Consider the following 57,671-nt stretch of genomic DNA (forward strand, 5'->3'; position numbering starts at 1 on the left):
TTAGATGCAACATCGATAGCCGCAGGAATGAGTATCACCAGTGCAGGGGCTTTCAGCTGGACATCAACTGAGGCACAAGGGGGAGGCTCTTATCCGGTAACTGTTACCGTTACGGACAATGGGGCAAACCTACCGAACCTTACTGATACAGAAACGTTCAATATTGCGGTTGCAGAGGTAAACGCGGCTCCCGTACTGGCAGCAATCGGTAACAAATCTGTAAATCAATTGGCTAATTTGACGTTTACAGCTACGGCCACGGATTCTGATATTCCTATTAATGTTTTAACTTTCAGTTTGGTTGGTGCTCCTGTTGGTGCAGTGATTAATGCATCAACAGGCGTATTCACCTGGATGCCTAGGGGAACACAATGTGCCGGTATTTATACCTTCACTGTTAAGGTAACCGACAATGGCACTCCCGTATTATCAGATGAGGAAGTGATTCATGTGACAGTTAATAACACACTTCCAGTGATTAGTTCTATAACAGGCGTATCTGGACCAGTTTCGATTAATACTCCAATCAGTATTACAGTGAATCATAATGACAATAATCTGAGTAATGCTGTTATAAAATGGGATGATGCTACATCGACCGTTCAAAATGTTCCAAATCCAGCTTCAGGTTTGTTCACGGTATCGCATACTTACTCCATTCCTGGTGTTTATTCAATTCTAGTGACTTTAACGGATGCTTGTGGAGCAAATTCAACAACCTTCCAATACGACTACATTGTTGTTTACGATCCTAATGGTGGTTTCGTAACAGGTGGCGGCTGGATTAACTCTCCTGCAGGTGCCTGGGTAGGCAATCCATTATTAGTGGGAAAAGCTAATTTTGGGTTTGTAGCGAAATACAAAAAAGGTTCCACAGTACCAGATGGGAATACTGAATTTCAGTTTAAAGAAGGTAATCTAAACTTTAATAGTTCTTCTTATGATGATATGCGATTGGTTATTTCCGGTACAAAGGCTAACTATAAAGGATTAGGTAAAATTAATGGTTTAGGTAACTATGAGTTCTTAGTTTCCGCAATTGATGGAGGTTCGGGTGCTGATAAGTTCCGTATAAAAATATGGGACAAGAATAACAGTAATACTGTTATTTATGATAATAATATGGGTAACGATGAAAATGATTTACCAACAACATCACTTGGTGGAGGTTCTATAGTTATACATGAGGTGAAGAAAAATGCAGCTTCAAAAGAGATAATTGTTGAGAAAACTCCGGAAATTGTACCATTCACTATAACGGCATATCCCAACCCATCTACCCAATATTTTATTCTTGATATAAAAGGCGGTACTACTGAAAAAACAGAAGTGATTGTATATGATATATTAGGCAGAATGGTGAAACACATTCAAAATAGTGATAGCCAAGAAATCAAGTTTGGTGAAGAGCTCTCATCAGGTTCGTATATTGCGATTATCAATCAAGGTGTTAAACAAAAAACAGTGAGATTGATAAAACAGTAAGCCTATTTTGTAATTAAATAAAAGCCCCTTTTAGTGTAAACTAAAAGGGGCTTTTATTTAATTTAAACTATTTTTTTACAATTTAGTCATATTCCCAGCTAAAGTTTCGATAAATTTTCCAATTGGACCTTTTATCATCATAGCCATCATAGGATTGAAATCGCCTTCGAAATCAAGTTTTACATCACTGGAGTTGTCAGAAATAGCATCTATGTTTGCTATCAATGTAAATGGAAGTTTATCACTCGCAGCACCCAAAACAATTTTGCTTGGAGCTACTTTTTCTTTCATTTTTAGCTTAATTTCTGGCATTCCTTTTAATCCAAAAATAAAAGCATCGTCACCAATAACTTCAAATTTAGCAATGTTTTCGGGCATTAATTTTTCGAAGTTCTTTACATCACTCAATAAATCAAACAATTCTTGAGCTGATTTTGAGACACTAACTTTTGGACTTTCTAAGTTCATAATTTCTGGTATTTTATTTTTTTAAACTTCAATATTCCAAGTGGAGGGATTCACATTCCATTCTCTTAAAGTCTGTTCTTCCTCTTCTGTAATATATCTTTTGGCTACAGCCAAATTCAATAAATTTTGATAATTGCTTAGCGTGTATAAATCCAGATGTGCATTTTTGAAATTTTCATCAGCAACATCAAAACCGTAGGTAAAGATTGCTGCCATTCCTTTTACATTCGCTCCAGCTTCACGTAAAGCTTCAACGGCAAGTAAACTACTGTTTCCCGTACTGATCAAATCTTCTACAACAATTACATTTTGTCCTTTTTGTAAAAAACCTTCTACTTGGTTTAGTCTTCCGTGCTTTTTTGGTTCTGGGCGAACATACACAAATGGTAATCCCAAACTTTCCGCTACTAGCATTCCAATTCCTATTGCTCCAGTGGCAACACCGGCAATAACATCTGGTTTACCAAATTGTTTCTCAATATTTTTGGAAAATTCATCCCGGACGTAATTCCTTACGGCTGGAAATGAGAGGATTAGTCGGTTATCGCAATAAATAGGCGATTTCCATCCAGAAGCCCATGTAAAAGGATTTCTTGGATTCAATTTAATTGCATTTATTTGCAATAGAAATTCGGCTGTTTTTTCGGCTGTATCTTTATTAAAAATCATAGTACAAATGTATAAAGTTTTTGTTAACGACAAACCACTTTTTTTGACAAATCACATCTCTAAGGAGACAGATTTTCAGTTGTTCTTGCTAGAAAGTATTGACATAGAGCAACTTATAATAAAAATCTTTCAAAATAAAATTCAAAAAGCATACTTGTATCATCCTGATGAAAGCGTGATTATGAAGACTTTGAAAGCAAAAATACCTGTTGCCAAAGCCGGTGGCGGTTTAGTTTACAATAAAAAAGGTGAAGTTTTATTCATTTTTAGAAATGGAAAATGGGATTTACCCAAAGGCGGAATCGAAAAAGGAGAGGAAATTCAGGAGACTGCCATGCGTGAAGTAGAGGAAGAAACAGGTGTAAATGGCTTGACAATATCCCATAAACTTCAAAAAACCTATCACATTTTTAGACGTAATGGGAAATACAAGCTAAAAATTACGCATTGGTTCGAAATGCAATCTGACTTTGAAGGAACCCCGCAAGGTCAATTAGAAGAAGGAATCGAAAAAGTGGCTTGGATGAATCCTGAACAAATTAAAGAGGCGCTGAAAAACTCTTATGAGAACATAAAATTATTATTTGAAGAAGAAAAGCTCCTAAAATAGGAGCTTTTTTTATTTTAAGACGCGATACACCGGATATTGTAAATGTGCTTTTTCATAATAAACCGAATGTTTGTAAATCCAGTCCAGTTGTGCTTCCGGATTATTGATAAAACTCACATCACTTTGTTTTTTTAAATCAAATTCGGCTTTTAATTTTGGATTTTCTTTTAAAATCTGCGTAGCTGAATCTTCAAAAACATAATCTGAATAGCCTTCTTTTTGTTGTAACATCGTATCGAAAAAGTTCCAGTTGAAAAAAGAATCTATTGCTTCTGGTTCCAATGTTTCCAATACGTATTTTATTCCCTTTTGTTGTGTGGGAATAACGTAATCTCCTTTGGCGAAAGCTACTTTCTCCATTTTAGAGGTTACCGAAGTGTTTCTGTGCAAATAATGGCCTTCGTATGCGGAATTTGTCGTTTTAAAGTCCGCGATTTTATAACTCTCCACTTCAATTATAGTGTCGTTCTTTAGTTGACGATATGAAATTGTATTGCTCTTCAATAATTCAATTACAGGCCAAAATCCTCTTGGAATTATATATGCTTCCGGAATGATTATTTCTTTTACTGATTTGAATTCTTTGTTGTACGGAATGTCTTTTTTGAATGGTTTTGTTTTGTCATAAAACAAGCGATTTCCGGATGTTACGTCACTTTTCTTGTAACTGGCTTCATAGCCTAAAAACGAAAAAGGAATCGTTTTGGCACTGTCAATTTCCCATTTTATAGTGTACGATTTCTTTGGTTTATACTGTTCTTCATTTTTCAATCGCAGTTGTTTGATTTTTTTGTAATTAGCATCTGTAAAATCGATTGCTGTGCGCATGTATTCATACGTCACTTTCACACGGTCGGCATATTTTTTAAGCATGTGTGTTTCCACTACAAACCCAATGGTATTGAACAACGAAGTATAGCCAGTTGCAAATCGTGGGCTTTCAAAAAATTGACCAAAACCTTTGTCCGGTGTGTCCTGAAAAGCATTGACGTAAGGCGTAGTTTCGATGTTCTTTTTTTGTAAATCTTTGACCAAATCGGGCATCATTTCAGTATTTAAAAAATCACCTAAAACGGTTCCTAATTTATTATGTTGGGTCATAATGTACGTGAGTTTGTATTGGTAATCTGCGCCATTGCTGACGTGATTGTCAATAAAAACATCGGCATTTATTTTATGAAAAATTTCTACAAAACTTTTCGTGTTTCGAGTATCTGATTTGATGAAATCGCGATTCAAATCATAGTTTCTGGCATTGCCACGAAAGCCATAGATTTCCGGTCCGTCCTGATTGGCTCTTGAAGTGGAATTTCTGTTTAAAGCGCCTCCAATATTATACACCGGAATACAAACGATAACGGTATTTTTTGGCGCTTTTATTTTGCCCAAAGCTAAATCTCTAAATAATTGCATACTGGCGTCAATTCCGTCCGGTTCGCCTGCGTGAATGCCGTTGTTAAGCAAAATTACCGCTTTATTTTTTTGGATACTTCCAAAGTCAAATTGTTTTTCCGGATTAAAAACAACCATGTGCAATGGTTCGCCACTGTCTGTCAATCCCATTTTTTGCATTTGGATAGTAGAAAAATCATCCGCCAGAAGTTTGTAGTAGGCAATTGTTTCTTGATAAGATGCGGATTGGTTTCCATTGCCTTTTTCGAAAAAAGTATCGTATTTATTCGTTTTTTGTGCAAATGAACTGATGGAGAATAGTAAAAAAAGGAATGTGAAAAATCTCATACTTCGGTTTTTAAATTGAATCTCAAATGTAGCTTTTTTTCGATAGGAATAGAAATGATCGCAAGAAAAGGGAGCTCCCGATTTAAAAGAATGAAAATTTATAATTCAAAATTCATAACTCAGAATTAAAAATTACCTTTGCAAAATGAATAAGAAACACCATTCCAACAATATACTTTTGAATTTAGGCATCGAAAGCCTGAACGAAATGCAGGAAGTAGCACAAGATACTATCCTGAATGACAATAATGTTTTATTGCTTTCGCCAACAGGTTCCGGAAAAACTTTGGCTTTTTTGTTGCCCATTTTAGAAATGTTACAGCCCGAAATTCTATCGGTTCAATGTTTGATTCTAGTTCCATCACGTGAATTAGGTTTGCAGATTGAGCAGGTTTGGAAAAAAATGGGGACTGATTATAAAGTAAATGTGTGCTACGGCGGACATTCCATAGATACTGAAATTAAGAATTTAAGCAATCCTCCAGCAGTTTTAATAGGGACTCCGGGAAGAATTGCGGATCATATCGACAGAGGAACTTTTCGTGTGGATAAAATCCAAACCTTGATTCTGGATGAATTTGATAAATCATTACAATTGGGTTTTCATGAGCAAATGTCTTTTATCATTGGAAAATTAACAAAACTGAATAAACGCGTTTTGGTTTCGGCAACTTCCGATATTGAGATTCCAAGATATACAAGAGTGGTAAACCCAACAATTTTGGACTTTATTCCAGAAAACGTAACCGAAACGAATCTTTCGATGAAAATGGTCGTTTCGAAGGAGAAAGACAAAATAGGAAGTTTGTTCAACTTGATTTGTTCGTTGAAATCACAGTCGGCAATAGTTTTTTGTAACCATCGTGATGCTGCAGAACGCATCAGCGATACATTGAACGAAAAAGGAATTTATGCCACGTATTATCATGGCGGAATGGATCAGGACGAAAGAGAACGCGCGTTAATACAGTTTAGAAACGGAAGTGTAAGCTATTTAATTACAACTGATTTGGCTGCTCGTGGTCTTGATATTCCCGAAATGAATCACGTAATTCATTATCATTTACCATCAAAAGAAGATGAATTTACCCATAGAAACGGACGTACAGCACGTATGTTGGCTTCTGGAACCGCCTATATTATTGCTCATGAAAGTGAGAAAAAAATGGATTACATCGATTATGGTATGGAAGCTTTGAAAGTCGAAAACTCTACTTCATTGCCAAAACCACCTGAATTTCAAACCATCTACATCAGTGGCGGAAAGAAAAATAAACTGAATAAAATTGACATTGTCGGTTTCTTTTCCCAAAAAGGAAAATTGGAAAAAGGAGATTTAGGATTAATCGAAGTAAAAGATTTTATATCATTTGCAGCAGTTAAATTCAACAAAGTAAAAGACTTGCTTCATGCCATTAAAGAGGAGAAAATGAAAGGCAAGAAATTTAAAATCGAAGTCGCTCGAAAAGTGATTAAGAAGGAAGAGGAGTAATTAGTGTTCAGTGGTCAGTTTTTAGTGGTCAGTGTCTGAAGTTTATAAAAAGTATTCAGTGGTCAGAGAAAAGAGTTATCAGTGACTTAATTATAGCTAAAAATCGTTAACAGTATAATATACTGTTAACGATTTTTTTATTGTTAGAATGTTTTTTTACTGCTCACTAAAAACTGACCACTGACCACTCCATTTTTTAACTGATCACTGAACACTGCCAACTGATGACTATATCTTCTTAACGTATTGTGTAATAATTACAATTTGCTGACCATCTACTTTTCCTTCAATGTATTCCGCATTTTCATGGTCCAGTCTAATGTTACGTACAGCAGTTCCTTGTTTGGCAACCATACTAGATCCTTTTACTTTCAAATCTTTGATTAAAACCACTGAATCTCCAACTTCAAGAATCACTCCATTGCTGTCGCGATGAATTACTTTGGTTTCGTCTTCTTCCCCTTCACCAGTTGCTTGCGCCCAAGCCAAAGTATCTTCGTCTAAATACATTTGGTCTAATAATTCTTGAGGCCATCCCGCTGCACGCATACGGCTTAACATTCTCCATGCTACTACTTGTACTGCTGTGTGTTCGCTCCACATGCTGTCATTCAAACATCTCCAGTGATTTAAATCTACGTTATCCGGTTTTTCGATTTGGTCGATACAGGTACTGCAAGCCATGATACTTTCGTCAAGTCCACCTTTTTTGGTTGGCAATACCTGATATACTTTTAAGTTTTCGGTTGCGACACAAAGTTCACATTTCGATCCGCTGCGTTTGCTTAATTCTCTTTCTATACTCATTGTTTGATGGCTTTTATTTTTAGGCGAAATTACAGCTTATTGCCACGTTTCACAATTTTATATTTTGTTGATGGTAATCACTATTTTACTCGAACGGCATCAGGAACCAGCATTTCATATTGACCTCCATTGCGGATTACATCTCTCACAATACTGGAACTGATATACGAAGTTCTCGCGGCAGTCAATAAAAAAACGGTTTCTATTTTTGATAAGCGGCGATTGGTGTGTGCGATGGCTTTTTCAAATTCGAAATCGGCGGGATTGCGTAAACCACGCAGAATGAAGTCTGCTTTTATTTTATGGCACAAATCAATGGTCAAACCTTCATAAGTAATCACCGAAACTTTAGGCTCATTCTTGAAGGTTTCTTCGATAAATCGTTTTCTTTCTTCCAGTGAAAACATGTATTTTTTTTCGGCATTGATACCAATGGCAATTACGATTTCATCAAATAATGAAATACTTCTTTTGATGATGTCTTCATGTCCTAATGTAATTGGGTCAAATGAACCCGGGAATATGGCTTTTCTCATTTTATAAAATATAATTAAATTGAACTTATGTTTTGCTCAATTAGGTTTTTCGAAGTGTCTGTATTGCTTCGACCCATTCAGATTTTTCACAAACTCTACACTCCGCATTTCCTGGTTTATGGCTTTCAGTATTTCCGCAAAAGGTGCAGGAATAAATACCTTCTGTTGGGATCATTTTACTTTTTTGTTTAAATAAAAAAGGTAGAATTGGCAAGCCTGGTTGGACTTCATGGTCTTCATAATAAAAAACACTGATTTCGCCACTGGTTTCCATAAAGGCATTTTTTACCTGCCCTAAATGTTCTACCGATTTCAATCGGAGTTCCGAAAAAAATTCATCTTGTGCTAAGCTTTCCTTTTTGAAAGTAGCAATTGAAAATTTTCCTTCGCTGATAATACATTCGGTTTTGCCTTCTATAAACTCTTCAAATCGTTTACTTTTTCCTGTTAGCCAAGTTACTAATCGGTATAAAAGTATAATGACCAGAAATACGGTTATGGGCGGAATTATTCCAACTTCTTCATAGAACATGGGATCTCCCGCTGCTGACCCTAAAGCAATAATGATGACTGTTTCAAAAACAGATAATTGCTTCACGCCACGTTTTCCAGCCACTTTTAATGTTAATAGTAAAACTGTAAACATTGTCGTAGAACGGAAAATGACTTCTAAAAGAAAGGATTCTGGTAAATCATTGTACAATAATCGGTTCCATTCAAAGATTTCTATCATAATGGAGAGTTAGTTATTTAAAGCCAACTCAATCGCATTGCTAAATAAATCTTCCAATGAAATTCCGGCAGCTTTGGCTTGTTGCGGAATCAAACTTTCGGTCGTTAATCCCGGAATGGTGTTCATTTCTAGCATGTGTGGTTCATCGTTTACGAGGATAAATTCACTTCTGGAGAAACCTCTCATTTTTAGGACTTCATAAGCGCGTCTGGCTATTTCGCTCACTTTTTGGGTCATTTCATCTGAGATTCTTGCCGGTGTGATTTCTTGTGATTTACCCAAATATTTGGCTTCATAATCGAAGAAATCATTATCCGAAACAATTTCGGTGATTGGTAAAACGGTTACGGTTCCTTTGTAATTGATAACTCCTACAGAAACTTCGGTTCCGTCAAGGAAACTTTCTATGATGATTTCGTTGTCTTCTTTGTAAGCGACTTCTATTGCGATTGGCAATTCATTGATGGTTTTTACTTTGGAAATTCCAAAACTGGAACCCGCTTTATTTGGTTTTACAAAACAAGGCAGACCAACTTTAGCTACAATTTCGTCAGTATTGATGGTATCGCCTTTATTCAAGTAATAGGAAGTGGCGGTCTTTATTCCGTATGGTTTTAAAACGGATAATAAATCACGTTTGTTGAATGTTAGCGCCGCTTGATAATAATCGCAGGAAGTTTGCGGAATATGTAATAATTCGTAATACGCTTGCATTAGTCCGTCTTCGCCGGGAGTTCCGTGAATGGCGTTGAAAACACAGTCAAAAGTGATTTTATTGCCATCAACAGTTACTGAAAAATCATTTTTATCGATGGGGAATTCGGCGTCATTAGCATCAACATAGACCCATTTTTCTTTGAAAATATGGATTCGGAATCCGTTGTATTTCGTTTTGTCCAGAAATTGATATACGACGTTTCCGCTGATGAGTGAGATTTTATACTCGCTGGAATATCCGCCCATGATGATGGCAATGTTTTTCATTTTGTATCGTTTTGTTCTTAGTTGTTCGAATAAATAATAAGGTGTTTTTAGCACTATATTCTAGCCCCGATAGCAGTGGAAATCCTTTTTATCAGCCTTTTCGGCGGATAAAAAGATTACTTCACTATACTTTCATTTTAATTGGAGTTCAGTGAATTTCATTTGCAACGAATAGCGGGAAATAGCTCCAAAAAGCATTAAACAAAATTATCATTTTTTTTGAAACGAAATAGCTTTATCTTTGCCACATATAAAAATAAATTTATGAGTTTACGTAAGTATCTTACTAGTCGTGTCTTTTTAGTACAAGTATTAATTGCGATTGCCATTATTGCCGCTTTGGGTTATTTGTTTATGCATTGGTTGACTTTTACAACAGATCATGGTCATGAAATTGCTGTTCCAAATTTGAGTAAATTGACTGAAGAGCAAGTGGAGGAAAAGTTAGATGAGTTGGATTTAGATTATGTGCTTTTGGATAGTGTGGATTATAGAAGTGATTTCCCGCAATTTAGTGTGGTAGAGCAAGATCCATCGCCGGGTACAAAGGTAAAAGTGGGCAGAAAAATATACATAAAAATAAATACTTCGGGATTTTCATCCGTGCGAATTCCTGATTTAGTGAATAAAACATATCGTGAAGCGGTGCCTACATTGAAAGCGTTAGGGCTTGAGGAAGGAACGGTTACGTATGTTCCAAATCTTGGAAAAGATATGGTATTGGAAATGCGTTTCAAAGGGAGAAACCTGAAAGTAGGGGACAGGGTCTTGAAATCATCCAAAATTGATTTGGTTTTAGGAGACGGAAAAATGAGTTATGAAGAAGAAGAAAGTGCTGCGGATACTCTGGCTGCACCAATAGAAGAAACACCAGTTGATGAACAATAATATAGATACAATAGATTTAGAAGACGAGTTATTTGAACATTTTAGATTTGAAGTTCCCAAAGGCCAAGCGTCCTTGCGAATTGATAAATACTTGATGAGCCTAATTCAAAATGCGACTCGCAATAAAATACAAACCGCAGCTACCGAAGGGAATATTTTTGTAAACGATGCCACAGTGAAGTCGAATTACAAAGTGAAAGCCAATGATGTGGTGCGCGTTATGCTTACGCATCCTCCTTATGAAAACCATATTAATCCGGAGAATATTCCGCTTGATATTGTTTACGAAGACGATGCGTTGTTATTAATAAATAAATTGCCAGGAATGGTGGTGCATCCCGGTCACGGGAATTACACCGGAACTTTAGTGCATGCGTTGGCGTATCATTTTGATAATTTGCCAATGAACAGCAGCGAACGTCCCGGATTAGTGCATCGAATTGATAAAGACACTTCGGGTTTATTGGTAATTGCCAAAACCGAAGCTGCCATGACGCATCTTGCCAAGCAATTTGAAGCGAAAACTTCTGAAAGGGAGTATGTTGCTTTGGTTTGGGGAAATGTAGTTGAAGAGAAAGGAACGATTGAAGGAAACTTAGCACGACACTTGAAAGATCGCATGCAAATGGCGGTTTTTGCTGATCCGGAAATAGGGAAACCTGCCGTAACGCATTATAAAGTGTTGGAGCGTTTTGGTTACGTGACGTTGATTTCGTGCCAACTGGAAACGGGAAGAACGCACCAGATTCGGGCACACTTGAAACACATAGGACATCCGCTTTTTAATGACGAGCGTTATGGCGGTCATTTGATTTTGAAAGGAACTACGTTTACGAAATACAAACAGTTTATAGACAACTGTTTCAAAGCTTTGCCAAGACAGGCTTTACACGCCAAAACCTTGGGCTTTGTACATCCTACAACGGGTGAACTGATGCGTTTTGATACGGAACTTCCGCAGGATTTTCAGGATTGTATCGAGAAATGGAGAGGATATTCAAAATCCCATGGTACGGATGAAGTAGAAGAATAAAAATAGGAAAAGCCCCAAATTGGGGCTTTTTTGTGGGTTTATGTTTGTTGATTATTGTTTGTGGACGCAAAGTCAGAGACATTTGCGCAGCGTATAGAAGAAACACTTGCGGAGCTGGTTTGCCAAATCATCTCAAATACAAAAACAACTTTCCATTAAGCCTATTGCCCAAATCCGTTGTAGTAGCTACCGTGTTGACTATTTTCAGTAACTCCAAATAGCTAGCGTAAGTGTAATAAGAAAATACGAAAGCACTAACGCAAAAAAACATTTCCAGTCTTTAAAAACATCTACAGACGAATTATTACAAATCCGATTAATAATGGTTATAACAATCAAATTTAAAAATGTAAACACAAAAAAATATGCAGGAATCAACATTCCCATATAAATTTTGCAATTTACTACGTATAAAAAGCTCATTACCGCTAACGGAATCGAAATGTAATTCACCCATTTTAGTATTTTGAGGAAGTTGTTCATGTTTTTCAATTTGTGCGGTTGGCAAGCGGTTGCTGCTAAATTTTTCATATGTCTGACACTGTTAGACAAATACACCCAAAATTTGATAATTTTATCTGATAACTGTCAGTAATCATTTCTCAAATATAATAAAATTATTCGTACAAAATAGTTCGCTATTCTTTAAAACTAATTTCATTCTACAAAATCAAGTAAAAAAAACATTTCATAAAAACATTGATACTGATTCCAGTATGAAATGTACAACAAGAAACAGAACAGTTGTTAATTAAAAGTTAAACCAATGAATACTATTCAATTTACGGGCTCTAAAATTTATTTTTGATATTGATTAACCACTAAATAACCACTAAATGAAGAAACTTTTCATTTTAACTGCAATCGTTGCAACGATGCTTGTGCCCACTACCCAATTTGCACAGTCCAAAAAGAAAAAAGATAAAAATTCCGCTGTAGTTCCTCCTCCGGAAAAGAAACCGGAACCCACCATAAAGGAATACAGCAAGGTAATTACTAAAGACGCCGTATCTGACGAAGGATTGTTTACGGTACACAAAGTAGATAAAAAGTATTTCTTCGAAATCCCCAATAAATACTTGGATAAAGACATGCTTTTGGTGAGTCGTTTGTCTAAACTGCCTTCTAATTTAGGTGGTGGATATGTAAATGCAGGTTCCGAAACCAATGAACAATTGATTGTTTGGCAGCGTTTTCAGGATAAAATCCTTATCAAGTTAAAATCGTTCAGTGCTGTTGCCAATGACAGTTTGCCAATCAGTATTTCGGTGAAATCCAATAATTATGAGCCTACATTATTTGCTTTTGATATCGTAGCCTTCAGCAAAGATTCGGCAAATACGGTGATTGATGTGACTAAATTTTATGGCACCGATGTGAAAGCGATTAGCGGTTTATCGGCAGAAATGAGAGAAACCTACAAAGTCAAAGGAATGGATGATTCCCGCAGTTTTATCAATACGATGAAAAGTTTCCCGATGAACATTGAAGTGATTCAGGATTTCACCTACAACGCATCTAAACCGCCCGTTCAGGAAGATTCAGAAACGATAAGCATCCAAATGAATCAGTCGATGATTTTATTGCCTGAAAAACCAATGCAACCCCGATTAGCTGATCCGCGAGTGGGATGGTTTACGATGGATCAAATCGATTACGGGAGCAATGAATTGAAATCAGACAGCAAGACTTTTATCCGCCGTTGGAGATTGGAGCCTAAAGATCCGGTCGCTTACGCAAAAGGGGAACTGGTAGAACCGATAAAACCTATTGTCTATTATTTAGATCCTGCTACGCCTGAGAAATTGCGCAAGTACATCAAACAAGGAATCGAAGATTGGCAAAAGCCTTTTGAAACGGCTGGTTTTAAAAATGCAATTATTGCCAAAGACGCACCAACTAAAGAACAAGATCCTGATTTTAGCCCGGAAGATATTCGTTATTCTGTAATTCGTTATGTGGCGAGCACGACTCGTAATGCCGTTGGACCCAGCGTTTCTGATCCCAGAACGGGAGAAATTATCGAGAGTGATGTGATTTGGTACCACAACCATTTGCGTTCGTACAGAAATCGCTATTTGTTAGAAACGGGAGCTGCAAATCCTACAGCAAGAACATTAAATACGAGTGATGAAGAAATGGGTGAAATGATGCGTATGGTTATCGCTCACGAAGTGGGCCACGCTCTTGGTTTTCCTCATAATATGGGTGCAAGTTGCGCTTATGATACTGAAAATTACAGAAATGGTGATTTTACACAAAAAAACGGAATCGCAGCCAGTTTGATGGATTATGCCCGTTTCAATTACATCGCACAACCCGGAGATAAAAACGTTCGTTTCATACGCCAAATGGGACCTTACGATCATTATGCCACTAATTGGGGGTACAGAGTTATTCCAAATGCGACTTCATCAGAAGTTGAAGTGCCAACATTAGATAAATGGATTATGGAAAAAGCCGAAAATCCTATTTATAAATTTGGGAAACAAAGCAGTAGTTTTGACCCGTCTTCACAAACGGAAGATATTGGTAATAATTCAATGAAAGCAGGTTCTTACGGACTTAAAAATTTGCAATATGTAGCGGCACATTTATCAGAATGGACGAGTGATGTGACTAATAATTACGAGGATTTAGATGAATTGTATAAAGAGATGATGGATGTTTGGAGCAGGTATGTAGGGCATGTGGTAACGAATGTTGGAGGTGTTTATGAAGCTACCAAAAAGCCAAACCAAAAAGGTAGCATTTATGATATTGTACCAAAAGCAAAGCAACAAGAAGCGATGCAATGGTTGCAAGCCAATGCTTTTGCTTCTCCAACGTGGTTGGTGAATGTGAGCACATTGAAAAACATTGATTACTCCGGGTATACGGAGCGTTTTAGAAATTTGCAAGCCCGACATTTGAATAGTGTAATGAGTTTTGAGCGTATTGGCCGATTGATGGATGCAGAAATAATGGGTACGGCTAATTATAAAGCCTTGGATTTACTGGGTGACATGCGCAGAGGAATTTGGAAAGAAGCCGGTTTAGGTTCGAATGTGACTATTTACAGAAGAAATTTACAACGCGCTTATATAGAAAGAATGAGTTATCTGATGAAAGAAGAAATTAAATCAGGTCGTCCTGCTGACTATTATAATGTGGCGCAATCGGATGTGAGAGGATTGGTTAGAGGCGAGTTGACCACTTTAAAATCTACTTTATCAGTCGCTAAAACTAGAGCTGTAAATGCAGAAACAAAATATCATTATGAAGATGTGATTAAAAGAATCGACATGATATTAAATCCAAAACACTAAAATTTCAGTATTCTATTGCAGTAATGAATCCGCTTTCGAGCGGATTTTTTATTGCTATAACTTGGAATAGAAAATGCGATAAATTGATTAATGAACTGGAAACTCAAAAAAATAGCTTTTCCTAATAAGTATCAGTAATCCATGAGTGAAAGGTCCTGGCAGGAATTTTAGTGTATTTAAATAAGAGTCATAGGTTTTGTTGTGATAATTTGTAATCACAAAGGGAGAGGAATTAGAAGTGATATATAAATCGCTTATCCTTTTATTATCCATCCTATTTTTTTCGTTAAAACTGGAAAAACAGATTTCTTGGTTTTCCTTTTTTAATTGGATAAAATCAAAAACCGATAAGGGAACTGTTTGATTTGTGGAATAAAAAAGAACTGATTTAGAAACATCAATTAAAACCCATTTTTTTAATTCCTTGGAATAGATTTCATTAAAAGCATGTCCACCTTTAATGCTAGGATCGTTTGATACTATTTTCAATCCCCATTCTTTTACTTTTAAATCGTTTATGACACAGAAATTATTATAGACCTGAGAAAAATCGCTGCAAACGCCACCTTCGCCGTTTATCATTTTTCTTAAGGTTACATCCGAGGATTTACCTAATCCAGGGCCTCCTTTTATAAAGTTTCTTAACCAAACGGCTATCTGCGTCGCTTTATCAAGATCGCTTATTACGGCTTCTTTTTTTAGAAAAATTAATGCATTTAGTTCAAAATAAATTTCGGGTATATCTATAGTCTTATTCAAGTTATTGTAACAAAAACTTTCAATCCTATCAAAAGTGGCCTTTTTAGAAAGTAACCTAAACCGTATTTTGTATAGTAACGGATGTCTTCGGAAATACCAGATTAAAGATCTACTCATTTTTCAATAATTTATTCATGTTTGTAAACAATTAAAATAAAGAAATGCTATTCGCAAATGGTTTGTGTGTAGTTATTTACAAATCGAGTAGGTGACTCAAATATAATAAAAATAATAATTTAAAAAGTAAAAAATACCTTAAATAAAACAATCAAAAGCATAAAAAAAGTCCCAATTAGGGACTTTAATTTTTTTGTTTTTTTTGAAAAAAAATAGTAAGAGTTCCTTTTTATCTTTATAAATGGCTTATTTCATTGGAAAATTAGCTTCGAAAGTCTTAAATCTGGAGTCTAAATCTTTGAGCAATTGCTTTTTTACGGAAGCTTCTTTTATAAAACTGTAATTGATGCTGTTGTAAACAAATCGCTTGATATCTGAATAGGAAACGTCTTTGTATCTTTTGGCTAACAAAACATATTGTTCGGTCATATTGGTGCGTAAAATCCCTGCATCGTCCGTGCTGATTACTATTGGAACGTCAAAATCTTTATACAATGTCAATGGATGACGGTTTTCTTTTACTTTCAAAATGAATTCGTTACTCACTAAGTTGATTTCGATAGGAATTGTTTTCTTAGCCATGTAGCGCAATAAATCATACGAATCTTTCTCGTATGCCATATCTACTCCGTGACCGATACGGTTGGCTCCAGCGGTATAAATGGCTGCGCCAATATGCCAGGTTAGTTCTTCCGGTTGTACTAAACCAAGTGTCAGCTCGCCGGCATGCATCGTGTATTTTACATTTGGATAACGGGAATGGCAGTATTTAAACATCACCATGTGCAACCAATAATCTTTCATTGCGGTTTCACCATCTTCCGGAGAAACGATGTTAACACCTGCCATCAGCGGACTTCCATCAGCCGAAATGAATGCGATTACCAGATTTTTAAATAAATCTACGGGTTCCATGAAACGCAACACAAAATTTTGATACCGCATCGTAAATTGTTTGTCATCAATTTTAAGATCCTTGTGAAGCTTTGTTACAAAATTAGTATTGAACGTTGTGGCGTAGGATTCAGCATCTTTTTTCAGTAAATAATTGTATAGCGAATCAAGGGATTTAGTAATGGCTTTTTCGTCTTTTGCCAAAGCTGATTTTCGCAATCTGGCATTAAATTTCGTCAAATCATCCGTATTCATTGCAGTTGGAATCGTAGATAATTGCGTTTCAATATAGCTGACATTTTCTGAAATGGCTCTGTTTTTTAGTTCCAATAAACCTTGTCCGAAATTCCCTTTGATGGCCGGTTCAAACTTCATAAAGGATTCAAAAAATAATTTATCCGAAGGATAATCAACATGATTATAGTCTTTTACAGACCATTTTTGCATGATTTTTTGCTTGTAAACATCTAAGGTTCCATTACTTTTTAATGTCGAAAATTGTTCCCAGTTTCCAGTTGAAGGTTTTTCTTTTAAAACATCCATCGTTTCGGTATTGAGATAAAAATCATCAGCAATAGCAAGTTGTAACAATGGCTCAGCATAAATAGAACCGGAATAGTGGTGGTGTAAATCACCTCCTTTTGGCATCTGTGAAAAGAAAGCGGTTAGTTCCGCTTCATTGTTTCTGATTTTTTCAAAATACTCATTTGGAGCTTGAGAATAAGCATTATTTAGTACCGTTATTAAAAGGAAAGTATAAATTAATTTCATGTTTTAAATTTTTATCGAAAGAGGGACTTACCAACTCTTTTCAATTAATATGCAAGAATTTTTAACCAATGTATGATTGTCAAAATCAATTTATTATAATTTACACCACTTATTTAGGGTACAAATTCATAAATTTTAAGGAACATTTCAATTAAAGAAAAATTTTTGCCAAATTTACGCAATTCCGATTTCTATTTTACACATCGAATAAAAAGTTTTATTTTTGCCACTCTTTGAAGAATGAGTCTGATTTTTTTCTCAGTTATATTACTTTGAATAATTGTTTATTCAATTTAAATTATCCCAATTATCAATAGAATAGCAAATAGGATAAGCATAAAAGTCACTATATTCTGAATGGTTGTTAGGGTAACTTTTTTTAATAATTTATTGCCAAAATAGGCCCCAATAAATGCCGAAATAGTCGCTAGAGTCAGTAAAGTGTAATCAAATTGACTTTGATTGTTCAGTATTTGTTTGGAATAAACAGTTAGTCTGGAAATGTCCACTAAACAAGCGATTACTACGCCGGTTGCAATGAAAGATTGTTTGGATAAATTGGCTCTTATCAAAAAAGCAGCTCTCAAAGCACCTTGATTCCCGGAAAGGCCACCGAAAAAACCACTCAGAATTCCTCCTACAGGAAGGTATTTCTTGTCAAATTGTAAGTTGGTCAAACTAGGAATGACTTCAAATAGAGAGAAAAATAACAACACAATTCCAATAATCAGTTTTATTGGCATAATTTCAAAAGTGTGATTTCCTATTTGATAATCCGTTAGCGGTTGCATATCTGTCAATAAGGAAAGTACATAAGCGCCAAGAAATGCAAAAATAATTGCAGGAATACCAAAACGTAAAACAACATTTAGATTAGCGCTTTTACCTAATAGAAACAATTTAAAAAGATTGTTTAGAAAATGAACTATTGCGGTAAGTAAAATAGCCATTTCGATAGGGAAAAATAGCCCAAAGACAGGAACAAGAAGCGTTCCAAGCCCAAAACCGGAAAATAATGTCAAACCGGAACCTATTAATGCAGCGAGACAAATGATGATGTATTCCATTTCATTTTTAGATTTAAAAATAAGAAAGTTACAGGAAAGGCTGTGTTTCGTTTTCGGAATAATTCAAATCAGTATGGAAGGTTTCTTTTAATTTCCAAAGTGCCAAAATTGAAATTATCGATAATAGTGTTCCAACAATCATTGCCGATTTTAAGATGTCGCCTTCAAAAACAGTATCTCTAAAAAAGCCATAAATGATAATAATCAGCGGCAACGAACCTCGAACAAAATTTGGAACTGTTGTAGTCACTGTTGCGCGAATATTGGTTCCAAATTGCTCTGCTGCAATAGTGACAAACAATACCCAATATCCTACGGAGAAGCCCATAATAAAACAAAGGATATAAAAAGTGGATGCTGAAATTCCAAATGCATTTAGGAACATAAAAACCATAATCAGATTAAAAGTCAGAAACAAGTACATCACTTTTTTTCGGCTTTTCAGCCACTGACTTAACAAACCGCTGGCAATATCTCCAAAAACCAATCCACCGTAACACCAAGCAATTGCTTTTCCTGCGGCAATCGTTTCAAAACCCTGAACACCTAATGCTTTGGCAAATTCCGGTGAGAAAGTGATTAATACGCCTACCAAAAACCACAACGGAATTCCGATAAGAATGCATTGGATGTATTTTGAAAAGCGTTTTTTATTGGTAAATAAAGAAAGGAAATCGCCTTTCTTTTCATCGCTTTCTTGTACTTTTTTGAACATGCCTGATTCAGAAATACTGATTCGTAAAAACAATAAAAGAAGTCCTAAAACGCCACCAGCGTAATAACACAAACGCCAATCCTGAAAAACCTGATAGACTAAATAAGCAACCACAGCACCCGAAACACCTACAGATGCTACAATCATCGTTCCGTAGCCTCGTTTTTCTTTGGGTAAACTTTCGGTTACCAAAGTAATTCCGGCGCCTAATTCTCCTGCAAGACCAATTCCCGCTATCAATCTCCAGAACGCGTATCCATCAACGGTAGTTACCATTCCGTTAGCAATATTGGCCACAGAATAAATCAAGATAGAACCAAATAAAACAGAAATACGTCCTTTTTTATCACCTAATATTCCCCAAAGAATACCGCCAAAAAGCATCCCGAACATTTGCATACTAATCAAAAATTCTCCCTGATTCCTGATAGCATCACCGGTTATTCCTAAATCTTTTAGACTATCGGTACGGACAATTCCAAAAAGCAATAAATCATAAATATCAACAAAATAACCCAGTGCAGCCACAATTACGGCAGCATTTAGAATTCGGACTGGCTTTTCTGTTTCGGAGGATATGGTATTGGTCATGTATTATTTGATTAAAAGTTGCATTAATAAATCGGTTTGTTCGTCATTTCCTAACGTAAAAACGTGTTTGTCAAATACAACAAATCCATTTTTAGTGTAAAATCGGAGCGCTCTGTGATTTTCTTCCCAGACACCAAGCCAAATGTAATTAACGCCAGTATGATGTGCAATCTTTTTTACTTCGTCAAGCAACAACTGCCCAATGTTTTTTCCATGAAAAGTTTGTACAACATAAATTCGATGCACTTCTAAAGCATTCTCATTAATGGTTTCGGTTTGGGCATCACCGAAGTTTATTTTCAGATAACCAACAGCTTCTGCATTCGAATACGCTACATAAAACTGAGAATTGGCATTGTTCAATTCAGTTGTCAACTGTTCTGTATTGAAGCTGTCTTTTACATAATTAGCAATGTTTTCGGGTGTATTTACAGCGGCAAAAGTCTCTTTAAAAGTTTGGACACTTATCTTTTGGATTGTTTCCAAATCTGATAGCGTTGCTTTTCTAATTTCAATTGGGTTCATAATTAATGAAGGGTAGTTTGGTTTATTTGCGATTCAAAAATAATTAAATTGGCGTACAATTTTCATTATCTATTACACTATTAAACAAATCAATTTAAAGATTCTTGATTTCTTGATTTCAATTAGTACTTTTGAAAGAATTAATAAAAAGAGCTCGAAAGAGTATTGTGTATGAAAATTGTAATATCGCCAGCCAAGTCTTTAAATTTTGAAAAAGAGTTACCCACTAAGCTTTACACCGAACCTTTATTTTTAAAAGAATCGCGACAAGTTCATAAAGTTTTAAAAGAAAAAAAACCTGCTGATTTATCGGATTTAATGAGTATTTCGGATAAATTGGCTGATTTGAACTGGAAGCGAAATCAAGATTGGAAGACCCCTTTTACGACTTCAAATGCACGCCCGGCAGTGTATACTTTTGATGGAGATGTGTACATTGGATTAGACGCCTATTCGATTCCAGAAAAAAAAATAGAGGCTTTGCAAGACCGTTTGAGAATATTATCCGGTTTGTATGGTTTACTAAAACCATTGGACTTGATTCAAGCATACCGACTGGAAATGGGAACCAAATTACCCATTGGCGAAAGCAAAAACTTATATGAATTTTGGAAACCAACGGTTAAAAAAGCTTTAAATAAAGAGCTTGAAAAAGGCGAGTTGTTTGTCAATTTAGCGAGCAATGAATATTTCTCGGCAATTGATGTCAAGGCGTTGAAAGTTCCTGTAATCACTCCGGAATTTAAAGATTATAAAAATGGGAAACTTAAGATCATCAGTTTTTTTGCCAAGAAAGCCAGAGGAATGATGGTCCGTTATATTATTGATACCGATGCTCAAACGATAGATGATTTAAAAGGGTTCAATTATGATGGCTATCAATTTGACGCTAATTTATCGGAAGGAAATCATTTGGTTTTCACCCGCTAATAACTTTTAAATAAATAAAAAAAAACGCCGTTTTCATATGGATAACGGCGTTTTTTTTATGTTTGGATTTAATGTTAAACATCGGCAGGATTGATTTTGTTTTTTCCTTTCTTTATCAAAAGTATAAAAGGAATACAAAATAAAAATAACGCGCCTAAGTATAAAAAGATGTCCATATAAGAAAGTACGGAACTTTGTACCATTACTTTGTATTCAATGGCTTTGTAGGCTTTTGCCAAAGCTTCATTTTCAGAATAGCCTTTGGACATGAATCCCATTTTCAGTTGTTGCACTGTTTTTTGTACTTCAAAGGAAGTCACATTAAGATGCGAAATAAGATTTACACGGTGTTCCTGATTGAATCGGGCAATAAAAGTGGTGATAATGGCAATACCAAAAGATCCTCCCAATTGTCGCATCATTCCCGTAAAAGCAGCTCCTTCTCCAATACTTTTCCCTTTTAAGGTAGAGAGAGAAAGTGTAGAAATAGGAACAAATAACAATCCCAGTCCAATTCCTCTTAATATCAATGGCCAGTATAGGTGTTCTTCTCCAGAATCTGGGGTAATAACTTGTTGCATCCAATACGTAAAAAAGAAAAACAATAAAAATCCGGCAGCCACCATATACGCTTGCGGTACGCCACGTTGAATCATTTTACCAATGAACGGCATCATAATTCCGGTAGTAATGGAACTTGGAATCAACAACAAACCCGCATCCATAGCACTCCAACCTAAAACGGATTGTGTGTAAATAGGGATGATAAAGGTAGAACCATACAATCCGAAACCAAGAATAAAACACATGATGGTTCCTATTCTTAAATTAGTGTCTTTTAAAACTCTTAAATTTACGATGGGATGTTTATAGGTGAGTTCTCTCCAAATAAAGAACAATAAACCAAAAACTGAAATAACAGATAACAATACAATCGTATTATTATTGAACCAATCGTCTTGCTGACCGTGTTCCAGAACATATTGTAAGGAGCCAACAAAAGCGGTTAAAAGAAAGATTCCCCACCAATCGACCTGGCTGGCTTTTAGTTTGTCACCATATTTAGGGCTTTTTACAAAAGAGAGCGTCAGTAAAGTAGCTATAATTCCAATAGGAATGTTGATGTAAAAGATATACGGCCATGAAAAATGGTCTACAATATACCCTCCCAAAGGGGGCCCAAGAGTTGGGCCAACAATAACTCCCATTCCGTAAATAGCTTGTGCCATTCCTCTTTTGGCAACTGGATAACTCTCGGTAATTATGGTTTGAGCAGTAACTAATAAAGCACCACCACCCAATCCTTGAATGAATCTAAAAGTAACTAATTCCCAAATATTATTGGCATTACCACATAAAAAGGAAGAGACTGTAAAAATAATAATGGAAACCGCAAAATAATTCCGACGCCCAAATTGTTGTGACAACCAACTGGTCATAGGAATTACAATCACGTTTGCAATAGCATAAGCTGTTATAACCCAAGCCACATCAGTAAGTGATGCGCCAAGGCTGCCCCGCATATTGTTTAATGCCACATTTACAATTGTAGTATCTACAATTTCAAGCATAGCACAAAGAACGGCTGTAATGGTAATTATGACTCTTCTAAAGCCATATTCTACTAAATCATCTTCTCCTGTTTGTACCATTTTATACTAAAGTGTAAACTATCATTTTCTTAAAAGTATTGCCGTTTTTGACATTTTAGAAATCACCCAAAAATTGATTTATTTTAAATGTACATCTACATCCACATTCATTCCCGGACGAAGCAATTTTATTTTTTCAGGATCATTTGATGTGTTCAAGCTTATTTTAACGGGTAATCTTTGGATTGTTTTCACAAAGTTTCCAGTAGCATTATCAGGAGGAAGTAATGAAAAACGAGATCCTGTAGCGGGTGAAAACGACGTGATTGCACCTTGAAAATCATATCCGGGATACGCATCCACTTTTACGGTAACTTTTTGACCAATTACCATTTTGTTCAACTGCGTTTCTTTGAAATTAGCAATTACCCAAGCTTCTTTGTTATTGATAATATAAAATAACGATTGTCCCGGTTGCACTAATTGCCCCGGTTGAATGTCAATTTTTGAAACCTGACCGTCAATCGCAGCAGTTACAGCAGTATAAGTCAAATTTAATTTTGCCGCATCAAGTAATGCTTTGGCTCTTTTGATATTGGCAGCAGCCACTTCAGTTTGTTTGTCGGAAACTTTAGATTTAGCTACAATAACCGATTTTTGAAAAGCAGTTGCTCTCTGTTGTTGTTGTAAAACGCGTACTTGACTTTCTGCTTCAAGTTTTGCAGCCAAAGCTTGCTCGTATTGTTGTTTTGTAATCGAATGGCTTTTGTACAAATTGTTATATCTGTTGTAATCACTCGTAATACGACCCAATCTGATTTTTGCCGATTCGATATTTCCGCCCGCTGATTGTACATTAGCATCAGAAACTGAAATACTAGCCAAAGCACTTCCAATATCAGCTTTAGAAACTTCAAAACTGCCTTCAGCGCCAACCATTGCAGCATTAGCCTCTTCAATTTTTAGTTGGTAATCTCTTTTATCGATAGTAAAAAGGGTATCGCCTTTCTTTACAAAATCATTGTCTTTGATGTACACTTTATCCACATAACCCGAAACTCTTGGAATAATGGGATTCATGTTTTTTTCAATTTGTGCATCGTCTGTTTCTTCGTGAGCCAAGGAATGCATGTATTTATAAGTTCCGTAAGTTCCACCTAAAACTACCAAAGCCACTAGGATAATAATAAATTTTGTATTTGTTTTTTTCTTTTCCATGGTAGGTATGATTAGTTTTTTGTCCCGATAGCTATCGGGATGTTGAAGGTTTGAGATAATTGACCAGTTACCGATAGTAACTCGTAGTATTTTTGAATGGTATTTGCTTGCGCCAATGCTTTATTGATTTTTGAACTCAGTTGCTCCACATCAGCTTCCAGTAAATCATTCGTATCCGAGAGTCCGTTGTCATATTTATCTTTTATGATTCGGTAATTTTCCGAAGATTGTTCTACCGCTTGTCCGTAAACTACATTTTGTTTTAATGCCAAATCATAATCTTCAATTGCTTTTTGAACCTGAACTTTAATATAGTCCGTTAGTATGGCTTCAGAGTTTTGCACTTCAAGAAATCTATTCTCAGCCAGTTTTACCAATGTTCCATTTTTAAGAATGGCACTCAAGTCATAGGAAATACCCACGCCAATATTCATCGCATTTTGTACTGTGATAACATTGCTCAAGTCTAATGCGGTATAACCGCCAATAATAGCAATTGCAGGATAATAAGACCCTTTAGCTATTTTGATATTGGCTTCGCTTGCTTTTCCCTGAAATCGAATTGCTTCTAAATCTTTACGATTTTCTAATGCCGGCAATTCATTTGTTGGGATGTTAGTCATTTGAAAATCAGCAAAATCACTTTCACGAATCTCCAGTTTGGTGTCTGGATTTAATTTTAAAAGCGTAACCAAATAAAAATTAATGATTTTTAAATTATTATTCGTTTCGTCTAATGACAATTGGATTTTAGAGGCTTGTAATTGTGATTTTAAAAGGTCGTTTTTAGGAATAATTCCATTTTTTTCTAACTCAATAAAATCGTTTACACGTTGTTGTGCACTTTTTTGATTTTCTTTCAGCAATTCAATTGTTTTTTGTGCTTTGTATAATCCAGCATAATAATCAATTACCCGCAAAGCGATTTCCTCTTTTGTTTGTGATGCTGTTGCCATTTCAGCCTCATAAAGATTCTCATACACTTTGATGCTGTTTTGGATTTTAAAACCAGAGAATACAGGAACACTGGCATTCAACTGTCCAATCATCAATTGATTTACTATAGGAAGCGGTTCTTGTGAACCGGAATTATTTTGATTTATTTTAAAATCTACCGATGCATTTGCCAATCTTTGGTATTGACCTGAAAGTTTCAAATCAGGATATTGATTGTTTTTTGTGGATTGCAGCTCGTACTTTTTAGTTTTCACTTTTGTATTGGCCAGAGTAACTTCATTGCTCTTGGTCCAAGCCAAATTAATGGCTTCGTTCAATGTTAAACTTGTTTTTTCTTGCGCTGCCACTGATGAAATTCCAATAAAGAAAATCCCAAAGAGCATTAATTGACTAACTTTCATATATCAGAAGTGCTTTTATAGTTTGTTGAATGTGCTTTGTCAAATTGGTTTTGATGTAATTGTTGTATAAATCTTCGGTTTTCAAGTTTAATAAATTTTCGAAGAAAGGTTTATTCATATGAAAATGAAAGAAAGTACCCAGAATGGTGGGTGCGATAAGCGGAATAATAACGTCTTTTCTGAAAATGCCTTTTTTCTGACCTTCCTCGATAATGGTTTCAAGGGAATTTAAATTACCTTTTTTTAATTCAGAAAAAGCCTGGAGATTTTGCTCTCTTTTTTTAGAGGTAAATTCGAAGTGTAAAATTCTGTATATTCCTCGGTTGCTGTTGATTCTATTTATGTACAGTTCTATCAGTTTATTGATTTTGTCAATAGGTTCCAGTTCTTCCTGCAATAAATTTTCTAATTGATTTTTAAGATCCGAAGTTCTGTAAACAATAAGCGATTCCAGTAATCGTTCTTTGGAACCAAAGTAATACGAAACCATGGCAATATTGATTTTTGCTACTTTTGCTATGTTTCGAATGGAAGTACCATCAAATCCTTTTTCTGCAAAAAGTGTTTCTGCAACTTCGAGAATTTGAATTTGTTTGTCGTTAAAATTACTTTTCAAGGGAATTTAATTTTTTCAAAAACAAAACTAAACAAGTGTTTAATTTAAACAGTTGTTTAGTTTTTGTTTAACATAATTTTAACATTATAAATAGAACCACAATGAAGTTTATAGCAACACTAATCTTCATGTGAAATTGTGAATATCTATTTTGTGAATTGTGATTTTTTTTTCCTTTTAAATCTATCTTTGACATCCTTAAAAAAAAAGAAATGAGCACAACTTGGTACGAATGCAAAGTAAAATATAGAAAAACGGATGAGACTGGCGGACAAAAGATTACGACAGAACCATACTTGGTAGATGCGTTATCCTATACGGAAGCAGAAAGTAGAATCAATGAAGAGATGTCAGCGTATATCAGTGAAGAATTCAAAATCACGAATATAAAAGTGGCCAATTATGCGGAGATTCATCCTTTCGAAAATGCGGACCGTTGGTTTCGATCCAAAGTTTCATTATTGGCGTATGACGAAGAAAGTGGTAAAGAACGCAAGACGAATATGTATTTATTAGTGCAAGCCAATGATGTAAAAGAGGCTTATGATAACACCACCAGTGTAATGAAAGGCACAATGGGCGACTATAGCATACCTGCAATTTCGGAATCTCCTATTATGGATGTTTTTCCTTATTTCAGTGGGGAAGAAGGGGAGCTGGAACAATTAGAAAGATTCAATGCGCTCAAAGGTTCTAAACCGGAAGCTCTAGTAGAAGTAATGGATCACATGGAGTTTGAAACGGCTCCTGAAGAAGAAGCTGTAGTTTAAGATAAGTTGTTTTAAAAATATCACCGCAAATTCGCGCATTATAGAAACAGTTTCTAGCTCTTTTTATCTGCGAATTTGCGGTTTTTTAATTTTAATACTAAGTTTTTCATAATTTCAATTAGTCGTGTTTCGCTAAGACTTTCTCGTATGCTTTTCTAGAACTTCCTCTGAAAAACACCTCTCCACAATACGTATAACCCGACTTTTCAAAAATTTTCATCATAGCGATGTTGTCAAAATTAGTGTCTGCTTTTACGCTGTAAATGTTGTTGCTTACCGCAAATTCTTCTATGTATTTGAGAATCATTTTAGCCAAGCCTTTACCTAAATACTTTTCAGAAATGGCTACGCGGTGCAGTACAACAAAATCATCATTCGTTAGCCAGTTTCCTTCAATTTTCTCATAGGCAGGTTCGTCATTGATTAGTACCGCACTATAACCGATGATAGTTTCTCCTGCGACCAAAACAAATCCTTCTCCTTTTTCAATATCTTTTTGTACGACTTCTGGATTTGGATAACCGTCTTGCCATTGGGTACTGCCGTCTTCTTTTCTTCGTAGGATAGCTTGTTGTAAAATTTCCCATATTGGATCTATTTCAGATAGTTCCGCTTTTCTAAAGTGATAATTCATTATTGTAATTTAAGTTTTCCATTGTGCAAAACGGTTCTTGGACGATATTTTTTCTTTTTATTTTTCAGTTTTTGGATACAAAATTCTCATTGCATTAAAAATTGCTAGATGAGTAATTGTTGCGTGGTCTTCTTGTGGCAAATAATCAAAGCTCACTTTTACATTTTTGCTTTTTGTGCTTTTCAATTTCTCGGACAATAAATTTGCATCAACTTCCATAACATGAGGAATTTCACTTGGTGCAAGTCCTTCTTTCCCAACTCCAATATAAATATCAATTTTATCTTTAAAGTTCTCTTGATATATTTCCGATTCTTCATTTAATAAAGAACCATTATTCCACCACAAACTTGGGCTTATTATTATGTATTTGTTAAATAAGTTTGGTTTTTTTAGTAATATTTCTGTCGCTAAAAGTCCACCTAATGATTGTCCAATTATAGTTTTTGAATTGTTGGTTTTGTACTTCTTTTCAATAAAAGGTTGCAATTCAGTTTCAATAAAGGAAATGAAATTTGCGGATTTTCCACAAGTTAAATATCTTTTTTTATCTTCCTCAATTGTAGTTTGGTACGTAAAATCTCTTTTCCTGTCAATATTTGCAACTCCAACAACAATTGATTTCGGAACTCTATTTATCCAAGAAAAGTTGTTAAACTGAAAAAGTCCAACAACGTGAATAAAATCTTCATCAGCCGAACCATCAAGTAAATAGGTAACTGGATATTTAATTGTATCGTTTTGATTGTAGCCCTCTGGAAGATAAATATTTACTATTCTTTTTTCAGATAATATTTTTGAGTTAATTTCTTCGATTGTTCCAAGCACAAAAGGTTTGCTAGTTTCTTTTTGTTTTTTTACTTGTGCATTTCCAATCGTTACTGTAAATATTAATATCAAAATTATTATTTTTTTCATATTTTCTTTTTTCATTTTCCTCGAAAAACGTCCGGTGGCTTGCATCTAGTGGCGTGAATGTCACCGAACAATCACAAATATAAACCAAACTTTGAGTTATCTGCGTATTTTCTAAAGAAACACAGAATTAAGCCATTGATGCAAACCGCTGTTATAAGCCGTTATTGTCATTTACTTTTATTTTATTTTCTCATTTAATGATTTTAAACCTAGATTGGATAAAATCTGTCCATTAAAATTATATTTTTTTGCATCTTCTAATGATATTTGAATCTCAATAGAGCTTTCATATTTATCTCCAAATAATCCTAGAATTTTGAGCGTAGAAACAGCTTTATATGGTAGATTTTTATAGATTATTTTTCTTCCTTTTAGAGAATCTAACTCGATTTTTTTTAATGTAAAGCCAAATATATTTTTAAAGATTAACAATCTATTTACTAAATAAACAGAATGAATTAGAAAGAATAAAGAGGGAATAACAAAGACAAATATTAACAAGTATAGAGTTAGATTATCCATGTTGATGGAAAATTTTTGTCTTAATATTTTATTTGAAATATAGAAAAACAAAAAAACAGTAACGGTTATTAATGTAGCTCTAAAGCGTAAATATTTTTTGTCGTTTTCAAATTTCATAGTGGAGTTTTATAATGGCTTATAACGTTCCGCCGCTTGGCGAGGTTGCGAACTTCGTAACCGAGTTCTTTCGGCTAAGATAAAATTTCTTGCGAAACGCAAACGTGAATTTACCACAAAATTCGCAATCTTGCCAAACGGCTGTTGGCAGTAGTTATTTTTTTTACAACTCTTTTGAGTTATTTATTATTACAATTTCTGCTATTAACCTCAATAAATATATTTCATTTAGAAGGTCTTTGTCGTCACTAAATGGAGTATATTTTGTTTTTTCAGTTTCTTTGCTATGAACAATTGAGTTTCTTGTATAATATATTCTTTTAGCAAGATTAGTATAAATTTCATTTAAATTATTACTATCAAAATTAACTCGATTGCCTTTTGAAAAACTAACTTCTGTTGTTTTAAAGTGCTCAAGTAATTTCGGCGAAATTGTATTTAATTCAGTTTTTAAATACTCTAAATCCGTGACAAATTTCTTTAACGTAAGTTCTAAAGCTTCCGGTTCATTTATTTGAAATTCTTCATTTTTATATTTTAATCTATTCTGTATAAACCCTACAAGATTTGAAATATCTTTTGTTCTCTTGTATGAGAAATTAGGTTTTAACAACTCATTTTTTATGCTTAACAAAATATCGTCATTGTATATTTTTTCGAAAAAATGTTCCAGTACGTGGTAAAAAGAGAGAAATTGATGCTCAATACTTTCACTTGAAATACCTTTTTGATAATGAAGGATTAGTTCATTAATGTAAGTTAATTTTGGAGGTTCAATATCACTAAAATTATTCCTTCTCAATTTTCCAATTTTATATGGTTGTGTAAATTCATCCATAAATCTCAATGGTTGAAAAGTATAATCAAGATTATATCCTAATGTGAATAGAAAAGCGTAAACTAAATTTTCAAATTCATTTTTTTTTCTTGGAGAGTAACTATCAATTTGTAAAGTTTCTAATCTTGGAATTACTTCTTTAATAACTTCCAATATATTATTTTCAAAAGGAATTGTGGTTTGGTCGCTATCGATGTCGTAAATTCGTTTAAGTCTGTGTGGCATTATGCCATTTCTTAATATTCTTGGAGTATCTTGAAGTCCTAAATTATAGATGAATAAAACTAAATATTTGTCAGTCGGTTTTCCTATTGCGTAATCAATTTTGTTAATTGTATCTTTTTGTGATATTTCTTTCCCTAACATAAAACGATTTTCATTGCGAACTAAAACCTCATATGAATTTTTGTCATAAAGTTCTATTTCTTGTTCGCTGTGCAAATAAGTTAAATCACGAATTATATCCTCAACTTCTTTTTTTATTAAAAAAGCTGTTTTGTCCGAAATAATAGAAAATTCAATTTTTTCATCTGTTTCATTAACAATATTAAAATTAAAAAGAATTTGGATAGAGTTTTTTATATCGTCTAATGTCATATTTTATTCGGTTTTCTGATAATTACTGCCAACTAGTATATAAGTCTGATAGAATCAGACCTATCACCCCAAATTTGGGTGGCTTTGTCTGATAAACGTCATCTTTTTTGCTTTTGCTAATATATGAAAATAACCTTACAAATAGTTTTAGCATTTTATAAAGTATGAACATAAAAAAACGGCGCTTAAAGTTCATTTAAACGCCGTTTAATCTTATATAAAAGAAGTTGTTTATCGAATCGCTTTTACGAATTCTTCAATTTTTCCAGTTCCGTTTTCGGTTAAATGCGTAATAAAAGCACTTCCTATAATCGCACCTTTGGCGAATTGAGTGGCTTGATTAAAGGTTTCCGCATTGTTGATTCCAAAGCCAATTACTTGTGGGTTTTTTAGATTCATTGCTGCAATGCGTTTGAAATACTCTTCTTGAACGCTTCCAAAACCAGTTTGGGAACCCGTAACACTCGCTGAACTGACCATGTAAATAAATCCATCGGATACACTGTCAATAAAACGAATGCGCTCGTCCGAAGTTTGTGGCGTAATCAAGAATATATTTTTCAATCCGTATTTTTTAAAAGTAGCTTTGTATTCATCCGCATAGACATCAACCGGAAGATCAGGAATAATTAATCCATCGATTCCAATCTCCGCACATTTCTGGCAGAAATTTTCTATTCCGTATTGTAACATTGGGTTGAAATATCCCATAATCACCAAAGGAATAGATACCGTTTTACGAATGTCTTTTAATTGGTCAAACAGCACTTGAGTGGTCATTCCGTTATGTAAGGCTTGGGTTGAACTGGCTTGTATCGTAGGTCCATCAGCCAATGGATCGCTGAACGGCAATCCTATTTCAATCATATCGATACCGCTTTTTTCTAAATCCTGAATGATTTGTACCGTATCATTTAAGTTAGGATATCCAGCCGAAAAATAGATGGAAAGTATCTTTTTGGTTTCTTGTAATTTTTGATTTATTCGGTTCATTTTGTATTTTTTATCAGATTTGCAAGGCTCTAAAAACCTTGCCATTTTATTAATTCGAAAGCTTAAATGGCGGCACTGTAAGCCCAAGCTTTTTGGTTTGATTCTAAATGCACTTCAACGCGTCTGTAATGCAATCCTTCGTACAAATCCGTTTGGCGAAGTTCTTGGGGCGAAATGGTATATACAATGCCGTTGATAGTGTCTTCGGGTTTATGGGTTTCCACAATGATGGGATAATGTACTAATCCAAATTCTTCTTCGATTTGAATTTCTTTTACTACATAACCAATTAACGTTTGGGGAGTTCCCTCAAGAATACGCCCAAAAAGATCTTTCTGTATGTCCTCATTTTGTAAGCTGCCGTAAGCGAATAATTTTTCCATAGTTTCTATTTTGAAAATGTGAATTGAACTTCATTTTATGCTGTTGGGTTTGCGTTAAGGATTGCAGTGAAAATCCTTTTTTATCCCGTTTTTTAACGAGATAAAAAAGATTGCAACGGAAAGCCTGGCCTCGCTGAAACGCTAGTGAAAGCGAGGGAACGCCCTGAAATAAATTCAGGACAAACCCAATTATAATTTAAAATAATCGATATAAGTGTTCAAATCTTTATCGCCGCGACCGGAAAGATTGATGACTACAATATCCTCCGGTTTGAATTTCATTTCGTCCAGAACGGCAAAGGCATGCGCACTTTCGATAGCAGGAATTAGTCCTTCCATTTTGGATAATTTTAATCCCCATTGCATGGCTTGGTCGTCCGTAATGGAGATGAATTGCGCTCTTCCGGTAGCGAATAAATTAGCGTGCATAGGACCTACACCCGGATAATCCAGTCCTGCCGAAATGGAATATGGCTCGGTGATTTGGCCATCAGGAGTTTGCATCAACAAGGTTTTGCTCCCGTGAATAACACCTACTTTTCCTAACGCAGAAGTTGCCGCACTTTCTCCCGAATCGACTCCTAAACCAGCTGCTTCTACGGCAATAATATTCACGTCTTCGTTATCCAAAAAATGATAATAAGCACCGGCTGCATTGCTGCCTCCACCTACGCAAGCAATTACATAATCAGGGTTTTCGCGTCCTTCTTTTTCCAGTAATTGTTCTTTGATTTCCTTAGAAATGACACTTTGAAAACGCGCCACCATATCCGGATAAGGATGCGGTCCTACGACAGATCCAATGATATAATAGGTGTCTACAGGATTGTTAATCCAGTCGCGGATCGCTTCGTTTGTAGCATCTTTTAAAGTTCTTGAACCCGAAAGAGCCGGACGAACTTCGGCACCCAACATTTTCATTCGAGCTACATTTGGTGCTTGACGTTTGATATCAATTTCCCCCATATACACGATACATTCCAATCCCATTAAGGCGCAAACGGTTGCTGTTGCAACGCCATGTTGACCGGCACCGGTTTCGGCAATGATTCGTTTTTTACCCAAACGTTTGGCTAATAAAATTTGTCCAATCGTGTTGTTGACTTTGTGGGCACCGGTGTGACATAAATCTTCTCTTTTTAGGTAGATTTTGGTATTGTATTGCTTAGATAAACGCTCTGCAAAATAAAGAGGCGTAGGGCGACCTACATAATCTTTTAATAGCGCATCAAACTCGGCTTGAAACGATGGATCTGCCGTTATTTTTAAATAATTTTGACGTAATTCTTCCACATTTGGATATAACATTTCAGGGATGTAGGCTCCTCCAAATTCTCCGTAATAGCCTTTTTCGTTGACGTTGTATGACATAATTTATTTTTTTATTTTGTTATCTGTGGAGACGCACGTTGTAGAGACGCACTGCAGTGCGTCTCTACATAATTGTATGTTTTTTAATCCGGGTTCGATTTCAAATTTACTGTTTACATCAATGGCATAAAGGGGTAAATTGGTTTTCGAAATTTCATTTACGGTGTCCATTTCATTAATTCCGATTCCTCCACTCAGGAAAAATGGTTTGCTTGAAGGATACTTTTCTAATACTTTCCAATCGAATGTGGTTCCGTTTCCGCCGGGTAATTTTCCTTTGGTATCAAAAAGAAAATAATCACAAACGGTTTCAAAGGGTTTCAGCACCTCAAAATCAAAAGAATCATCAACAGAGAATACTTTGATGATTTCAATTTGATTATTTATTTTATCCTTTAAATCCAAACAAAATTCAACTGATTCCTGTCCGTGCAATTGAACGGCCTGCAAATCGTATTTTGTTATTTTTTCAATTATTTCTTCTTGGGAAGCATTTACAAAAACGCCCACTTTTTTAATCGATTTTGGTAAATCTGGAATCACGCCATCAAAATACCGAGCTGATTTCTCCCAGAATATAAATCCCATATAATCGGGTAGGAGCGAACCTACTTCGAGAATATTTTCGGGATATTTCATGCCGCAGATTTTGAGTTTCATTTCTATTAGCTTTATGCAATAAGCTCTATGCTTTATGCTGTAAAATTGAATTTTTGTTTTATGTTAATCAACGCTTATTGCCTAAAGCCTAAAGCTTTTCAATAAAATCCGTTGCGGCTTTACCGGCATTATCGGTTTTCATGAAGTTTTCCCCAATTAGGAAACCTTTGTAACCAAAAGGCTTTAATTCATTAATCGCTTCAATGGATGAAATCCCACTTTCGGAAACTTTTACAAAATCATTTGGAATTTGTGCTGCTAATTGCTTGCTGAAATCCAAACTTACTTCGAATGTTTTTAGGTTTCTATTATTCACACCGATCATGTCTAATGTGGGCATAATCGATTTTTCCAATTCTTCCTGATTGTGTACTTCCAGTAAAACTTCGAGTCCTAAACTTTTAGCAAACTGGGATAATGATTTGATTTCGTCTCTGGTTAAAACCGCTGCGATAAGCAAAATCAAATCGGCTCCATATGCTTTGGCTTCTAATATTTGGTATTCATCTACAATGAATTCTTTTCGTAGTAATGGAATACTTACAGTGGCTCTTGCCAAAAGTAAATCGTCCAAAGAACCGCCAAAATATTTTCCGTCTGTCAATACGGAAATTCCACAAGCACCCGCATTTTCATATCCTTTTGTTACTTCTTCCACGGTAAAGCTATAATTAATTTCTGCTCTTGAAGGGGAACGACGTTTGTGCTCCGCAATAATTCCGGACGTGCTGTTTCTTAGATTATCGCTCAAAGAAATCGTCTTTTTTTCAAAGAAAACCGAAGCTTCCAATTGGGAAACGGGAATTATGGATTTCTTGAGAATGACTTCCCTTTTTTTGTCAAATATTATTTTATCGAGTATGTTCATTTGTTTTAATTTAAAGATTGAAAAATTTAAAGATTGAAAAATTCCAATCTGAATAAAAATTAGTCTTTGATTTTAGTACTTAAATATTTAATAAAATTGGATAAGTTTTGAGATATTTCAATACTTATTTTATAGCTTTCTTCAATTTCTGTTTGAGAACAAAAGCCAGGTTCCCGAGATAATATTAGCATACTTCTAACTTCTGCACAACTTCCTTTTGAGATTTTCAAATATCTAATGAGTTGTTTGTTATTATTATATTCAGAACCTTCGGCAATATTATTGGTTATTGAAATAACTGCTCTTTTTATTTGATCTTTAAAACCAAATTCTTTTTCAAAGATTTTAGTATTTAATAATTCAAAAATCAATTTTGCTGATACAATCCCTTTTTTATAAACATCAAACTCTTCAAACGATTTTGTCATAATCTTTAAATGCTTAAATCTTTCAATTTCTTCAAAGCTACAAGACCTTTTCCGGAGAACAAACTTTCCTTTGCCAATTCAAAACCTTCCAATGGCGTACATTTTGTAACGGTTGCAATTGCCATTGCGGCATTGGCACAAACCACATTGTTTTGAGCTTCGGTTCCTTTTCCTGAAATGATGTTGGTAAAAATTTGAGCTGATTCTTCAATGGTTTTTCCACCTTCGATTTCGCTTTGCAGCAAAAGTTGAACTCCAAAATCTTCTGGATTTAGCATTCCTTCCATCGAACTGGTAATTGTTTTCGTAGGTCCTGTTAATGAAACTTCATCGTAACCATCAAGCGAATGTAAGATTGTAAAATTTACATCGGTATTTTGATATAAATAGGCATACATTCTAGCCAGTTCTAAATTAAAAACGCCCACTAATTGATTTTTTGGAAATGATGGGTTTACCATTGGTCCCAACATATTAAAGAAGGTTTTTACAGCTAATTCTTTTCGAATTGGACCCACATTTTTCATAGCGGGGTGAAATAATGGCGCGTGTAAAACACAAATTCCGGCTTTATCCATGCATTTCTCCAGAAAATCAGTGTCATTACTGAACTTGATTCCCATTTTTTCCATCACATTACTAGATCCGGAAATGGATGAAACACCGTAATTTCCGTGTTTTGCCACTTTTATTCCTGCACCGGCAGCCACAAAAGAAGCCAAAGTTGAAATGTTAAAGGTGTCTTTTCCGTCGCCACCAGTTCCACATAAATCGATGGTATCATAGGCAGATAAATCCACACGGATGCACAGTTCTAACAACGCTTCCCGAAAACCGGAAAGTTCATCAATACTGACACTTCGCATCATATAAACGGTAAGAAAAGAAGCAATCTGACTGGTGTTATAACTCCCGTTTGAGATATTTACCAATACATTCTTAGCTTCTTCTTTCGAAAGCATTTCGTGATTAATGAGTCTGTTTAATATATTTTTCATTTTGTTATTTATCTTAAAGTCTAAAGTCGAAGGTCTTAAAGTCTTTCGACAGTATGACATTTGAAATCACAACTATTAATGTTCATTTCCGTTATAAATCCACATTGGTTCTGTTTGTCCAGCGCGTTCAAAACCATTTTTTTTATAAAAATCAATAGCTTTTCCATCTGCGGTTAGCATTTGCATGTGAAAGCTGCTATATTTCTCTTGCATTTTATCAAAAATCATTTTGCCAATTCCTTTTCCTTGATAATCTGGATGAACTAGTAGATGCGGGTAATAGACTACTAAATAGCCATCAGAAATAGCATTTCCAAGTCCAACTAATTTTTTATTTTCCCAAGCCGTTATTAAAGCATCGGAACTCATAAGACCATTAAACAATTGTTCTGGTTTGTCAGCTGAACTCCATTTGTTTGCTTTATAAAGCGCTATTATATCTTCAATATTAATATCTTTTGTTTCGGAAATTATAATTGTCATTTTTGATTTTTTTTTATTTGCTCGCAAAGACTAAAAGTTTATTACTGAATATTGTTATTTAAATTATGTTAACTGATTACTGCGACTGAACACTGAACACTATGAGTTCACCCAATTCTCTAATATCTTTTTCCCATTGGGAGTCAAAACACTTTCCGGATGAAATTGTACACCGCGTACATCATACGTTTTGTGGCGCAACGACATCACTTGTCCATTTTCGTCCAATGAAGTTGCTTCCAAAACATCAGGTAAATTGCTGTCAACTACCCAAGAGTGATAACGTCCCACTTCAAATTCTTTTCCTAATCCTTCAAATAAAAGTTCATCATCGACTACTGTTTTTACCATTGTTGCCACGCCGTGGTATACTTTATCCAAGTTGGATAGTGTTCCCCCATAAACTTCGCCTATCGCTTGTTGTCCTAAACACACTCCAAAAATGCTTTTAGTTGCCCCGTATTTTTTAATGACTTCTTTCAATAATCCTGCTTCATCTGGAATTCCTGGCCCAGGAGAAAGTAGAATTTTATCGAAAATAGCTATCTCATCTATATCAAATTCATCGTTTCTATAAACGGTTACTTCGCAATTCAAATCTTCGAGATAATGCACTAAATTGTAAGTGAAACTATCGTAATTGTCTATGACTAGTATTTTTTTCATTTTTATTATTGAAAAATTAAAAGATTTAAAGATTGAAAAATTCTAGTGTTTCAGTAATCTTTAAATTCTTAAATTATTAAATCTTTAAATTATTTTATATCGTTTCCGCTAAATCCAAAGCGGCATTCAATGCCCTCAATTTATTATACACTTCCTGCATTTCGCTTTCTTCGTCAGAACTGGCTACAATTCCGGCTCCCGCTTGGGAATGCAATTGATGATTTTTACTCAGGAAAGTCCGAATCATAATAGCGTGATTAAAGTTCCCTTCAAAATCCATGAAACCGATGGCACCGCCATAAAAATTCCGATTGGTTTTTTCGTATTCTTCAATCAGTTGCATAGCTCGGTGTTTTGGTGCGCCACTTAATGTTCCTGCCGGAAAAGTATCGGCTACCACTTGCATCGTTGTGGCTTTTGGGTGTAAATGTCCTGTTACTTTTGAAACCAAATGGATAACATGTGAGAAAAATTGCACTTCTCTGTATTTCTCTACATTGACATTATGCCCGTTTCGACTTAAATCATTTCTGGCTAAATCCACTAACATCACGTGTTCACTATTTTCTTTTTTGTCTTCCGATAATTGTTTGGCAAGAATGGCATCTTTTTCATCATCGCCCGTTCTTTTGAAAGTTCCTGCGATAGGATGAATCTCAGCTTTACGGTTTTTGACAATAATTTGGGCTTCGGGGGAAGAACCAAATATTTTGAAATCCCCATAATCAAAAAAGAATAAATAGGGCGAAGGATTGATGCTTCTTAACGCTCTGTACACATTAAATTCATCACCTTTGAAACCTTGGGTAAACCTTCTGGATAAAACTAATTGGAACACATCACCACGGAAACAATGCTTTTTGGCCAAAGCCACATTATGTTTAAATTCTTCGTCAGTTAGATTCGAAAATCCTTCTCCTTCTTTTGTAAACTTATAAGAGGCAATGTTTCTGGATTGTAACAATTGTTCTATTTCTGAAATGTTATTTTTTCCATCTAAACTATGACAGAAAATGTACGCTTCATTCTTGAAATGATTGATGGCAATTATATTTTGGTAAACCGCATAATACACATCGGGAATGGTGTTACTATTTTCTTTTTTGGCAATGGATACTTTTTCAAAATAACGAACGGCATCATAAGAGATATAACCAAAAAGCCCATTATTTATGAATTTAAAATTGTTTTTCTCTGATTTGAATTGACCTGAAAATTCTTGAATAACTGCTGGAATATTGGTGTTGGCATCAATAATTATTTTTTCAAAACTCCCGTCAGGAAAACTCTTGTGAATGATTTCGTTTTCAATTTTTATAGACGCAATCGGGTTACAACAGATATAGGAAAAGCTATTGTCATTGCCATGATAATCGCTACTTTCCAGCAATAAACTATTAGGGAATTTGTCGCGAATTTTGAGATACACACTTACTGGAGTAATTGTATCGGCAAGGATTTGCTTATAGTTTGTTTTTAGTATAAAAGGTTTCAACTTGTGTGTGTTTTAAGGTTTAAACTGTAATGTGATGATGAAATTTTGCACAAAAAAAAAGGCTTGTCGTGATGACAAGCCTTTTATATTTATAGTTTTAATAATACTATAGGAGCTTAGTTCACGACGACTGACGTAAATTGTTCCACCACCAAGTATTGTTTAAAATTGTTTTCATGTTTTATTTCTTGGAACAAATATATGAAGGTAATTTGGTTTTCCAAATAGAATTAAACAAAAAAATAAATGATTTTTTTATTTTTTTGTTAAATAAGCTAAAGAGACATATGTAAAAGACAAAACCCCAACAATTGCTTGTTAGGGTTTTAAGATATTATTTTTGAGTTGAAATTAGAATTTCAAAGCGACAGCCAAATCGAAATCATCATTGATTGCTTTGTTCCCTAAGTTATCAAAGAAGCTTCCAGAGCCATATTTAATATCGTATTTTGTTCTGTCAATTTTTACATTAGTTGAAGCTGTAGTGGCAGTTGTTGTTAAATCAAAAGTAACAGGGTTAGTGATACCTTTAATTGTTAAATCTCCGGTTACAGTGTATACATTAGTTGCTTTAGTAACTATTTTTTTGAAAACCAAAGTCGCTGTTGCGAATTTTTCTGTTCCAAAAAAGTCATCAGCTTTCAAGTGACCTTCTAGTTTTTCTTTACCTTGACCTGCTTTTAAGTCAGTAACTAAAATTGAATTCATGTCTACATTGAATGTACCACCAATTAATTTTTTCCCTTTGAATACTAATGCACCATCTTTAAGATTGATTGTACCTTCATGTTGTCCAGTTACTTTTTTCCCAACCCAGTTGATAGAACTTTTTGAAGCATCTACTTTTTTAGTTTGTGCTGTTACTGATAAAGTAGATAAAACTACTACTAATGCCAATGCAATTGATTTGAAATTTTTCATGTGTTTAAATTTGATTTTAATTAATAATTATAGTGTAATAAATAATTCTTCGTGTGATTTTCTGACTTTTTTGTAAAACTGGGTTGCATCTTCTTCGTGTCTGTAACCAATGGTAGCCATTAAAGAGGCGTTTAGATTCAATTTATCCAATCCCAAAATTTCGTTTATTTGGGCTGGGACAAATCCTTCCATTGGGGTAACGTCAATTTTAAGTTCAGCAGCTGCATTCAAAAGATTTCCCAAAGCTAAATAAGTTTGTTTTGCTGTCCAAATGTTTTTTTCTTCGGCTGTCAGAGCAGTAATTTTAGATTTCATAAACGCCCCATAACCTGCTAAAGCTTCTATTGGTGTATTTCTGATTTCACTCATGTTTTTTAAATAATCATCTATAGCCGAATCATCTATTTTGGTTTCATTCGCGAAGACGATCAGATGTGAAGCTTCAACAATTTGTGATTGTCCCCATGCTGCAGGTTGAAGATTTGCTCTTAATTCGGGATTTTCAACAATAATAACCTTATAAGGTTGTAATCCATAAGAAGAAGAACTCAAACGAATGGCTTCTTTTAATATATTTAAATCTTCGGCAGAGATTTTTTTTGCTGCATCAAATTTTTTTGTGGCGTATCTCCAATTTTGGTTATCTAAAAAAGTACTCATTTATATTTAGTATTTATTGATTTCTATATTTTTCTAACAATTGATTTAATTGAACGATTTCCTCCGAACTCAAATTTTTTGAGAAAAACTGTTCGTGTGCAATTACTTTTGGATCTAATTCTTTTAAAACGTCAAGTCCTTTTTGTGTAATTAAAACTTCTATTTTTCGTCTATTTTCAGGGCAAACATTTCGAGTCACAAATTTTTTTAATAATAATTTATCGACTAATCGGGTAGTATTACTCGTCTTGGCTAACATGCGTTCTTGAATCACGCACATGTTTGCTGGGTTCCCTTTCTGGCCTCTTAATATTCGTAAAACATTATATTGCTCACCTGATAACTCATAGGGTTTCAATATTTCATTAAAATTGTCTGTAATTACATTTTGAGTGTACAAAACATTCAGGATAATTTTTTTTGAATTATCATAGGTAATAGTACTTTTTAATACATCTTCAATTTTCATATTTGTATACATGTAATTTGTTGGTACAAATGTAACACATTTTTTATTTGTATATACAAATGTGTGTTATTTTTGTGTTAATTTTTATTATGATATGCAATTCAGGAATTTGGTTTGCGATAGTTTCAGGTTCAAATAAAGTTTAAAACATAAACGAGATCTCCTAATTTAGAATAAATGTTTTGCAAAAACTAAGCCGAGAATATTATTTTGGTTTAACACTTTGAAGTGTACTATAAATTTGGATTAAAATTGTAAAGGGGAAATGTTGTCTCTTGATTTTTTTTAAAGAATGTTTATCGATTTAGTTTTGTGTTTAGTTGTAATAAAAATATTTTTTTATTAAATTTATAGTCATTTAAGGGTATATTTAGTTAAATATTTTAATTAACACTAAAATAATGACAAATTTAACAAGAATGTGCAATTAGACTTAATATTGAATTTTAATCTATTTTTTAAAAATATAAACAATTGTTAAATTCTAATGATTTTTTAAGGAAGTGCAATGATCTTCTGGTCATTTTACTTTTGCAAAAAGCAATTTAGTTAATAAAAGTAAATAGAATTGACAATTATATAGTAATCAAAGTTAAAAAGGGCAATTATTGAAACAACAATCCGACTCAACTAATAATAAGATATAGAAATTCTAATTTTGAGATGATAAAAAGCAATCAAATTAGCCAAGGGGAAGGCGAAATTCTTGATTTGAAACTAAATTCAAGCTTGTCTATTGCCGATAATAATGGTTTTCCAATAATTGGTATTGGAGCATCAGCAGGCGAGCTTGAGCTATTGGATAGAATAGAAAAAAATATTGGAATCATTCTCTTTGGAAGGAGATCCAATAAAGAAAAAAATGGTTTTGTACTTGTCCAAGACCCTGCTTTGGCAAAATTTAAGAGCATACACCGCAATACAATTGAAGCTGTTATAGCTGCTATTGTTTCTTCCTCAAAAGAACTCCCCACTAAACTATTTTCGCTACTCAACTATTTTCTTGAGATAAATTTGGTTTCTGATACACTTATTAAAAGTGAGAAGAACCTAAATAAAACCACAATGTTTTCATTTAAGTTTCATGGAAATAGAAAAATGAACTACAAAAAAGGAATACAGCGCTTGTCAGTTTGGTTTTAGTCATAATTACAGAAATATTTAGTTTTTTACAATGATATACCACTACGCAAGTAAAAGAATAAGTATTTGATTTTCAATTGTCAGGAAATAAAAACAGTAGTCTTTATAAAGATAATACTTATGGAAAATATTGAAAATAAGGAGGAAGAATTCCAACAGCAAAAACATTCAATTGCTGATTCTAAGCTTTCAGAAGTGGAAACATTAAAACTGATCCATGAATTAGAAGTTCATCAGATAGAATTGGAGGTGCAAAAAGAAGAACTTATTTTAGCCAAAGAACAAGCTGAAATGGCTACGCAAAAATATACTGAATTGTATGATTTTGCTCCTTCAGGCTATTTTACACTAACAAATTCTGGAAAAATAACGCAACTCAATCTTACCGGTTCTCAATTATTACAAAAAGAAAGATCAAAATTAATAAACAGTCAATTTGGTTTTTTTGTCTCTGATGATACAAAACCAATCTTCAATGAATTCTTGGATACTGTTTTCAATACGAATCTAAAAGGATCTTGTGAAGTTAAATTGCTTTTAGAGAACATTTTTACCATAAATGTTTATCTTACTGCAGTTCTCTCTGAAAATCGAAAGGAAGCTCTAATCACCACGGTAGATATTACACAGCTCAAATTAACTGAATCTGCTCTTAGAGAAAGTGAAGAGCGGTATAGAGAATTATTAAACAATCTTGATGTTGGGATTATCTTGTATGATAAGGATGCTTCTATACTTTTTTCTAATCCTAAAGCATCTAAACTGATTGGTTTGAGCAAAGATCAGATGAAAGGAAAACAGATTCTTAATCCAGTGTGGAAATTTATAAATGAGGATAACAAACCTTTGGTTCCGGAGAGTTATCCAGTAAACGAAATTCTAAATAATAAAAAACCCATAAAAAATTTTATAATTGGAATCGAGAAAAACAAGAATGCTTCTACTAAATGGCTTCTGATAAATGGTTTTCCTGTATTTAATAATTTGGGGGAAATAGCTGAAGTAGTCATCAGTTTTATTGAAATTACAGCGTTAAAAAAATTAGAAATTGAGTTGACTAAAGCTAAAGAACAAGCCGAAGCGGCGAACAGAGCAAAATCCAGTTTTTTGACTAATATGAGTCATGAAATTAGGACTCCTCTGAACGGAATTGTTGGTTTTACTGATTTGTTAATGAAAACAAATCTGGATAAAAATCAGACGGAGTATATGAATACGGTTCATGAATCAGCTACAATATTAATTGAGATTATTAATAATATTTTAGATTTCTCAAAAATTGAATCCGGTAAATTTGAATTGAATATCGAAGAAGTTAATCTTTTTGAACTTATTCATCATGTAATCGATATTTTCAAATATCATGCAGACTTAAATAAAATAGCTCTAATCCTAAATATTGACGCAACTGTTCCCAATTATGTTTTAGTCGATTCTATTCGATTGAAACAGATTTTAGTGAATTTGATAGGGAATGCGTTGAAATTTACGAAAGAAGGATATGTTAAGTTAAATATTAGCAATACTGTTTCTTTAGAAAATGAAAATCAATGTCATTTAAAATTTTCGGTTAAAGATACAGGCATTGGAATAAAAGAAGAAAATCAAGAAAAAATATTCCATTCTTTCATGCAGGAAGATAGTTCAATTACGCGCAAATTTGGAGGAACTGGTTTGGGACTGACTATTACAAATCAACTTTTAGCTTTAATGAACAGTAAGTTAGAATTGAACAGCCATTATGGAAAAGGAAGTGAATTTTTCTTTACGGTTGAACTAGAAAAATCAAATCATGAATATGATTCAAAAGATTTAGATAATAATGTTGAAAAAGAAGAGAATATTTCTTCTATTGGAAATTTTTCGAACAAAAAAATATTAGTAGTCGAAGACAATAAAATAAACATGCTTTTGGTAAAAACATTACTTAAATCAATACTTCCGGGCAGTACAGTATTAGAAGCCTCCGATGGTAAAAAAGCCATTAAATTGTATAAAAAAGAGAATCTGGACTTGATTTTAATGGATATCCAAATGCCTCATAAAAATGGATATGAAGCTACTGTTGAAATTAAACAACTAAAAAAATACAATAATATTCCAATAATAGCATTGACTGCCGGAATAATGTTAGGTGAAAAAGAAAAATGTTTAGAGTCAGGAATGGATGATTATGTTTGTAAACCTATTTTAAGATCCAGTTTAGAAAAAGTGCTGTTTAAGTGGTTGAAATAATAATCAAAGAAATTTTTTTTAGCTAGTTTCATTTGATAATTAATGTTTCCTTTTTTCTCCAAACCACGATTTACGCTTATACGCATACTTTTTTAAACCAAATTTTTTGATTGCATGTTTTTTAAGATGCTCAATCAATTCCTCTACGGAGTCCGTTACAAATAACAGGCTCATATCCTCGGGGCTGATGCTCTCATTTTTTGACATGACTTGAATATGATGATACAGCTCTTTATGATATTCAGTATCAAAAATTACTATCGGAAAATTATTTATTATTTTATTTTGAATTAAGGTCAGCGCCTCAAATAATTCGTCGAGAGTGCCTATTCCTCCCGGCATAACAATGAATGCATAGGAATATTTTATTAAAATAACTTTTCTCACAAAAAAGTAAGGAATGTAAATCCATTTGTGCAAATATGGATTTGGTTTTTGTTCCACCGGAAGAACAATATTAGACCCAACAGAATAACCTCCCGCTTCATAAGCGCCTTTATTTGCCGCTTCCATAATTCCCGGACCGCCACCTGTCATTACTGTAAAACCTAATTTTGCTATTTCGGCACCAATGCGCTCTGCATTTTTATAATGCGCAGTTTCCGGACCAAATCGGGCAGAGCCAAAAACAGTAACACACGGACCAATAAAATGCATTTTTTGAAAAGCTCTAATAAAGTTGTATTGAACTTTAAAAGTGAAAAACAAGTTTTTTAATCGTGTCAAAGGTCCTCTAACAAATAAAGATTCGGATCTTGAAAGTCTATATTGGCGAGGTTTTTCCATAGTGACACTAAGTTAGGAGAAATAATAGTTAAATTCTGGTTGTATAAAAACAAAACTAAAATGCCACTTAAAAAATACCAAAAGCAGTTGGGGTTTAAGCCAGTAATTATATCCAAAATTAAGACCTATGACACCAGTACTTTTTGCTATTTATTGCTTTTCTCTAAAATAATTTTGATAATTTCCTCTTTGGATAACACACCGGATTGTCTCCACAACTGTTTTCCGTTTTGAAATAAAATCATCGTTGGAACCCCACGAACCTGATACTGACTTGAAATTTGCTGGTTTTTGTCCACATCAATTTTGATAATGGAAACGTTTTCTCCCAAACTCTCTTTTACTTCTCTCAAAATGGGACTAAGCATTTTACATGGTCCGCACCATGTGGCAAAAAAGTCTATTAATACCGGTTTGCCTGAATTGATAATCGTATCGAAATTACTCATCTTTATTGTATTTATTGTTAGGAATAGTACAACCATTAGAGCCACAACCTAAATTAAAAACGACCTGAATCAAGAAAAATAGTCCAAAACCAATGAACATCCACTCTTTTAAAATATAGGCTTGAGCAAATAAAAATAAGGCAAACGCCAGACGAACCCAGCGCATTAGATGCCAGTTTGTAAATAATAATGCTTTCATTTTTTTTCGAAAAAAAGAATTTGATTTTACGTGTTTATTTTTTTGATTTTATACTTCGCATCATAAGAAATCACCTGTTGTAATATTTCGACTGCAATTTCATTTTTACTGACAATTAATACTTCAGCAAAATTACTGCTCATACTTACATTTAATATCTCTTCAATCGCAGTCAATTTTTTTGTGATGGTTTCCATGCAGCCACTACACGTAATGCCTTCGAATTCATATAAATTCACAATAACCTGATTGTTCTTTTTCAACTCTATAAACAACTCTGAATTCGCTCTTGGTGCAATCGAATTTTCAGATACATTCATTTTTAAAAAATCAAAAGCACCTTTGAAAAGTAGTTCATATTCTTCTTTGCTTCCGCCAAAAGGAGGACCGGATTCAAACGTTCTATTGAACAGTAATCCCGCCAGAATTCCTTCATCAGAAAAAAGTTGATGCATTTTCCACACGTATTTTTGGCGCATTGTTGGAGGCAAAGCACAGAAAAAAGTTTGCTCAATAATCAAATCATATTTTCCTTGATGTTCAAAGAAATCGCCCAGTATAATTTGAATATTAGAATTGTTTTTAAACTTTTCTTTTAAAACTGCCACTGGTGTTGGCGCAATATCGATTAGGGTACTATTTGTAAATCCTTGCTCCAAAAGATATTCAGCTTCATAACTATTTCCACAACCAGGAATCAAAATACTGCAATTTTTATTAATTATTGTATCGACATACGTTTGTATGGGAGGTGATACTTTGCCTAAATCCCAACCAGTGGTTTTGGCTTCGTATTGGGCTTCCCAATAGGCTGCATCTAGCGGTTTATCGCAGGAAACTACACAACATTTTATATCTTCCATAATTCGATTTTTTTGAAATTGCCATTACTATTGTTATTGCCATTGAAATTGCTTTTATTTCAATACTTTGCTTTGGCAAACGAAATCCGTTTTTGGAACATCCGTTTTTGAAATAGCATTAAAACCACCTTCAATTTCAGTGAAATTTCTAAAACCGCGTGCTTCTAATATCGAAGCCGCAATCATACTGCGGTATCCACCCGCACAATGCAAATAAAAATGTTCTTTTGGATTAATATCTTTGATCCATTCATTGATAACCGCTAATGGCTTGCTGTACGCTTCTTCAACATGTTCAGCGCAATATTCACTTTCTTTACGAATATCGATTACTTTGCTTTCGCCAATTTTTACTGCTGCAGCAAATTGGTCGGCAGTGATTCTATGTACGGTATCAATTTCTTTTCCAGCTTTTGCCCAAGCATCAAAACCACCATCAAGATGACCAATCAAGTTATCAAATCCCACACGGCTTAAACGCGTAACGGTTTCTTCCTCTTGTCCCAGTTCACAAACAATTAGGATGGGTTGTTTTACATCGGCAATTAAAGCACCTACCCAAGGAGCAAAATCACCATCTATTCCAATGTTTATGGATTGGGGAATAAATCCTTTGGCAAATTCTCCGTTTTTTCGGGTATCCAAAATTAAGGCTCCGGCTTCTTCAGCCGCCGCTTCAAATTCGACTACAGATAAAGCGCGCATTCCTAAGTGCAATACGTTTTCAAAGCTGTCATATCCTTTTTTATTCATTGCCACATTCATTCCAAAATAGGCTGGAGGAGGCAATAAACCTTCGGTAACTTCTTGTATAAATTCGGCTTCAGTCATATTCGCACGCAACGCATAATTGGTAGCTTTTTGGTCGCCAATGGTAGATACTGTTTCCTTGCTCATATTTTTTCCACAGGCACTTCCTGCACCGTGAGCCGGATAAACAATGACATCATCTGCTAAAGTCATCACTTTATCTCTTAAGGAATGAAATAAGATACCTGCTAATTCCTCTTGTGTCATGTCTGCCGCTTTTTGGGCCAAATCTGGTCTTCCCACATCACCAATAAACAAAGTGTCTCCTGAGAAAATGGCATGATCTTTTCCGTTTTCGTCAATCAATAAAAAAGTAGAGCTTTCCATGGTATGTCCCGGAGTGTGCAATACTTTTATTTTTATGTTACCAATGGTGAATTCCTGTCCGTCTTTAGCAGAAATACATTCGAACTCACAACTTGCATTTGGACCATAAACAATTGGAGCACCTGTTTCTCTGCTCAAATCAACGTGACCGGATACAAAATCAGCATGAAAATGGGTTTCAAAAATATATTTCAATGCAACGCTGTCTCTCTCCAATCGGTCTAAATAGGGTTGGGTTTCACGTAACGGATCAATAATTGCCGCTTCGCCATTTGAAGTTATATAGTAAGCACCTTGGGCTAGACATCCCGTATATATTTGTTCTATTTGCATGATTGCATTTTTTTAATTTTATAGTACCAATGTACTTCTGTTTTTTTAGGATAAATAGTGACAATTGTTACATTCCATTTTTTAATTCAAGAAAAATTCTTTGATAATAATATAAATTCCCATTACTAATAGAAACCAACCAAAGATTGGTTTTAGTTTAGCCCCGTCTATTTTTTTTGAAAGCTTGATGCCAATAATCATTCCTATAAAAGCCATACTCGAAATCATCAGTAAAAACGAATAGTCTATAGGTGTACCAATATATAAATCACCACAAAAACCAATACTAGAGTTTATAAAGATAATCAATAATGAGGTGCCAACGGCTTGTTTCATTGGTAAATTAGCAAAAAATAATAATGCAGGTATGATTAAAAACCCTCCTCCGGCACCTAAAAACCCAGTGACAATTCCAACTAAAAATCCAATTAGTCCAAGCTGTGTATAATTTGTTTTTGGTGGATTCGTTACCGTTTTTGTTTTGCGTATCATAGATATTGCGGCTGCTATCATGAGTAATGAAAAAACAATCATTATCAGGAAATTTTTTGATACTTGGTAGGAAGCAATGGAGAAAATTGTTGCCGCAATTTTTGGGAAAATGACTTCTCGAATTATCAGTATAGAAAAAACCGAGGGAATGGCAAAGTATAATGCTGATTTAATTTTAAGATTTCCCATTTTATAGTGACTGATACATCCAAATAAAGCCGTAATTCCCACTATAAACAGAGAATAACTGGTAGCATTTTCTGGGTCTATTTTAAAGAGATAAACCAGAATAGGAATAGTAAGAATCGATCCACCGCCTCCAATTAATCCTAATGATAGTCCAATAATAATTGAAGCAAAATAACCTAAATATTCCATTTTAAATTTTTTTGAAGCACCATTTCTGTAATTAATTCATTAGGTAATGAATAAAAAAATTTCTTTATGGTATCGAGCATTTTAGTCTTTTTTCTATAGTTTGGATGGTAAAAGTAGTCTAAAAAACTCAAAAAAGTGGGGATGATTTTTGGACTAAAAAAAAATACAAGTACTTGATTGATTGAATATTGTTTACTTATTTCCTATGGATTTAATAGACTTATTTCATAAAAATAAGCACTAATTTTATAGTTTATTGATAGTTAATGTTTTGCGAAAACGTTTTCTTATGAATATTATCCAATTAACAATTCAGGCGTTTATTGTTAGCTAAAATCTTTGTATTTTTACAAAAAACATCACTATGAATTTAACACAAGAAGATTGGGTTTCTCAATTTGAAACTGACGAAAACGCAGTAATTTTAGACGTGAGAACCGAAGCCGAATTTAACGAAGGGATTATAGCCAATGCCATTAATATTGACATTCACTTGGGACAAGGTTTTATAACTGAAATTGAAGCGTTAGACAAAACAAAAAACTATTATGTGTATTGCCGTTCCGGAATGCGAAGTGCAAAAGCCTGCGAAATAATGAATGAGCTGGGTTTTGAAAATGCGTATAACTTAGTTGGAGGCATTATGGATTGGGATGGAGAAGTAGTTGAACCATAATAAACAAAGAGGCTTATGCCTCTTTGTTTATTTAAAATTTAAATTAAAAACATAATATACTTTAGTATGAATGTAATACCAGAAGAATTTAAGATTACAACATTATTGAATCAAGATACGTATTTAGTTGACGGAGAGTTAAAAAAATGGACGGGTCAGACCACGCCTGTTTTTTCAACGATTTCATCCACTGAAGAATACGGTCCCACTATTTTAGGTTCAATCCCGTTTATGGGAGAAGCCGAAGCGCTGGAAGCGGTAAATGCGGCTAGCGCGGCCTATAATAACGGTCAAGGATTATGGCCAACCATGAAAGTGGCGGATCGCATAAAATGCATGGAAAATTTCGTTACTCAAATGAAAACAACCCGTAAAGAAGTTGTTAAATTATTGATGTGGGAAATTGGAAAATCATTGGGTGATTCTGAAAAAGAATTTGACAGAACCGTAGAATATATCTATGATACTATCGACAGCTTAAAAGAATTAAACAGTCGTAGTGCTCATTTTTCTAAAGTACAAGGGATAAATGCCATGGTTCGTAGAGGACCGCTTGGCGTTGTTCTATGTCTTGGGCCTTATAATTATCCGTTGAATGAGACTTTTTCGTTGCTGATTCCTGCATTGATTATGGGGAATCCGGTAATTTTTAAACCGGCAAAACATGGTGTTTTATTGATTTCACCTTTATTGGAAGCTTTCAGAAACAGTTTTCCAAAAGGAGCTATCAATATTGTGTACGGTCGCGGACGTGAAGTGGCTTCTCCAATAATGAAATCCGGAAAAGTAGATATTTTGGCTTTGATAGGAAACAGTAAATCAGCGATTGCTTTACAAGACCAACATCCTAACAAAAACAGACTGCGTTTGATATTAGGTTTGGAGGCAAAAAATCCTGCGATAATCCTTCCGGATGCCGATTTAGATTTGGCTATCCAAGAATGCATTGCGGGCTCTTTATCGTTCAATGGACAGCGTTGTACGGCTTTGAAAGTCTTGTATGTGCATGAGTCCATTGCTGATGAGTTCAATAAACGTTTTGCTGCCAAAGTTGACGCATTGGTTTTTGGTAATCCGTGGGATGCCTCCGTGTTTCTGACGCCTTTACCAGAAAAAGAAAAACCGGCTTACATTCAGGAATTGATAGATGATGCTACCAGTAAAGGAGCTGCAATAATCAATGAAAAAGGAGGGAAGCATTCGTCTAATTATATTTTTCCGGCAGTTTTATTTCCTATAAACAAAGAAATGCGTGTGTATCACGAAGAGCAGTTTGGTCCAGTTGTGCCTATTATTTCTTTCAAAGACATTCAAGAGCCTTTGAACGATATGGCGGAATCAAATTACGGGCAACAAGTGAGTTTGTTTGGAAAAGACATCAAAACCATTGCGCCGCTTATTGATGCTTTGGTGAATTTAGTGTGTAGAGTAAACTTGAATAGTTCTTGCCAAAGAGGACCGGATGTTTTCCCTTTTACAGGACGAAAAGATTCAGCAGTAGGAACATTGAGTATTCACGATGCCTTGCGCTCGTTCTCGATTAGAACTTTTGTAGCGTCTAAAGACAATGATTATAACAATGCTATTTTGCAGAAATTATTGAGCAGTAAAGAATCTAATTTTATTAATACCGATTTTATTTTGTAATCTTTTTTGATTGAAAAATTTAAGCCGTCTCGTTTTTGCGAGTCGGCTTTTTTTATGGAATTATGGCATGGAATAAACTCTATTTTATGGAGAAATTAAAAATATAAAAGGACTGTCAACACGTATTCTGATATTTGTTTTTAAAGATTAATTAGTTTGTAATAATCTGATTATCAGTATTTATTATTATATTTACGTAATAAAAATAACTTAAAAAATAATAATATGAAAAACATTAAATTTTTTTTGAAACCAGTTTTGATATTAGTTTTTACCGTTGCCTTTTTATCTTGTAAAAACAATAAAACGGAGAAAACAGAACCTGAAGAAGTTATGCCTATAGATACTGCTACCGCTGTTGCTGTATTTGAACCTTTTAAAGTAATTGGAATAAAGCACAAAATAGCGGATTATGAAAAATGGAGAAAGGAATATGATGCGCATGATTCTATGCGAATGGTGTATGGAATCTCACATTATATGGTAGGAAGAGGAATTGACGATGCGAATATGATTATGATAATAGATAAAATTAATGATGTCCAAAAAGCAAAAGAATTTAGTGTGCTTCCCAATCTGAAAGAGACGATGAAAAAAGCCGGGGTTACCGGTAAACCTGAATTTACGTATTATGAGGTAATACGAAATGACGACACACCGATTAATCAGAAAGACCGATTGATGGTGACGCATCGTGTAAAAGATTTTGATGCCTGGCTCAAAGTATACGATGCCGAAGGAACTTCCAAAAGAATGGAAGAAGGATTTATAGACAGAGGAATGGCCAGAAGTATAGACGATCCAAATATGGTGACGCTGGTATTTGCCATTACGGATATGAAAAAAGCAAAAGAAAATATCACCTCCGAAGCAAAGAAAAAACTGATGATGGATGCCGGTGTTGAAGGCGCTCCACAAATGTTCTTTTATAAGATAACGGATTAATTAATACCTTTTAACCCTATAAAAAAAGCCGTCTCGAAAATGAGCCGTCTTTTTTTATAGGGTTTAGTTTGGTGATGAGATTTTTATTCTCAAAAAATTATGTAATGTGTCTAGTCTTTTTAAATATTATAAAATTTTCATTGCTTTACGGGAAACCGTAAAGCAATGAAAATGAAACCATTTAGATTTGTTGATATAGATTAATTATGGTTGATTATCTATACATTAGCAGAAGTCATTTAATGGCACGAAGCCATTCAAATTGGAGGGATTAGTGCCACTTTATGGCTGGTATATTAAGTTATACAAAAAAGATGAGCATGAAGAGAAAAACTAGTGTAAAAATTAACATCAATTTTAACGTAACACAATTATTAAGAAAATTAAAAGTGAATCTAATATTATTCATTTTAGCGTTGGAGCAGGAATGTTTCTTTGGCTGGCAATTATAAGTTTTTTGCATACATTTCTTTTTATAATTTCAAAATATATATTAATCATAGTTTCTGTTGATTCATTGGTGATTTTTTGGATAAATGAGATACTCTATTTGATTTTATTTGCTTTAGTAACTTGGAAAATTTTCAACTGGATTAAAAATAGTAATATTGATAACGCAACGGCAAGACAGATTTTAAAAACATCTATTATCTCTTTAGTAGTAATTCAATTTTTTCAATTAGTAATATCGTATTATCTATTTGATATTTTAGTAGAAAAATATGCAATACAATTAGATAATTATCATGAAGCAACAAGGTCGGGGCACTTACAAATAGTTCAGTCTGCGAGGGAATTTCTTCTTTATATTGTTTTGGGAGTATTAATTTATAGAAAATAACTATAAAAATAACGGTTTCCCAAAAAGTGCGGAATCATCAAGAAAAGTAATCGTAGTAGCTAGAAAAACCTAGCAACTTATAAAGTTTGGTTAATCTGCAAATCAAATTGTAAACCAAAAAAGGTGATCCGTTGCCAGACCACCTTTTTAAACAAATTATAAAATCTAAATTAAACCAAGTCGAAGCGGTCCAGGTTCATCACCTTAGTCCAAGCTGCAATAAAGTCTTTTACAAACTTTTCCTGAGCGTCCGCACAACCATAAACTTCGGCAAGGGCTCTTAACTCTGAGTTCGAACCAAAAATAAGATCGACACGAGTTCCAATCCACTTCAATCCGCCTGCCATACGATCACTTCCTACAAAGGCATCATCAGATTCTGAAACTGCTTTCCATGTTGTACCTAAATCAAGTAGATTCACAAAGAAATCATTGGTAAGCGCCTCTGTACGTTTTGTAAAAACACCGTTTTGCGACTGATCAAAGTTGGTGTTCAATACACGCATACCACCAACAAGAACTGTCATTTCCGGCGTTGACAAAGTTAATAATTGTGCTTTGTCAACCAACATTTCTTCTGCTGAAACAGTATATTTTGTCTTAACATAATTACGGAATCCATCTGCTTGAGGCTCAAGAACTGCGAATGATTCTACATCTGTTTGCTCTTGTGAAGCATCCATACGTCCCGGCGTGAAAGGTACTGATACATAATGTCCTGCAGTTGTAGCTGCTTTTTCAATACCTGCACTACCACCTAAAACGATCAAGTCAGCAATTGAAACTTGTTTACCACCAGACTGAGCACTGTTGAATTCATTTTTGATATTCTCAAGTTTGTTAAGTACTTTCTCAAGTTGAGACGGATTATTCACTTTCCAATCCTTCTGTGGTGCAAGACGAATTCGACCACCGTTTGCACCACCACGTTTGTCAGAGCCACGGAAAGTAGATGCTGATGCCCAAGCTGTAGATACTAATTCTGAAACAGACAATCCTGAAGCAAGAATCTTTGCTTTAAGTGTAGCAATATCTTGGTCATCAATTAATGGATGCGTAACAGCAGGAACTGGGTCTTGCCAAATTAGTTCTTCAGTAGGAACTTCTGGTCCTAAATAGCGCGCTTTTGGCCCCATATCTCTGTGTGTAAGCTTGAACCATGCTCTAGCAAAGGCATCATTGAATTCTGCTGGATTTTCAAAAAAGTGTCTTGAAATTTTCTCGTATATTGGGTCGACTCTTAATGACAAGTCAGTAGTCAGCATAAAAGGTTGGTGGCTTTTTGAAGGGTCGTGTGCATCTGGTACAGTACCGGCACCTGCATCACCTTTCGGTTTCCATTGATGTGCTCCAGCCGGGCTTTTGGTCAATTCCCATTCAAACCCGAATAGGTTTTCAAAGAAATTATTGCTCCATTTTATTGGGGTTGTGGTCCAAGCACCTTCCAGACCGCTGGTAATTGTATCACCGGCATTTCCAGTACCATAGGTGTTTTTCCAACCTATGCCTTGCTCTTCAATAGATGCTCCTGCTGGTTCTGAACCTACGTATTTATTTGGATCAGCAGCACCATGGGTTTTCCCTAATGTATGTCCACCAGCAATAAGCGCAACAGTTTCTTCGTCATTCATCGCCATACGGGCAAAGGTTTCACGAATATCACGGGCTGCTAATAGCGGATCAGGATTACCGTCAGGACCTTCGGGGTTTACATAAATAAGCCCCATTTGTACTGCAGCTAAAGGATTTTCTAAATCACGATCACCTGAGTAGCGGCTATTTGGAGTGTTACTAAGGGCTAACCATTCTTTTTCAGAGCCCCAATAAATATCTTCTTGTGGTTCCCAAACATCGGCACGTCCACCAGCGAAACCAAAGGTTTCAAAACCTGCCGACTCGAGGGCGCAGTTACCCGTTAGAATCATTAAATCAGCCCAAGAAATTTTCTTACCATATTTTTGTTTGATAGGCCATAATAACAAACGAGCCTTGTCCAGATTCGCATTATCTGGCCAGCTGTTCAGTGGCGCAAAACGCTGCGTTCCGAAACCTGCACCACCACGACCATCTGCAATACGATACGTACCTGCACTGTGCCAAGCCATACGAATGAAGAACCCTGCGTAGCTACCGTAATCAGCAGGCCACCAGTCTTGAGATGTGGTAATGACATCCATGACGTCTTTTTTCAAGGCTTCAAAGTCTAGAGACTTGAATTCTTCAGCGTAGTTAAAAGTTTCTCCCATCGGATCGGAAAGAGAGGAGTTTTGGCGCAGAATGGTCAATTTTAATTGATTTGGCCACCAGTCGCGGTTACTAGTCCCGACACCCGCGCTTTGCTTTGGAGCAACTCCACCGGAAAAAGGGCATTTGCTTTCTTCGTTGACGTTGTAGGATGTTGGGTTTGTGTTATTTTCCATAGTATAATTGATTTTTTATTTACTTAAAAGCGAATTTACCAAAAACTATCCCTGTTAAAATTAATTTTTAATAGATAAAAACTATAGTAGTTGCTGTGCATAGGTATGTGCTAAATTTACTAAAAATGTTTAATTAGATAAGTATCAGTGTATCTGTATATTATCCAGCCAGTTTTGAGTTCATAAATTCGAGAGAATCGTATTCCTGTTTTTTGTTGTTTCTGATTTAGGTATAAATTTATGAAATGTAAACTTAAGGCGGTTATTAAAGATTTGAGAATTATTTTAATGAAATATTGGTCTTGTATTTGGAAGTTTAATGATAACTAAAAAATAAATAGTAATTTAGTCGTAAACCTCGAATAGCATCGTGACATTAGCAGTAATGACCGGAGGCATTCCTTTAGATAAAAAGAATTCTATGAAAAACAGCAACCGTTTAACAGTATTAGTTATGCTGACAGGTTTCTTTATATCCTGTCAGGCACAAAAAAATAGAAAACAAGCAGGCACAGAACAAAATCCCGAGCAAAAATTGAACTCAAAAGAAATCAAACTGCTCATCGACAACCTGAGCAATGCTTTGGACAGGTTATATATTTATCCTGATAAAGCGATTCTAATGTCAAAGAGTATAAAACAGAAATTAAAGAACGGTGATTATAATAAAATAGGTTCGCGACAGGAAGTTGGTTTTCAATTGCACAATGATCTTCAGCAAGCTCACAGAGACGGGCATCTTGGACTCAGATACAATCCCCAACTGGCGGCCTACCTTAGTAAGCCGATGTCCGATGATGAGAAACTACAGCAACGTGTACAGGATTTAAACGCTGCACGTGAAAGTAATTTTGCCTTTAAAAAAACAGAGCTATTGTTTGGCAACATAGGATACATAAGATGGGATGAATTCGTGGGGTGTGTAGAAGAGGCTCAGCCCACTTTAAATGCCGCATTTCAATTCGTGAGCAACTGCAAAGCATTGATCATTGATATGCGTTATAACGGAGGGGGATCACCGGAAATGGTGCTTCGAACCCAAAATTATTTTTTCAATCAAAAAACACATATGAATGATATTATTAACCGTTCAAACGATACACTCAAGAGGTATACTGATCCTGCAAAAACGGATTTCAAGCTAAATATGCCTGTTTATATTTTAACCAGCCGACTTACTTTTTCAGGAGCTGAAGATTTCACTTATGGTTTGAAACATGCCAAACGTGCTACCATTGTAGGCGAAACTACCGGCGGAGGAGCGCATCCAACCGGTTCCTATGATATGGGTCAGGGTTTTGTAGCAAATATTCCTATTGCCCGCGCTCCTGTTGAAGCAGATTGGGAGGGAATAGGTGTGTTGCCCGATGTTTCTATACCTTCAGAACAGGCTTTTACAAAAGCAAGGATTTTGATCTCCACAGAACTCTTATCGAGAGCAAAAGACGAAAGAGAAAAAAATATGTTTCAATGGAATTTGAACAATATAAGATCTGAAACGACAAAAATGCCAGATTCTGTAGTTTTAAATTCCTATACAGGCGTGTATGAAGGTGGCTTAGATTTTCATATAAAAGACAATCAATTATTCTGCATGAATGCCGAAAGAGGAAATGTGTTATTTGAGCTTAGATACATTGATAGCAATTTATTTGTGCTCGATGAAAATGTTCAGGTGCACTTTGAAAAAGATGCTACAGGTACTTATACCCATTTGAAAATGCTGTGGAAAAACGGGGCTGTTACAGAAAAGCTCAAGATGTAAACAGATTAGCCATTGCATACTGCTGACAAGAACTATGCGCCATTTGTTGCTTTTTTCAATTCTAGAACTTCTTTATCTTAAAAATATTACGTAATTTTAGAGTACTAAAAATACGAAACCAAAAGTCAGCAGGAACAATTTATCACTATTGTCTTTAAAAATAATTGAATCATCAAAAAGAAAATCAAAATAGCAAAGGAAAACATTCACGAAAGGCTGCATCGGGAACCCTTTATCACACATCCTCGATTGAAGTTTATTCCTAATATTGTGCTCAATTTGATTAGTTGTATCGTCACACTTGTTGTGGTGGGTACATTGTTGTATTTACTGCTGAATTATTTGATAATGAAATTTTACCACTTGGATTAGTAAAAAACAACTTACATTTATATTGATTGCGTACATTTTAACAGGGTATTTTTTGTAAAGAGAGTGGGGCCAATACTATAAATAGAATCCTATTTATCTAAAACTAATTTAGACAAATTGATTTCAGTATGTAATGAACAATATGAAAATATTAATGCTGTTATTTTTTTGAAGTAATTGTTGATCCTGCAGAAGCTATTACCACAAAAACAACAGCCAAAATTTCATTAAAAGTAAGGTATTCATGTAAAAATATAAAAGCACAAATTGATGCAGCAGCAGGTTCTAAACTC

General features: G+C 34.6%; 55 protein-coding genes (1 of these 55 running past the window's edge). 14 read left to right on the forward strand and 41 right to left on the reverse strand.

From position 1 onward, the window contains the following. Window positions 1-1,485: putative Ig domain-containing protein (locus E0H99_RS13765; protein WP_131996677.1), on the forward strand; the 1,485-nt coding region annotated here is incomplete at its 5' end. 75 nt (window positions 1,486-1,560) lie between these two features. Here the strand turns inward: E0H99_RS13765 and E0H99_RS13770 are convergent. Together E0H99_RS13770 and pyrE are read right to left on the reverse strand one after the other, a co-directional pair. Next, entirely contained in the window at window positions 1,561-1,953 is a 393-nt protein-coding gene (locus E0H99_RS13770) for an SRPBCC family protein (protein WP_131996680.1), read from the reverse strand. A 21-nt stretch (window positions 1,954-1,974) separates the two neighbouring features. Next, complete coding sequence (gene pyrE, locus E0H99_RS13775) at window positions 1,975-2,622, reverse strand: orotate phosphoribosyltransferase (RefSeq protein ID WP_131996683.1); 648 nt, start codon at window positions 2,620-2,622, stop codon at window positions 1,975-1,977. Window positions 2,623-2,629: 7 nt separating this feature from the next. Here pyrE and E0H99_RS13780 point away from each other — a divergent pair, with 7 nt between their 5' ends. Further along, complete coding sequence (locus E0H99_RS13780) at window positions 2,630-3,232, forward strand: NUDIX hydrolase (RefSeq protein WP_131996686.1); 603 nt, start codon at window positions 2,630-2,632, stop codon at window positions 3,230-3,232. Window positions 3,233-3,241: 9 nt separating this feature from the next. Here the strand turns inward: E0H99_RS13780 and E0H99_RS13785 are convergent, their stop codons facing one another. Then, entirely contained in the window at window positions 3,242-4,972 is a 1,731-nt protein-coding gene (locus E0H99_RS13785; protein WP_131996689.1) for a M14 family metallopeptidase, read from the reverse strand. 145 nt (window positions 4,973-5,117) lie between these two features. On the opposite strand from E0H99_RS13785, the gene E0H99_RS13790 reads away from it, so the two are divergent. Then, window positions 5,118-6,464 (forward strand): DEAD/DEAH box helicase, encoded by a 1,347-nt coding sequence (locus tag E0H99_RS13790; RefSeq protein ID WP_131996692.1) that lies wholly within the window; start codon window positions 5,118-5,120, stop codon window positions 6,462-6,464. 228 nt (window positions 6,465-6,692) lie between these two features. On the opposite strand, the gene E0H99_RS13795 is transcribed toward E0H99_RS13790, so the two are convergent. The 4 genes from E0H99_RS13795 to E0H99_RS13810 all read right to left on the reverse strand — a co-directional run bounded on the left by E0H99_RS13795 (window position 6,693) and on the right by E0H99_RS13810 (window position 9,524). Next, window positions 6,693-7,271, reverse strand: a complete 579-nt coding sequence (locus tag E0H99_RS13795; protein WP_131996695.1) for a PhnA domain-containing protein — start codon at window positions 7,269-7,271, stop codon at window positions 6,693-6,695. An 80-nt stretch (window positions 7,272-7,351) separates the two neighbouring features. Then, window positions 7,352-7,807, reverse strand: a complete 456-nt coding sequence (gene coaD, locus E0H99_RS13800; RefSeq protein ID WP_131996698.1) for a pantetheine-phosphate adenylyltransferase — start codon at window positions 7,805-7,807, stop codon at window positions 7,352-7,354. A 40-nt stretch (window positions 7,808-7,847) separates the two neighbouring features. Continuing rightward, entirely contained in the window at window positions 7,848-8,540 is a 693-nt protein-coding gene (locus E0H99_RS13805) for a DUF421 domain-containing protein (protein WP_131996700.1), read from the reverse strand. 9 nt (window positions 8,541-8,549) lie between these two features. Then, window positions 8,550-9,524 (reverse strand): D-alanine--D-alanine ligase, encoded by a 975-nt coding sequence (locus E0H99_RS13810; RefSeq protein WP_131996703.1) that lies wholly within the window; start codon window positions 9,522-9,524, stop codon window positions 8,550-8,552. Window positions 9,525-9,788: 264 nt separating this feature from the next. On the opposite strand from E0H99_RS13810, the gene E0H99_RS13815 reads away from it, so the two are divergent. The 3 genes from E0H99_RS13815 to E0H99_RS13825 all read left to right on the forward strand — a co-directional run bounded on the left by E0H99_RS13815 (window position 9,789) and on the right by E0H99_RS13825 (window position 14,753). Then, a complete protein-coding gene (locus tag E0H99_RS13815) occupies window positions 9,789-10,412 on the forward strand; it encodes a PASTA domain-containing protein (RefSeq protein ID WP_131996706.1) in 624 nt (207 codons plus the stop codon). Then, window positions 10,402-11,445, forward strand: coding sequence for an RluA family pseudouridine synthase (locus E0H99_RS13820; RefSeq protein ID WP_131996709.1), 1,044 nt, complete (start codon window positions 10,402-10,404; stop codon window positions 11,443-11,445). The genes E0H99_RS13815 and E0H99_RS13820 overlap by 11 nt, the downstream gene beginning before the upstream one ends. Window positions 11,446-12,281: 836 nt before the next feature. After that, window positions 12,282-14,753 (forward strand): zinc-dependent metalloprotease, encoded by a 2,472-nt coding sequence (locus E0H99_RS13825; protein WP_131996712.1) that lies wholly within the window; start codon window positions 12,282-12,284, stop codon window positions 14,751-14,753. Window positions 14,754-14,840: 87 nt separating this feature from the next. Here the strand turns inward: E0H99_RS13825 and E0H99_RS13830 are convergent, their stop codons facing one another. From E0H99_RS13830 to E0H99_RS13850, 5 genes are all read right to left on the reverse strand, one after another. Continuing rightward, window positions 14,841-15,629, reverse strand: coding sequence for a hypothetical protein (locus E0H99_RS13830; protein WP_131996715.1), 789 nt, complete (start codon window positions 15,627-15,629; stop codon window positions 14,841-14,843). Window positions 15,630-15,875: 246 nt separating this feature from the next. Beyond that, window positions 15,876-17,294 carry an adenosine deaminase gene (locus E0H99_RS13835; RefSeq protein WP_131996718.1) on the reverse strand — a complete coding sequence of 473 codons (1,419 nt, stop codon included), beginning with the start codon at window positions 17,292-17,294 and terminating at the stop codon, window positions 15,876-15,878. A gap of 293 nt (window positions 17,295-17,587) precedes the next feature. Continuing rightward, window positions 17,588-18,361, reverse strand: a complete 774-nt coding sequence (locus E0H99_RS13840) for a sulfite exporter TauE/SafE family protein (RefSeq protein ID WP_131996721.1) — start codon at window positions 18,359-18,361, stop codon at window positions 17,588-17,590. A gap of 28 nt (window positions 18,362-18,389) precedes the next feature. Further along, window positions 18,390-19,667, reverse strand: a complete 1,278-nt coding sequence (locus E0H99_RS13845) for an MFS transporter (protein WP_131996724.1) — start codon at window positions 19,665-19,667, stop codon at window positions 18,390-18,392. Window positions 19,668-19,670: 3 nt separating this feature from the next. Continuing rightward, window positions 19,671-20,192, reverse strand: a complete 522-nt coding sequence (locus E0H99_RS13850; RefSeq protein ID WP_131996727.1) for a GNAT family N-acetyltransferase — start codon at window positions 20,190-20,192, stop codon at window positions 19,671-19,673. Window positions 20,193-20,363: 171 nt separating this feature from the next. Here E0H99_RS13850 and yaaA point away from each other — a divergent pair, with 171 nt between their 5' ends. Further along, window positions 20,364-21,122: a peroxide stress protein YaaA gene (yaaA, locus tag E0H99_RS13855; protein WP_131996730.1), complete on the forward strand. Its 759-nt coding sequence runs from the start codon at window positions 20,364-20,366 to the stop codon at window positions 21,120-21,122. Window positions 21,123-21,196: 74 nt separating this feature from the next. On the opposite strand, the gene E0H99_RS13860 is transcribed toward yaaA, so the two are convergent. The 4 genes from E0H99_RS13860 to E0H99_RS13875 form a co-directional block, all read right to left on the reverse strand. Next, window positions 21,197-22,774, reverse strand: coding sequence for a DHA2 family efflux MFS transporter permease subunit (locus E0H99_RS13860; RefSeq protein ID WP_131996733.1), 1,578 nt, complete (start codon window positions 22,772-22,774; stop codon window positions 21,197-21,199). A gap of 78 nt (window positions 22,775-22,852) precedes the next feature. Beyond that, on the reverse strand, window positions 22,853-23,932 hold the full coding sequence (locus E0H99_RS13865) for an HlyD family secretion protein (protein WP_131996736.1): 1,080 nt from the start codon (window positions 23,930-23,932) through the stop codon (window positions 22,853-22,855). An 11-nt stretch (window positions 23,933-23,943) separates the two neighbouring features. Beyond that, window positions 23,944-25,290 carry a TolC family protein gene (locus tag E0H99_RS13870; protein WP_131996739.1) on the reverse strand — a complete coding sequence of 449 codons (1,347 nt, stop codon included), beginning with the start codon at window positions 25,288-25,290 and terminating at the stop codon, window positions 23,944-23,946. Continuing rightward, entirely contained in the window at window positions 25,280-25,906 is a 627-nt protein-coding gene (locus E0H99_RS13875) for a TetR/AcrR family transcriptional regulator (RefSeq protein WP_410503712.1), read from the reverse strand. The genes E0H99_RS13870 and E0H99_RS13875 overlap by 11 nt, the downstream gene beginning before the upstream one ends. Window positions 25,907-26,118: 212 nt before the next feature. Here E0H99_RS13875 and E0H99_RS13880 point away from each other — a divergent pair, with 212 nt between their 5' ends. Next, the gene (locus E0H99_RS13880; protein ID WP_131996745.1) at window positions 26,119-26,676 is read left to right on the forward strand and encodes a DUF4494 domain-containing protein; all 558 of its coding nucleotides are present in this window, start codon (window positions 26,119-26,121) and stop codon (window positions 26,674-26,676) included. 118 nt (window positions 26,677-26,794) lie between these two features. On the opposite strand, the gene E0H99_RS13885 is transcribed toward E0H99_RS13880, so the two are convergent. The 17 genes from E0H99_RS13885 to E0H99_RS13965 all read right to left on the reverse strand — a co-directional run bounded on the left by E0H99_RS13885 (window position 26,795) and on the right by E0H99_RS13965 (window position 40,697). Then, complete coding sequence (locus E0H99_RS13885; protein WP_131996748.1) at window positions 26,795-27,310, reverse strand: GNAT family N-acetyltransferase; 516 nt, start codon at window positions 27,308-27,310, stop codon at window positions 26,795-26,797. A gap of 57 nt (window positions 27,311-27,367) precedes the next feature. Next, window positions 27,368-28,228, reverse strand: coding sequence for an alpha/beta hydrolase (locus tag E0H99_RS13890; RefSeq protein ID WP_131996751.1), 861 nt, complete (start codon window positions 28,226-28,228; stop codon window positions 27,368-27,370). 177 nt (window positions 28,229-28,405) lie between these two features. Then, the gene (locus E0H99_RS13895; protein WP_131996754.1) at window positions 28,406-28,867 is read right to left on the reverse strand and encodes a hypothetical protein; all 462 of its coding nucleotides are present in this window, start codon (window positions 28,865-28,867) and stop codon (window positions 28,406-28,408) included. A 163-nt stretch (window positions 28,868-29,030) separates the two neighbouring features. Continuing rightward, on the reverse strand, window positions 29,031-30,302 hold the full coding sequence (locus E0H99_RS13900; RefSeq protein WP_131996757.1) for a hypothetical protein: 1,272 nt from the start codon (window positions 30,300-30,302) through the stop codon (window positions 29,031-29,033). Window positions 30,303-30,533: 231 nt separating this feature from the next. Next, a complete protein-coding gene (gene trpA / locus E0H99_RS13905; protein ID WP_131996760.1) occupies window positions 30,534-31,295 on the reverse strand; it encodes a tryptophan synthase subunit alpha in 762 nt (253 codons plus the stop codon). Between the two features lie 62 nt (window positions 31,296-31,357). Next, a complete protein-coding gene (locus E0H99_RS13910) occupies window positions 31,358-31,678 on the reverse strand; it encodes a gamma-glutamylcyclotransferase family protein (RefSeq protein ID WP_131996763.1) in 321 nt (106 codons plus the stop codon). A gap of 189 nt (window positions 31,679-31,867) precedes the next feature. Further along, window positions 31,868-33,049: a tryptophan synthase subunit beta gene (gene trpB, locus E0H99_RS13915; protein ID WP_131996766.1), complete on the reverse strand. Its 1,182-nt coding sequence runs from the start codon at window positions 33,047-33,049 to the stop codon at window positions 31,868-31,870. A 3-nt stretch (window positions 33,050-33,052) separates the two neighbouring features. After that, window positions 33,053-33,709, reverse strand: a complete 657-nt coding sequence (locus E0H99_RS13920; RefSeq protein WP_131996769.1) for a phosphoribosylanthranilate isomerase — start codon at window positions 33,707-33,709, stop codon at window positions 33,053-33,055. 88 nt (window positions 33,710-33,797) lie between these two features. After that, the gene (trpC, locus tag E0H99_RS13925) at window positions 33,798-34,577 is read right to left on the reverse strand and encodes an indole-3-glycerol phosphate synthase TrpC (RefSeq protein WP_131996772.1); all 780 of its coding nucleotides are present in this window, start codon (window positions 34,575-34,577) and stop codon (window positions 33,798-33,800) included. A gap of 59 nt (window positions 34,578-34,636) precedes the next feature. Further along, entirely contained in the window at window positions 34,637-35,005 is a 369-nt protein-coding gene (locus E0H99_RS13930; RefSeq protein ID WP_131996775.1) for a four helix bundle protein, read from the reverse strand. 5 nt (window positions 35,006-35,010) lie between these two features. After that, the gene (gene trpD, locus E0H99_RS13935) at window positions 35,011-36,003 is read right to left on the reverse strand and encodes an anthranilate phosphoribosyltransferase (RefSeq protein WP_131996778.1); all 993 of its coding nucleotides are present in this window, start codon (window positions 36,001-36,003) and stop codon (window positions 35,011-35,013) included. A 75-nt stretch (window positions 36,004-36,078) separates the two neighbouring features. Then, window positions 36,079-36,486 carry a GNAT family N-acetyltransferase gene (locus E0H99_RS13940; protein ID WP_131996781.1) on the reverse strand — a complete coding sequence of 136 codons (408 nt, stop codon included), beginning with the start codon at window positions 36,484-36,486 and terminating at the stop codon, window positions 36,079-36,081. A 99-nt stretch (window positions 36,487-36,585) separates the two neighbouring features. Further along, a complete protein-coding gene (locus E0H99_RS13945) occupies window positions 36,586-37,152 on the reverse strand; it encodes an anthranilate synthase component II (RefSeq protein ID WP_131996784.1) in 567 nt (188 codons plus the stop codon). 94 nt (window positions 37,153-37,246) lie between these two features. Next, complete coding sequence (locus E0H99_RS13950) at window positions 37,247-38,647, reverse strand: anthranilate synthase component I family protein (RefSeq protein WP_131996787.1); 1,401 nt, start codon at window positions 38,645-38,647, stop codon at window positions 37,247-37,249. A 351-nt stretch (window positions 38,648-38,998) separates the two neighbouring features. Beyond that, window positions 38,999-39,568, reverse strand: a complete 570-nt coding sequence (locus E0H99_RS13955; RefSeq protein WP_131996790.1) for a YceI family protein — start codon at window positions 39,566-39,568, stop codon at window positions 38,999-39,001. Window positions 39,569-39,595: 27 nt separating this feature from the next. Then, window positions 39,596-40,228 carry an NAD(P)H-dependent oxidoreductase gene (locus E0H99_RS13960; protein WP_131996793.1) on the reverse strand — a complete coding sequence of 211 codons (633 nt, stop codon included), beginning with the start codon at window positions 40,226-40,228 and terminating at the stop codon, window positions 39,596-39,598. 13 nt (window positions 40,229-40,241) lie between these two features. Next, entirely contained in the window at window positions 40,242-40,697 is a 456-nt protein-coding gene (locus E0H99_RS13965; RefSeq protein WP_131996796.1) for a MarR family winged helix-turn-helix transcriptional regulator, read from the reverse strand. Window positions 40,698-41,360: 663 nt separating this feature from the next. Here E0H99_RS13965 and E0H99_RS13970 point away from each other — a divergent pair. Together E0H99_RS13970 and E0H99_RS13975 are read left to right on the forward strand one after the other, a co-directional pair. Then, window positions 41,361-41,840: a hypothetical protein gene (locus tag E0H99_RS13970; RefSeq protein ID WP_131996799.1), complete on the forward strand. Its 480-nt coding sequence runs from the start codon at window positions 41,361-41,363 to the stop codon at window positions 41,838-41,840. A 120-nt stretch (window positions 41,841-41,960) separates the two neighbouring features. After that, window positions 41,961-44,075: an ATP-binding protein gene (locus E0H99_RS13975; protein ID WP_131996802.1), complete on the forward strand. Its 2,115-nt coding sequence runs from the start codon at window positions 41,961-41,963 to the stop codon at window positions 44,073-44,075. Between the two features lie 39 nt (window positions 44,076-44,114). On the opposite strand, the gene E0H99_RS13980 is transcribed toward E0H99_RS13975, so the two are convergent. The 6 genes from E0H99_RS13980 to E0H99_RS14005 all read right to left on the reverse strand — a co-directional run bounded on the left by E0H99_RS13980 (window position 44,115) and on the right by E0H99_RS14005 (window position 48,712). Next, window positions 44,115-44,861 carry a TIGR00730 family Rossman fold protein gene (locus tag E0H99_RS13980; RefSeq protein ID WP_131996804.1) on the reverse strand — a complete coding sequence of 249 codons (747 nt, stop codon included), beginning with the start codon at window positions 44,859-44,861 and terminating at the stop codon, window positions 44,115-44,117. Window positions 44,862-45,007: 146 nt separating this feature from the next. Then, window positions 45,008-45,310 (reverse strand): thioredoxin, encoded by a 303-nt coding sequence (trxA, locus tag E0H99_RS13985; protein WP_131917169.1) that lies wholly within the window; start codon window positions 45,308-45,310, stop codon window positions 45,008-45,010. Further along, window positions 45,303-45,509, reverse strand: coding sequence for a hypothetical protein (locus E0H99_RS13990; RefSeq protein ID WP_131996807.1), 207 nt, complete (start codon window positions 45,507-45,509; stop codon window positions 45,303-45,305). The genes trxA and E0H99_RS13990 overlap by 8 nt, the downstream gene beginning before the upstream one ends. Before the next feature lie 26 nt (window positions 45,510-45,535). Next, on the reverse strand, window positions 45,536-46,372 hold the full coding sequence (locus tag E0H99_RS13995; protein WP_131996810.1) for a methyltransferase domain-containing protein: 837 nt from the start codon (window positions 46,370-46,372) through the stop codon (window positions 45,536-45,538). A gap of 54 nt (window positions 46,373-46,426) precedes the next feature. Continuing rightward, window positions 46,427-47,842 carry an MBL fold metallo-hydrolase gene (locus E0H99_RS14000; protein ID WP_131996813.1) on the reverse strand — a complete coding sequence of 472 codons (1,416 nt, stop codon included), beginning with the start codon at window positions 47,840-47,842 and terminating at the stop codon, window positions 46,427-46,429. 81 nt (window positions 47,843-47,923) lie between these two features. Then, window positions 47,924-48,712: a sulfite exporter TauE/SafE family protein gene (locus tag E0H99_RS14005; RefSeq protein WP_131996816.1), complete on the reverse strand. Its 789-nt coding sequence runs from the start codon at window positions 48,710-48,712 to the stop codon at window positions 47,924-47,926. A gap of 364 nt (window positions 48,713-49,076) precedes the next feature. Here E0H99_RS14005 and E0H99_RS14010 point away from each other — a divergent pair, with 364 nt between their 5' ends. The 3 genes from E0H99_RS14010 to E0H99_RS14020 all read left to right on the forward strand — a co-directional run bounded on the left by E0H99_RS14010 (window position 49,077) and on the right by E0H99_RS14020 (window position 51,980). Further along, the gene (locus E0H99_RS14010) at window positions 49,077-49,388 is read left to right on the forward strand and encodes a rhodanese-like domain-containing protein (RefSeq protein ID WP_131996819.1); all 312 of its coding nucleotides are present in this window, start codon (window positions 49,077-49,079) and stop codon (window positions 49,386-49,388) included. A 66-nt stretch (window positions 49,389-49,454) separates the two neighbouring features. Continuing rightward, window positions 49,455-51,035 carry an NADP-dependent glyceraldehyde-3-phosphate dehydrogenase gene (locus E0H99_RS14015; RefSeq protein ID WP_131996822.1) on the forward strand — a complete coding sequence of 527 codons (1,581 nt, stop codon included), beginning with the start codon at window positions 49,455-49,457 and terminating at the stop codon, window positions 51,033-51,035. Between the two features lie 225 nt (window positions 51,036-51,260). Then, window positions 51,261-51,980: a hypothetical protein gene (locus tag E0H99_RS14020; RefSeq protein ID WP_131996825.1), complete on the forward strand. Its 720-nt coding sequence runs from the start codon at window positions 51,261-51,263 to the stop codon at window positions 51,978-51,980. A 1,011-nt stretch (window positions 51,981-52,991) separates the two neighbouring features. On the opposite strand, the gene katG is transcribed toward E0H99_RS14020, so the two are convergent. Beyond that, complete coding sequence (katG, locus tag E0H99_RS14025; protein WP_131996828.1) at window positions 52,992-55,241, reverse strand: catalase/peroxidase HPI; 2,250 nt, start codon at window positions 55,239-55,241, stop codon at window positions 52,992-52,994. Window positions 55,242-55,662: 421 nt separating this feature from the next. Between katG and E0H99_RS14030 the strand changes: the two genes are divergently transcribed. Further along, the gene (locus E0H99_RS14030; RefSeq protein WP_165930304.1) at window positions 55,663-57,006 is read left to right on the forward strand and encodes a S41 family peptidase; all 1,344 of its coding nucleotides are present in this window, start codon (window positions 55,663-55,665) and stop codon (window positions 57,004-57,006) included. Window positions 57,007-57,538: 532 nt separating this feature from the next. Here the strand turns inward: E0H99_RS14030 and E0H99_RS14035 are convergent. Further along, a protein-coding gene (locus E0H99_RS14035) for an EamA family transporter (RefSeq protein WP_131996834.1) crosses the window boundary here: on the reverse strand, window positions 57,539-57,671 show its final stretch. The gene runs 713 nt beyond the window's last position; only the last 133 of its 846 coding nucleotides appear in the window; the start codon falls outside the window, past its right edge — the gene reads right to left on this strand; the stop codon is at window positions 57,539-57,541.

The organism is Flavobacterium sp. GT3P67 (assembly GCF_004349155.1).
GTDB lineage: Bacteria > Bacteroidota > Bacteroidia > Flavobacteriales > Flavobacteriaceae > Flavobacterium > Flavobacterium ranwuense.

Coding starts and splice junctions, on each gene's coding strand:
- E0H99_RS13980 (WP_131996804.1), bottom strand. CDS start 44,861: ATGGAAAAACCTCGCCAATATAGACTTTCAAGATCCGAATCTTTATTT.
- E0H99_RS13835 (WP_131996718.1), bottom strand. CDS start 17,294: ATGAAATTAATTTATACTTTCCTTTTAATAACGGTACTAAATAATGCT.
- trxA (WP_131917169.1), bottom strand. CDS start 45,310: ATGAGTAATTTCGATACGATTATCAATTCAGGCAAACCGGTATTAATA.
- E0H99_RS14030 (WP_165930304.1), top strand. CDS start 55,663: ATGAAAAACAGCAACCGTTTAACAGTATTAGTTATGCTGACAGGTTTC.
- E0H99_RS13865 (WP_131996736.1), bottom strand. CDS start 23,932: ATGGAAAAGAAAAAAACAAATACAAAATTTATTATTATCCTAGTGGCT.
- E0H99_RS13845 (WP_131996724.1), bottom strand. CDS start 19,667: ATGACCAATACCATATCCTCCGAAACAGAAAAGCCAGTCCGAATTCTA.
- E0H99_RS13840 (WP_131996721.1), bottom strand. CDS start 18,361: ATGGAATACATCATCATTTGTCTCGCTGCATTAATAGGTTCCGGTTTG.
- E0H99_RS13965 (WP_131996796.1), bottom strand. CDS start 40,697: ATGAAAATTGAAGATGTATTAAAAAGTACTATTACCTATGATAATTCA.
- E0H99_RS13790 (WP_131996692.1), top strand. CDS start 5,118: ATGAATAAGAAACACCATTCCAACAATATACTTTTGAATTTAGGCATC.
- E0H99_RS13920 (WP_131996769.1), bottom strand. CDS start 33,709: ATGAAACTCAAAATCTGCGGCATGAAATATCCCGAAAATATTCTCGAA.
- E0H99_RS13770 (WP_131996680.1), bottom strand. CDS start 1,953: ATGAACTTAGAAAGTCCAAAAGTTAGTGTCTCAAAATCAGCTCAAGAA.
- E0H99_RS14005 (WP_131996816.1), bottom strand. CDS start 48,712: ATGGAATATTTAGGTTATTTTGCTTCAATTATTATTGGACTATCATTA.
- E0H99_RS13970 (WP_131996799.1), top strand. CDS start 41,361: ATGATAAAAAGCAATCAAATTAGCCAAGGGGAAGGCGAAATTCTTGAT.
- E0H99_RS13895 (WP_131996754.1), bottom strand. CDS start 28,867: ATGAAATTTGAAAACGACAAAAAATATTTACGCTTTAGAGCTACATTA.
- E0H99_RS13885 (WP_131996748.1), bottom strand. CDS start 27,310: ATGAATTATCACTTTAGAAAAGCGGAACTATCTGAAATAGATCCAATA.
- katG (WP_131996828.1), bottom strand. CDS start 55,241: ATGGAAAATAACACAAACCCAACATCCTACAACGTCAACGAAGAAAGC.
- E0H99_RS13820 (WP_131996709.1), top strand. CDS start 10,402: ATGAACAATAATATAGATACAATAGATTTAGAAGACGAGTTATTTGAA.
- E0H99_RS13940 (WP_131996781.1), bottom strand. CDS start 36,486: ATGACAATTATAATTTCCGAAACAAAAGATATTAATATTGAAGATATA.
- E0H99_RS13955 (WP_131996790.1), bottom strand. CDS start 39,568: ATGAAAAATTTCAAATCAATTGCATTGGCATTAGTAGTAGTTTTATCT.
- E0H99_RS13805 (WP_131996700.1), bottom strand. CDS start 8,540: ATGATAGAAATCTTTGAATGGAACCGATTATTGTACAATGATTTACCA.
- trpA (WP_131996760.1), bottom strand. CDS start 31,295: ATGAACCGAATAAATCAAAAATTACAAGAAACCAAAAAGATACTTTCC.
- E0H99_RS13870 (WP_131996739.1), bottom strand. CDS start 25,290: ATGAAAGTTAGTCAATTAATGCTCTTTGGGATTTTCTTTATTGGAATT.
- E0H99_RS13860 (WP_131996733.1), bottom strand. CDS start 22,774: ATGGTACAAACAGGAGAAGATGATTTAGTAGAATATGGCTTTAGAAGA.
- E0H99_RS13995 (WP_131996810.1), bottom strand. CDS start 46,372: ATGGAAGATATAAAATGTTGTGTAGTTTCCTGCGATAAACCGCTAGAT.
- trpD (WP_131996778.1), bottom strand. CDS start 36,003: ATGAAAAATATATTAAACAGACTCATTAATCACGAAATGCTTTCGAAA.
- E0H99_RS14010 (WP_131996819.1), top strand. CDS start 49,077: ATGAATTTAACACAAGAAGATTGGGTTTCTCAATTTGAAACTGACGAA.
- trpB (WP_131996766.1), bottom strand. CDS start 33,049: ATGTCATACAACGTCAACGAAAAAGGCTATTACGGAGAATTTGGAGGA.
- E0H99_RS13900 (WP_131996757.1), bottom strand. CDS start 30,302: ATGACATTAGACGATATAAAAAACTCTATCCAAATTCTTTTTAATTTT.
- E0H99_RS13990 (WP_131996807.1), bottom strand. CDS start 45,509: ATGAAAGCATTATTATTTACAAACTGGCATCTAATGCGCTGGGTTCGT.
- E0H99_RS13910 (WP_131996763.1), bottom strand. CDS start 31,678: ATGGAAAAATTATTCGCTTACGGCAGCTTACAAAATGAGGACATACAG.
- E0H99_RS13930 (WP_131996775.1), bottom strand. CDS start 35,005: ATGACAAAATCGTTTGAAGAGTTTGATGTTTATAAAAAAGGGATTGTA.
- E0H99_RS13975 (WP_131996802.1), top strand. CDS start 41,961: ATGGAAAATATTGAAAATAAGGAGGAAGAATTCCAACAGCAAAAACAT.
- E0H99_RS13880 (WP_131996745.1), top strand. CDS start 26,119: ATGAGCACAACTTGGTACGAATGCAAAGTAAAATATAGAAAAACGGAT.
- E0H99_RS13810 (WP_131996703.1), bottom strand. CDS start 9,524: ATGAAAAACATTGCCATCATCATGGGCGGATATTCCAGCGAGTATAAA.
- E0H99_RS13945 (WP_131996784.1), bottom strand. CDS start 37,152: ATGAAAAAAATACTAGTCATAGACAATTACGATAGTTTCACTTACAAT.
- E0H99_RS14000 (WP_131996813.1), bottom strand. CDS start 47,842: ATGCAAATAGAACAAATATATACGGGATGTCTAGCCCAAGGTGCTTAC.
- yaaA (WP_131996730.1), top strand. CDS start 20,364: ATGAAAATTGTAATATCGCCAGCCAAGTCTTTAAATTTTGAAAAAGAG.
- E0H99_RS13850 (WP_131996727.1), bottom strand. CDS start 20,192: ATGAACCCAATTGAAATTAGAAAAGCAACGCTATCAGATTTGGAAACA.
- E0H99_RS14015 (WP_131996822.1), top strand. CDS start 49,455: ATGAATGTAATACCAGAAGAATTTAAGATTACAACATTATTGAATCAA.
- E0H99_RS13825 (WP_131996712.1), top strand. CDS start 12,282: ATGAAGAAACTTTTCATTTTAACTGCAATCGTTGCAACGATGCTTGTG.
- coaD (WP_131996698.1), bottom strand. CDS start 7,807: ATGAGAAAAGCCATATTCCCGGGTTCATTTGACCCAATTACATTAGGA.
- E0H99_RS13795 (WP_131996695.1), bottom strand. CDS start 7,271: ATGAGTATAGAAAGAGAATTAAGCAAACGCAGCGGATCGAAATGTGAA.
- E0H99_RS13780 (WP_131996686.1), top strand. CDS start 2,630: ATGTATAAAGTTTTTGTTAACGACAAACCACTTTTTTTGACAAATCAC.
- E0H99_RS13815 (WP_131996706.1), top strand. CDS start 9,789: ATGAGTTTACGTAAGTATCTTACTAGTCGTGTCTTTTTAGTACAAGTA.
- E0H99_RS13785 (WP_131996689.1), bottom strand. CDS start 4,972: ATGAGATTTTTCACATTCCTTTTTTTACTATTCTCCATCAGTTCATTT.
- trpC (WP_131996772.1), bottom strand. CDS start 34,577: ATGAACATACTCGATAAAATAATATTTGACAAAAAAAGGGAAGTCATT.
- E0H99_RS13890 (WP_131996751.1), bottom strand. CDS start 28,228: ATGAAAAAAATAATAATTTTGATATTAATATTTACAGTAACGATTGGA.
- pyrE (WP_131996683.1), bottom strand. CDS start 2,622: ATGATTTTTAATAAAGATACAGCCGAAAAAACAGCCGAATTTCTATTG.
- E0H99_RS13830 (WP_131996715.1), bottom strand. CDS start 15,629: ATGAGTAGATCTTTAATCTGGTATTTCCGAAGACATCCGTTACTATAC.
- E0H99_RS13960 (WP_131996793.1), bottom strand. CDS start 40,228: ATGAGTACTTTTTTAGATAACCAAAATTGGAGATACGCCACAAAAAAA.
- E0H99_RS14020 (WP_131996825.1), top strand. CDS start 51,261: ATGAAAAACATTAAATTTTTTTTGAAACCAGTTTTGATATTAGTTTTT.